The sequence below is a fragment of the Acidimicrobiales bacterium genome (assembly GCA_035533095.1).
Classification (GTDB): domain Bacteria; phylum Actinomycetota; class Acidimicrobiia; order Acidimicrobiales; family Palsa-688; genus DATLUM01.
On record DATLUM010000072.1, the window covers coordinates 1 to 47,334 of the forward strand.

Below are 47,334 nucleotides of genomic sequence, written 5' to 3' on the forward strand. Positions count from 1 at the left end.
TGCGAGGACGAGGGGATCGGAGTCATACCGTGGAGCCCGCTGGCGAGGGGCCGGCTGACCCGGCCCTGGGAGACTTCGACGGAGCGCTCCGAGACGGACGAGTTCGGCCGCTCCCTCTACGGTCAGCTCGAAGCGGACCGCGCAATCGTCGAACGCGTGGACCGGGTGGCGTCCGAGCGCGGCGTCCCCGCCGCACAAGTCGCTCTCGCGTGGGTCATGCACAAGCCACCGGTGACGGCGCCCATCGTCGGCGCAACGAAGATGCACCACCTCGACGACGCCGTCGCGGCAATCGACCTACACCTGAGTGCTGAAGAGATCGCGCTGCTCGAGGAGCCGTACGTCGCTCACCCGGTTGTCGGCTTCGGCTGACCTGTGGGCTAAGCGGTCTGCACCCCGGCGATGGAGTCCTTGATGACACGACGGAGGAGCTTGCCTGTCTCGTTGTAGGGCATGTTGTCGCGGACCTGGATCACCTGGGGGGTCTTGGTCGACCGCAGCCGCTCCTTCGCGAACGATTTCAATTCCTCGACTGTCGCGGTCCGGCCCGGACGGAACACCACTGCCGCCGCGACGGCTTCACCCCACTCCGGATCAGGAATCCCGACCACGACCGCCTCGGCTACGGCCGGGTGGGCCAGGAGTGTCTCCTCGATCTCCCCTGGCGAGAGGTTCTCCCCACCTCTGACGATCACGTCGTCGAGGCGTCCGTCGAGGAACAGGAAACCTTCGTCGTCCAACCATCCCGCGTCGCGGGTCGGGAACCACCCGTCGTGGCCGAGGACCGAACCTGTCTCATACTCGCCCGCGACCTGTTCACCGCGTACGTAGATCTCGCCGCGCTGCCCCGGCGGTAGGGCCGTCCCGCCGGGATCGCGGATCTCCACCTCGACCGACGGCAGGGGCCGCCCTACCGAACCCAGCCGGCGCCTCACCGCTGGGTCTTCGCTGGCGACGCACTCGCGGTGATCCTCGGGTGTCAGCGCAGCGATCGTCGAGCTCGTCTCCGTCAGCCCGTAGGCGTTGACGAAGCTCACGTGTGGCAGCAAGCCGATCGCCCGTTCGACCAGTGCCACCGGGGCGCGGCCTCCCCCGTAGGCGAGATGACGCAGCGACGGCAGCCCCGCCGCATCACCAGACAGAGTGTCGACGATCCGCTCCAGCATCGTCGGCACGACCATCGCCTGTGTCACCGCCTCCGATCGCGCGACTTCGACCCATCGTTGCGGGTCGAAGACAGGCAGGTACACCACACGCCTGCCCGAGTACAGCGAGCTCAAGGCCCCCGCCACGCCGGCTACGTGATATGCGGGAACGCTGACCAGCTGCGCCTCGTCCTCACCGGCTCCCAGGAACTCGACGGTGGACAGGACATACGAGGTCAGATGCCGGTGGCGCAGCAGCGCCGCCTTGGGCTGTCCGGTCGTGCCGCTGGTGAACAGCACGACGGCGACCTGATCGGGGTCGACGAACGGCAGCTCGGTGTCACCGGCTTGTCCCCGGGCCTCGAAGACCGGCCCGCCGGCGATGAACCGGTCGGTGGTTACCACCTCGACCCCGTCGATCCCACCGGCGCGCTCGGCCATGTCCGCGTCGACGACCACTACAGCCGGGGCGATCCGCTCCATCAGGCCGCGTAGCTGGGCATCGGGAAGCCTGAAGTTCAGCGGGGCGAACGGCGCACCCGATCGTGCCGCACTCAACAGGACGGCGGGAAACGCCGGCGAGTTCAAGCCGAGGAAGCCCACGCGCCGGACACCCCGGGCACACAGCCACGCCGCCCTATCGTCGCAAAGCTGGCGCAAACCGCCGGCGGTCATGCCGCCCCCGCCCCGCGCGCCCAGCATCACCCGGTCGGGGGCGGCGTCCGAGACCATTTCCAGCAGCAGCGAGATGTTCACAGGCAGGTGATCAGTTGATCAGGGGATCCCTGGGAAGGCCGAGTATCCGTTCGGCGATCTGGTTGCGCTTGATCTCGGACGTGCCACCGGCGATGGACATCGCGCGGTGCATCAGCACCATCGAAGCGGCCAGGGCTCCATCGCCATCGGTGAACGCTAGGTCGGGTCCGGCGAGCGCGGCGAGGATCGCTGCCGACTCGTGCCCGTTCTCCGACAGCACCAACTTGGTCACGTTGCCTTCCGGCCCCGGTCCGCCGCCCGCGACCGCGCGGTGCGCACTACGGAGGTTGAGCATGTCCATTCCCTGCATTCGGGACACCAGTCTGCCGACACGGCCGGGACCTCCTGGAAGCCGCTCCGGATGTGCGTCGAGCGGGCCGATGAAGGTGTCGATCGGCAGGGCGGCACCGCCCTGCCCGCCACCGATGCTCACGCTCTCGTTGCCGAGGGTCGCGCGGGCGACCGTCCATCCGCCGTCGACCGGACCGACCACATCGTCGTCGGGGACGAACACGTCGTTGAAGAACACCTCGTTGAAGTCCGACGCGCCCGTCACCTGCTTGAGAGGCCGGACTTCGACACCCTGCGCCTTCATGTCGATGACCATCGTCGTGATGCCCTGATGCTTGGGGGCCTCCGGATTGGTCCGCACCGTGGCGAACCCGTAACGCGCCAGATGGGCACCGCTCGTCCACACCTTCTGCCCGTTGACGACCCAGCCGCCCTCGACGCGGGTGCCCCTTGTCTTGATCCCGGCGGCGTCGGATCCCGCGTCCGGCTCGCTGAACAGCTGGCACCAGATCAGCTCCTGGTTGAGCGCGGGGCGCACCCAGCGCTTCACCTGGTCCTCGGTGGCGTGCTGGATGAGCGTGAGGATCACCCAGCCGGTGATGCCGTAGGCCGGTCGCTTCACGCCAGCGGCCGAGAACTCCTGCTCGATTACCAGCTGCTCCACAGCGCCCGCCGCTCTGCCCCAGGGCTTGGGCCAGTGCGGCATGGCGTAGCCCGCTTCGATCATCTTCTCTCGCGCCTCGGCATCGTCGAGGCCGCTCAACGTTGCTGCGAACGCCCTCACATCGTCGCGAATCTGCTCCGCCTCGGGAGGCAGGTCGACGGTGCGCTCGCGCCGCACGCCCCTGCGCACGAGATCGGTCACGTCACGCGCGGCGGTCTCGGCGTCGATGATCGCCGCGATGGCATTCGCGCGCCGCTGGAACAGGTGCGCGTCGTGCTCCCAGGTGAACCCGATCCCGCCGTGCACCTGGATGTTCAGCTGCGAGTTCTGGTCCGCCGCCTCGACACCGAGAGAGGCCGCCACGGCGGAGGCGTAGCTGAACTGAGCCGGGTCGCCGTGCCCTGCACGAGCCGCGTCCCACACCGCCGCGGTCGCCAACTCCGTGGCGACGAGCATGTTCGAGCAGTGGTGCTTCACCGCCTGGTATGTCGCGATCGGCCGCCCGAACTGGATGCGCGCCTTGGCATATTCGCTGGCCATCTCGGTACACTCGCGCGCGACGCCCGTTGCCTCTGCGGCGAGGATCAGGCGTGCGATGTCCACCAGCTTCGAGCGAGCCCCTGCCACCACCTCGGCGCTCGCATCCCGGAGGGTCACCCGACCCGACCTACGGGCCGGATCCAGATTGGCGGGGACCGAGACGTCGACTCCGCCGTCGCGCTTGTCGACGATGACAATGTCGGCGCCGCTAGGGATCACCACGATGTCGGCGAGGCCGGCCCCGAGCACGAGCCCAGCGTCGCCACTGGCCTTTCCACCGGCGACCCTGACGGAACCACCGAGCCCGAACGCACCCACGGCTGCGCCACTCGCGAGACCCGGGACCAGCCGTGCTGCCACCTCCTTGTCGGCGACGGCTTCGATCACCGCGCTCGCAACCAGGGTCGGCACCAGCGGACCGGGGCACACCGCCCGGCCGGCCTCCTCGACCACCACGATGAGTTCCTCCAAGCCGAAGCCGGAACCGCCGTGGTCTTCCGGCAGATGCAGGCCAAGCCATCCCAGAGCGGCGAGATCCTCCCAGAAGGGAGGCAGTAGCTCGGTCTGCGAAGTGAGCAATTCACGCGCGTAGCCGCGAGCCTTGTTCCTCGCGAGGAAGTCCGAGACGGTCGATCCAAGCGCCCGGTGGTCGTCAGTGATCGCTATCGACATCTTTTCGGGTCCTGCTTTCTAACTGTCATTTAGGGCCGAACCGTTGCCCCGCATCCAAGCGGATGGTCGAGCCGTTGAGCATCGGGGTCTCCACGATCGCCTGAACCAGCCGGGCGTATTCCTCTGGGCGGCCCATGCGCTTCGGGAATGCGGCGTCCTTGGTCAGAACGTCCGCGAACTGATCCGGGATGCCCTTGGTGATCCCGGTGGCGAAGAGGCTCGGTGCTATCGCAACGACCCTGATGCCCAGGCTGCCGAGGTCGCGCGCCATCGTGAGCATCATCCCTGCGATTCCCGCCTTGGCGGCGGTGTAGGCAACCTGGCCGATCTGCCCTTCAAAAGCGGCGATCGAGGAGGTGTCGATGATGACGCCACGCTCACCGTCGTCGTTTGGCTCATTGCTCGACATGTGGAACGCCTGCAACCGGTTGAGGTTGAAGGTGGCGACAAGGTTGAGCTCGATGACCCGCCGGAACTGGTCCAGCGGGTGTGGGCCCTCCTTAGTGAGAGTTCGCTTGGCGATGCCTCCGCCGGCCGTGTTCACGGCTATGTCGAGGCCGCCGAGCACAGCTACCGCTTCGGAAAGGGCCGCTTCGACTGTCCCTTCGTCCATCACGTCGAGCGGGTGGAACGTCGCCTCGAGGCCGGCAGCGACCTCTGCTCCCCCAGAGGTCGGAAGATCGAGGATCGCGACCGAAGCGCCCTTCGAACGAAGCAGCTCGGCAGACGCCCGCGCCATGCCCGAAGCGCCGCCGACGATTACCGCGCGGCTCCCCTTGATCTCCATCGAGCCTCCCCTGGAAAGACTGAGCCGAATTGCGCGGCAGCCTATTGACACTTCATCGAGACGGGCTAATCGAGACAGCGAGCCAGCCACCCCTACCATCGCGGCATGCGAGCCAACACGCCAGCCGCAGCTGCAGACCCCTCGGACGACGCCGTCGACTCCTGGCAGGCGGCACGCGCGTGGGCCCGCTCCGGCGTCATGGCGCTGAACGGGAACCCGACCGGCCCGCCGCTTCTTCCACCACTGGGCGCGGCGACCAGGCTGACCGCCGTCGCCGAGGAGATCGCTCGGCTGACCGCCGCTAGGGGCCGCCCTGTAAGGGTCAGATGGGAGGCTGCGCTGTCCGGTCGTGCTGCCATCCTCGGGCTTGCCGGCAAGGGGCGTACGTCGGCCAACGGCTCGTGCCGACTGATCACCGCCGGCGACGGCGAGGTGGCATTGAACCTCCCCCGTCGGGACGATTTGTCCCTCGTGCCGGCTCTGACCCTCGACCCCGCCGCAGAGGATGGTCCATGGGATGCAGCGGCGACCCTGGCCGCGTCGATGCCTGCAGCCGAGTTCGTCGGGCGCGCCCGACTGCTCGGGCTGGCAGCTTCGATGGCAGGGGAACGCCCGTCCGGCCCCGCCTACGTCGTCACGCGCCGCGGGGAGCCAACCACTCCGGCGCTCAATGGGGGCTGGACCGTTGTCGATCTCTCCTCCCTGTGGGCCGGGCCCGTTGCCGCCCGCGTGCTGGCCGAATCAGGAGCACATCTCATCAAGGTGGAAGACCCCGCACGACCCGACGCCGCCAGGCAGCGACCAGAGTTCTACTCCTGGATACACCCTGTGGGCGAGAAGACCGAACAGGTGGACTTCACGTCGGAGTCCGGCCGACAGACGCTGAGCGAGTTGCTGGAATCCGCGGACGTCGTGATCGAGTCGTCAAGACCGCGCGCTCTCGAACAGATCGGTCTCGCACCCGATCAGCTGCGCGGAGCCGCCGGGCAGGTTTGGTTGAGCATCACCGGCCACGGGCGCACAAGCACTTCGCGCGAATGGACCGGTTTCGGTGACGACTGCGCCGTCGCGGGCGGCCTCCACTGCCGCGACGAGAGCGGCATGGCGGCGTTCTGCGGCGACGCCGTAGCAGACCCCGTCACGGGACTCGTCGGGGCGTTGGCGGTGCTCCGCTGCCTCGCCGAAGGGGGCGGGCACCTTCTGGATGTCTCCCTGAGCGGCGCCGCTGCTTGGGCGGCGGCCGGCGGCGAACCGGATCCGCGACAGCACGGGATTACCGTCGATCGCTCCGGCGAGGGTTGGGTCGTGCACCAAGGCGACCTCGTGGAACCCGTCGCCGCCCGCCCCCCAACTCTCGACTGGGTCTGAACAGGTTCGCTCTCAGCCATGCACGACCCGGCCGCAGACCACGGTGGCGATCACCGCCGGCGGACCCTCCGCAGCTGCCACCTTCGCAACAGGTGAAGGCAGGATCGCGAGGTCCGCCACCTCACCGACCTTCACCCGTCGCGGCATGGCAGGTTCCGCGCCCGTCCCCAACCACCAGCTGAGCGCTTCAGGAAGCCCGACGCGCTCCTGTGGGCCGAGACGGGCTCCCGATGCTGTGCGCCGCGACACCGCCGCCCGGATGGCCGCCCAGGGGTCGCTGCCGCCGAAAGGGGCATCAGTGCCGGCAGCAACCGCAACCCCTGCTCGCGACAAGGAACCCGCGCGCCAGAGGTTCTCCGATTCGTTGGGCTCGACCGATCGGAGGTATTCGTCACCCCGCTCGGAAACGAAGTTCGGCTGGGTCACGACCGTCACGCCGAGCCGCTTGAGTTGCGGGATGATCTCGAACGGGATTACCGCGCCGTGCTCGATGCGGTCGTGTCCGAAGGGGCCGCCGGCCTCCTCGAGTGCCACGAGGGCCAGGACCAGTTGCGTCCGCGTGACGCAGTGGACCGCGACTGGCCGGCCGCCCCTGTGCGCGCAGCGGAAGGTCCGCGACAGTGACCCGATGGCCGGTAGATCGAAGTCGTCGAGGATCACCTTGACGGCTCCGGCCGAGACCCGATCGCACCCGGCCGGCCCGCCGCCGGCGGCGGGCCCGGCGACATCGGGCCCGGCGGAATCGGCATCCGCCCGGACCATCAGGTGCAGGCGCTGGCAGACCACACCGTCGGAGGCCGACGCCGCCAGCAGCCTCGTGTCAGCGTCGCTGCGTTCCGGGGTCGCGTCGGTCCAACCGGTCACGCCGAGAGCCGCCGCCTCACGGCTCAGTTCACCGAGGCGATCCGTCAGCTCGCGCTCGGGCAGCGCGACCGTCCTCGCCGAGAGCCACGCGTCCATTCGCCAAAGCCGGCCAGTGGGACGTCCCCTGCTGTCGCGTTCGATCCCTTGCCCGTACTCCGAGTCAGCTCCCACGATCTCGAGCGCGGGCGAGTTCAAAACCCACAGAACGCCGCTGCGGTGCTGCACCCTGAGCGGCCGGTCGGGGACCAAGCGGTCCAACACCTCCCGCTCGAGGTCGCCCGCGACCGACTCGTGGTAGCCGACGGCGCGTATCCATCCGGCATCGGCGGTCCGGCGCGCGCGACCGAGTGCCTCCGCGAGCCCAGCGAGATCGGTGACCTCTGGCGGCCCGACCACGACAGATGACAGCGACGCAGCAAGCGCACGCAGATGAATGTGGTGGTCGTGAAGACCTGGGATGAGCCATCCGCCGGCGGCGTCGAGCTCCTCCTGGCCGGCTTCCCGCCCAATGGCGGCGTCGATCTCCGCTATCCGCCCTCCAGCAATCCGGACATCGACTGGTTTGCCGTCGGGCCGATCTCCCAACCGTGTCCGCCGGATCACAAGGTCGCCGCGCACCGCTCGCAATGTACGCTCCGTGCGATGGTCGAGCCCGTGCCGTTCGACGAGGCCGCGGCCCTCATCGGCGCCGTCCGGTCCGGGTCGGCAGGCGCCGAGGCGATCCCGGACCCTCCCGTCGTCGTCGTGGATCTGGACACGCGGCCGGTGAAGGGCGAGACAAGCGGAGAACCACTGCGACCGCCGGCTATGTGGCCATGCGTGGTCATCGCCGTCAGCACCAACGCAACCCAGCCACCCGGCGGCGCCGACGTCTACCTCAGCGCGGCAGCGGCTCGGATCGATCCTTTGGCAGGGCCGCTCCGGGACCTCGGCACTATCGCAGCGGCGATCGCCGAATGCCCGCAAGCCGCTACGACCCTGGCGCAGGTGCTGCGGATCCACAGCGGAGACGTCGAAAGGGACCTGCTAACCGAGTCGATCGCGTACGCAGCGCTCCAAGGCGGCGCCGAGCATCGCGACTGGCTCGCATCGAACCGGCGCCGCCGCACCGACCCGGACGGCTCACCGCCCGTTCGCGTGAGCCGCTCCGGCGACCTGCTCGAGATAGTCCTCGACCGGCCCGCGCGGCGCAACGCCTACAGCGCCGGCATGCGCGACAGTCTCGTGGCTGCACTCGAACTGGCAGCGAGCGACCCGACGATCACGGAGGTGCACCTTCGGGGCAGCGGCCCGAGCTTCTGCAGCGGGGGCGACCTATCTGAGTTCGGTGAGGTCGCGGATCCCGCCACCGCGCACCAGATCCGGATGGCGCGCAGCGCCGGGTATCACTCCCACGCCATCGCCTCCAGGCTCGTCGCGCATGTCCACGGAGCGTGCGTCGGGGCCGGAGTGGAGTTGCCGGCATTCGCCGGGCGGGTCCTGGCCGACCCCGGCACCACCTTCCGCTTGCCGGAGGTGAGCATGGGGTTGATCCCGGGCGCGGGTGGCACAGCGAGCATTCCCCGCCGCATCGGCAGGCAGCGAACGGCCCTGCTCGCGCTGGCAGGGCACGAACTGGACGCGGAAACGGCGCTTCTGTGGGGTCTCGTCGACGAGATAGTGCCGGCGTGAGCGGGCGGCGGCGCGCCGGCGGCGCCGCTAGTCCCCCATGCCCATCCCCGGCTCAAAGTCCTTGTCCCCCACGGGGTGAAGGTCAAGGCCGGCATCGTCCTCCGCCGGCGACGATCCCCTGACCTTGCGGGCGTCCTCCCTGAGGTGCCCGATGAACTCGTCGTCAGTTATCTCTTCCGGGCGCTTCTCCATGGGCCGGACCTACGCTCGCCCGCCTAGTGTCACCCGCCGTGACGATCCTCGACATGTTCAGCCTCGAAGGCAAGGTGGCAATTGTCACCGGCGCATCCTCCGGCCTCGGGGTTGCGTTCGCAATCGCCCTGGCGGAAGCAGGGGCGGATGTGGCACTCGGAGCACGCAGGGTCGACAAGCTGAAAGACACGGCCGAACAAGTCACCAGGCTCGGCCGGCGGGCCATCGCGGTCCAAACCGACGTCTCCAAGCCCGACGACTGCCAGATCCTGGTCCGGTCCACGATGGACGAGTTCGGCCGGGTCGACATTCTCGTCAACAACGCCGGCATCGGCACTGCCTACCCGGCTACCCGCGAGACCCCCGAGCAGTTCCGCGAGGTCATAGACGTCAATCTCAACGGCTGCTACTGGATGGCTCAGGCGTGCGGGCGGGTGATGAAACCGGGCAGCTCGATAGTCAACATCTCAAGCATCCTGGGTCTGACGACCGCCGGACTCCCCCAGGCGGCCTACGCCTCGAGCAAGGCCGGCCTCATCGGTCTGACGCGTGACCTCGCCCAGCAATGGACGGGTCGCAAGGGCATCCGGGTCAACGCCCTGGCCCCGGGGTTCTTCGAGTCCGAGATGACCGACCAGTACACGCCTGGCTACCTCGACTCGCAGATGTCCCGCGTTCTGGTGGGACGCGCGGGCGACCCTCGCGAGCTCGCGGCGGCTCTCGTGTTCCTCGCCAGCAAAGCCGGCGCGTACGTAACTGGCACCGTACTGCCTGTCGACGGAGGCCTCCTGACCAGCTGAACACGTGGGAAGGACGTCCGGTACCAACCGGCTCTCTCACCGGCTGGCTTCGAGGTCCGTTTTCTGGGACCCTTGTAGTCCCCCCGGTTCAAAGCTTCCAGGAGCCCTGTAACTGATGCGCCCCCTCGCACAATGGTGCGTCCGGCACCGACGCGTAGTGGTGTTGTGCTGGCTTGCCATCCTCGTGGTCGTCAGCGGCATCTCGCACGCCGCCGGCACCCGCTACTCCAACAACTTCGATTTGCCGAAGACGCAGTCGACCGAAGCCATACGCCTCCTGCAGTCCATCCTGCCTCGAGCCTCCGGCGACGTGGAACGCATCGTCATCGCGACAACTCCGCCGGCCAAGGTCACCGACGCGCCCGTCGAGGCCAGGGTCGACGCGATGCTCGCCGCCATCCGGAAGTTCCCGCACGTGACCAATGTGCTCTCCCCGTACGAGGCCGCCGGCGCCGATCAGGTGAGCAAAGACGGAATCATCGCGTTCGCCACCGTTACGTTCGACGAACAGCCGCAGAGCCTCTCCAGCATCGCGAAGGACTTCGTCCACACGGCTCGCTCCGCTGACGCACCGGGAGTCCACGTAGCGGTCTCGGGTCAGCTGGGGGAGCAGAGCAACAGGCCGGCGCTGAGCGGCACGGGGCTCGGGATCCTCCTCGCGGGCGTGGTCCTGTTGCTCGTGTTCGGGTCGGTGTTCGCCATGGCGTTGCCTCTGTTGTCCGCACTGGTCTCGCTGGGCACGGCGATCGGGCTCATCGGACTCCTGTCGCACGTGATGAAGATGCCCCAGTTCGCCGACCAGCTCGTGCTGCTCATCGGCCTCGGTGTCGGTGTCGACTACGCGCTGTTCATCGTCACTCGCCACCGCCAAGGGCTCATGGCCGGGCGGGACGTCGAGACGTCGATCGTCGAGGCTGTCAACACCTCCGGTCGCGCCGTCATGTTCGCAGGCATCATCGTGTGCATCGCGTTGCTGGGGATGTTCGCCCTCGGCGTCAGCTTCCTGTACGGCATGGCGGTGTCCGCCGCGATCGGCGTGGCGCTCACGATGATCGCGGCGCTGACGCTCCTGCCGGCGCTCCTTGGTTTCATCGGCCCCAGGGTGATGTCACGACGCCAGAAGCGCGGCCTCGCGCTGAACGGCCCGAGGATCGTCGGCACCGGATCCAGAGGTTTCTGGGTCCGCTGGGCCGGGTTCGTACGCGGGCACCCGATCCTTCCCGCGCTGATCGCTCTCGGCCTGGTGGTGCTCGTCGCACTCCCGTTCTTCTCGATGCGCCTCGGTTCGTCGGACCAGGGCAACGACCCACGCGGCACCACGACCCGCGACGCTTACGACCTCCTCGCCCGAGGGTTCGGTCCCGGGTTCAACGGGCCCCTCCAGGTCGTGTCCGTCCTGCATGCTCCTGGCGACCGTGCCGCCTTCGACCGTGCCGTCGCTGATATCAAGGACCAGCGCGACGTGGCAGGAACGTCCACTCCGCTCGTCGTCCCCGGCCGCGGCGGCAGCCAGGTGGCGCTCCTGCAGGTGTACCCCTCGAGCGCACCTCAGGACGCCGCGACCACCCGGCTGATCAGCCAGCTGCGCACTCAGACGCTCCCCAGGGCCCTGGCCGGCTCGCACGTCACCGCCTACGTCGGCGGGACGACCGCGATCTTTGTCGACTTCGCGCACGTCTTGTCGAACAAGCTGCCGGTGTTCATCGCTGCTGTTGTGCTGCTGTCGTTCCTGTTGCTGGCACTGGTCTTCCGCAGTCTCGTCGTGCCGTTGATATCCGCCGCGATGAACATGCTTTCGATCGGGGCGGCGTTCGGCGTCGTCGTGGCTGTCTTCGGTTGGGACTGGGCGGGTTCGATCATCGGCGTGAACCGGCCCGGGCCGGTCGAGGCATTCCTGCCGGTGATGCTCTTCGCCATCCTGTTCGGGTTGTCGATGGACTACCAGGTGTTCCTCGTCACGAGGATCCACGAAGAACGGCTGCGAACGGGCAACAACGGCGACGCAGTGCAGCGCGGTCTGGCCGCCACGGGCAAGACGATCACTGCGGCCGCGTTGATCATGATCCTGGTGTTCGGGTCGTTCGTCCTCGGCGGCCAGGTGGTCATCAAGGAGTTCGGCCTGGGTCTGGCCGCGGGTATCCTCATCGACGCGGTGATGATCCGCATGGCGATCGTGCCGGCGGTGATGTTGCTCACCAGGGAAGCCAACTGGTGGTTCCCCCGCTTCTTGGATCGCCTGTTTCCTCACATCGGGTTGGAGGTGCCGCACGTGGAAGCGGTAGCGGCGCCGACCGACGCGGGCACCCAAGGGCCCGGCAAGCTGATCAGCCGCTAGCCGGCCTCGTTGCCGCTACAGGAGAACCACCCCGCGGGCCCAGAGGTCACCCCGCCGGTTGGGACGGCTGGTTCTCCGCGGTGCGGTAATCGCCGAAGGGGGTGTCGCGCTTGGTTAGCGCATCCGTGAGGCCCTGCTGCATCTCGGTGACGAAGGTGCGCAGCGTCTTTTGGTGGGTGCCCAGCGCACAGAGCTCGGTCCCAATCCGGATTCCGGTCCGCAGCCCCATCACCTCCATCTGGCGGTGCACGACCCGCTTGTTGATCTGAACCACGTCGGGTGGGATCTTTGCGATCTTCGAGGCGACGGCCAGCACCTTCTCGTCGAGTTCGTCGACCGGGAACGCCGCGTTCGCCCAGCCGTACTCGACGGCCTCCGTCCCGCTCATCGAATCACCGGTCAGCATGGCCTCCATGGCCTTGCGCATCCCCATCGTCCACGCGTGGAAGTGCATATCGGGGACCCCGAAGCGGACAGCCGGGTAGCCGATCTGCGCGTCCTCCGCCACATAGACGAGGTCGCAGCCCGACGCCAGCTCGCTGCCGCCGGCGAGGCAGTAGCCGTGCACCTGCGCGATGACAGGCTTTGCCAGGTCCCAGATGCTCATCCAGCCCTCCGTGACGTGTCGCGGCCACTGCCCGTCCCCGCCGGCGGTGAAGAACGGAAGGTCGAGGCCTTCGTTGCCGCCACCAAGGTCGTATCCGGCCGAGAAACACTTGCCCGCTCCACGGATAATGCTGACCCTGACGGAGGTGTCCTGGTCCGCTTCGCGCAGGGCCTCGAGTATCTCGCCCCTCAGCGGATGGAACAGAGCGTTGCGCTTCTCGGGGCGGTTCATCGTGATCCTGCGGACCCCCGGCGCGGGGTCGTCGACGATGATGACCGAATAGGCCTTGCCATTTTCCGTCATTGGTTCTGCGTCTCCCTTGAATGCATCTGAGATCTGCCGCGTTCGAACACTCCGCCGACCCGCTCCGCCAGACCTTCGGTCCCGCCGCCTCGCGCCCAGTCCCGCGACGCGGCGGCCTCGAGCGCCATGCCGTCGCCGGCTGCAGCAGCCTCGATCCGGCGGTAGGAGGCGAGGAGGGCCTCGACAGCAGGTTTATTGTTGGACACGATCGCTGCTGCTGCGCGGCGAGCGGCGGTAAGCAGCTCGTCGTGGGGTACCACCTCGGTGACGAGACCGCATTCGAGAGCACGTTGGGCCGGCAGGAAGTCGCCGGTGAAGCTCATGCGCCGGGCCATCGCGAAGCCGATCCGCTGAGGCAGCAACACTGACAGGCCCCAGCCCGGGAGTATCCCCACCCTCGCGTGCGTGTCGGCGAAGGCTGCTCGCTCCGAAGCGATCAGGAAGTCGCAGTTGAGCGCCAGCTCGAAGCCCCCTGTGATAGCGACCCCGTTGACCGCACCGATGAGGGGCTTCTTCAGAGGAGCCCAAGGCAACCCTTGGATTCCGGCATCGTCGGGGTCCTGGTCGAGCCGTCCCCGCTCGCTCAACTCCTTGAGGTCCAAGCCGGCGCAGAACGCCGGGTCTGCGCCGGTGAGGATCACGGCTGACACGGCGTCATCGGAGTCGATCGCCGCCATCACCTCCCTCAGCCGCCGGCGCAGGGCCGAGCTGAGCGCGTTGCGGGCCTCGGGCCGGTTGAGGGTTACGGTCGCGATGCCGTCGTTGCTCTCGAGCAGCACCAGTTCGTCATGGTCAGATTGTGCCACCCGGTCATCCTGCCAGGGCCGACAACAGGACAGCACTTCCTCGGCCCTACGCTCGCGGTATCCAGGGCATCCTCACGGCGCAGGTTCTGACCGCTTCGTTGTTCGGCCTCTCGCCGACGCAGGCGCTGGTCGTCCTGTTCGTGTTCCTGCCTTTCGCGCTCGCCGCCTTGGTGATCCCGTTCGTGGCGTGGAGGCACCGGGGCGACCCGAAGCCGGTCCTCACCTCGGAGATCCTGGCGAGCGGCGTCCGGGGGCGGGCGGAGATCGTGTCGGTACGTCTGCTGGGCACCATCCTCGATCTGAAGCCGATGGTTCGCTTCGTGCTGCGAGTTACGACTGAGGCGGGGGCGCCGGGCGGCACCGCTGCTGACAGCGGCGCCGGCAGCAGCGTCGATGCCGGCGAGCCGTTCGACCTCGAGGTGGTCCAGTCGATCCCGCGCTCGCTCGTGGGCGTCTATCGGCCGGGGGACACCGTGGAGGTGCGACTGACGCCGGACCGATCCGCCGGCGCGGTGGTGCTCGGGGGATAGCGGGCGCGGGTCGCCTCGGGGATCGAGCGACCGGGCCGGGGCGCTGTCGGGCGGGCGCGGGGCCGAGGCGGTCGGGCGACTCGTGACATAGGAGGACAGAGGCGAACTCCGTCCACTCGAGCACCAGGCACAAGCAGCAACCGCCGGCCCAACACGCGACCGCCCACCAACCGCCGGCCCAACAAGGCAGCCCTTCAAGGAAACCCCGGCCGGCCCGGCGAACCTATAGAGCGAAGGGCCGGCCGCCCCGTCAGAACGCGCGAGCCGGAAGACGAGCTGGGAGGACGACCGACAACATGACCCGCCCGACCCGACGGACAGGTTCGACCGGGCCGAGCCTGAGCCGGCGCCGGTTCCTGACCCTTGCCGGCGCCACCGCCGGCGCTCTGGCAGTCCCCGAACTGCTAATCGAGAAGGCCCTTTCGGTGGAGGCCGCCGGGGGCTCTTTGAGCGACATCAAGCACATCGTGGTCCTGATGCAGGAGAACCGGTCGTTCGACCACTACTTCGGCACGATGGCCGGCGTCCGGGGCTTCGGCGACGGCGCCACATACTCCTCCTATGCCGGCGGTCCGGCCACCGACCCCGGCACGGTCTTCCATCAGACGACGGTCCCGGCCGGTACCACCAAACCGATCCTCACGGTCGGCGGCGACACCTTCCTCAACCCGTTCGAGCTCGAGAGCAACCCTCCCACCGTCTCGGGTCAGACCACCAACGACATCACCCACGACTGGGGACCCCAGCACCTTGCCTGGAACAACGGCGCCATGGACCAATGGGTGGTGCAGCATCTGAAAAACGACGGGACCGCCCCCTTCGAGATCGACAACGGCACCTTGGGGATCCCGCAGCCCGCCCGGTCGTCGACGCCGAACGGCATCCTCACCATGGGCTACTACCGCGAGGCCGACCACCTCGACTACTACCGGGCGTTGGCGCAGTCGTTCACGGTGTGCGACGGGTACCACTGCTCGGTTCTCGGGCCGACCGACCCCAACCGCCTGATGTGGATGTCCGGGAGCATCGGAGCGCATTCAGCCGACAAGGGCGGCCAGATCATCACCACCTACGTGCAGAACCGGGAGCAACTCGTCGGCACTCTCGACTGGCCGACGATGCCCGAGCTGCTCACCCAGGCCGGCGTCAGCTGGAAGGTCTACCAGGACCCAACCTCCAACGCCCTGTTCAACGTCCTCGACTACTTCAAGAACTTCGCCACCCCGTCCACTTCCGCCCAGGTCCAAAACGCGGCGCAGGGACTCGCCCCCGTCTACCCGGCGGAATTCGCCGCCGACGTTCAATCCGGAACCCTTCCCGAGGTGTCGTGGATCCTGCCGCCGGCGCCGTGCTGCGAGCACCCCGCGACCCCACCGGCCTACGGGGAATACCTGGTGTCGGAGATCCTCCAGATCCTGGTTTCCAACCCAGCGGTGTGGGCCCAGACCGTCTTCCTCGTGGTCTACGACGAGAACGGCGGCTTCTTCGACCATGTCGCCCCACCGACTCCGGGCCCGACGGTCATCGCAGGCGACAACAACCCTCTCGCCGGCGATCCGAACTACGACGGGGAGTACTTCACCGCTGCGCCGGCGAACGCGACCGGCGGCCCGCCGAGTGACTGGGACAACGTCCTCGGCCCGGTCGGCCTCGGGTTCCGCACACCTGCGTTGGTCATCTCACCGTTCAGCACCGGCGGGTGGGTCTGCCACGACACCTTCGACCACATCTCGACGATGAAGCTCGTGGAGACTGTCTTCCTCGAGCCGGGAACCCTCCTGGCCGGGCTCCACGTCTCGCCTTGGCGTTACGCGACGGTCGGCGACATGACATCCGCCCTACCGGGTATCGCGAGCCCCGACACGACGGTCCCGCAACTGCCGTCTACCTCGATGGCATACCCCGACGTCGCCGAGCAGAGCCTCCTCAATTCGCTCGCCGGCACCGTTGACGAGGGGCAGGCATACCCGGTCCCGACGGCGAACGCACCCGTACCCGCCCAGGACGACCGAGGCCCCAAGAACACGACTCCAACCCACGCAGCAAGCGGCCGGGAGGAGAGGAGGACGGCCCCGTAACGCAGTAGTTTGCACGGCGTGGAAACCGCGGTCGAACGAACCGACGCTGAAAGTGTCGACACCAAGGTCAAGGAACTCCTGGAGTCCCACCCTCCGGATGGGATACCGGAGCAGGAGTTCCTCGGAGCGCAGTTCGACGCCGGCCTGGCGTGGGTCCACTTCCCGGAGGGTTACGGCGGTTTGGGGGTGTCGAGGAGCCTCCAGTCGCGGGTCAACGATCTACTTCGCAAGGCGAATGCGCCCAACCTGACGCCGCGGAACGCGATCGGCTACGGGATGGCGGCGCCCACCATCCTCACGATGGGAAGCGAGGAGCAGAAGCGGCGCTACCTGCGCCCTCTTTTCACCTGTGAGGAAATCTGGTGCCAGTTGTTCTCCGAACCAGGTGCCGGCTCTGACGTGGCGAGCCTTTCCACCCGTGCCGTTCGTGACGGCGACGAGTGGATAATCAACGGGCAAAAGGTCTGGACGACGCTTGCTCACACCTCGAGGTTCGGGATGGTTCTCGCGCGAACCGACCCGGATGCGGAGAAGCACAAGGGCCTGACGTACTTCGTGGTCGACATGCACGCGCCGGGGGTCGAGGTGCGCCCTCTTCGGCAGATGACCGGCGACGCCGAGTTCAACGAGGTTTACTTCACCGACGTCCGCGTCCCCGATTCGGAGCGCCTGAGCCCCGCGGGCGAAGGCTGGCGCGGCGCCATCGTCACCCTCATGAATGAGCGCGTCTCGATCGGGGGTGGTGTGGCGCCGAGGGGCGGCGGACCGATCGCGACTGCGCTGAAGATCTGGGGAAAGACTCCGGCCGAGCGCAGAGACCCCGTCATGAGAGACAAGCTCGCGCGGCTGTGGGTGGAGGCCGAGGTTCAACGACTCACGAACATGAGAGCCGCAGCGAATTCGAAGCTGGGAACCCCCGGTCCGGAGGGGTCGACGGGGAAGCTCGCCTTCGCCGAGCTGAACAAGCGGATCTACGAGTTCTGCGAGAACCTTCTCGGCGCCGAAGGGATGCTCTACGACAGCTACGAAATGCGCCGCCCCAAAGGCGCTCTCGAGACTCGCTCGCCGCAGCAGATGTTCCTGCGTTCCAGGGCGAACTCCATCGAGGGTGGCACATCCGAGGTCATGCGCAACATTCTCGGCGAACGGGTCCTAGGCCTCCCTGGCGATATACGTGTCGACAAGGGCGTCCCCTGGTCGCACGTGCCGCGCAACTAGCCGGCGTAACCGTCGAGCAGACCGGTCAGCCCGCTCGGCTCGTGCGGGCCGAAGGCGAGCTGTTCGAGCACCCCGACTCCCGACCGGTCCCCGAAACGAACCCGGCACAGCGTCTGCACGTGGATCGACGAGGGGTCGAGGGGTGTGAAATCGTCGACCTCGATCGACTCTGCCGCCACCTCCAACTCCCCGTGGTTGGTGCCGTGCCCGAACCTCGGGTGTAGGTAGCCGATCCCCCTCATACGGAAGGTGAGGATCCGTTCGAAATCGATGGCCGGGAGCGCCGAGCCGTCGCGCCGGTGCGGAATGATGCGGGCGGACTCTATCTCCCTAGTGCCGGGCATCCATCGGAGGTCGACCTCGCTTCGTCCAAGATGATCGGGCTCTCCTACTCCTGCCAGTGGGACAATGAGCGCCTGCTCGACCCACCTAACACCGTCGGCGCGCTCGAACAGACCCAGGTGCGTACAGCAGTCGTCGAAGTGCAGCGGCGCCCACAACCAGAACAGTTGTGGCATCTCAGGTGGGAAGTTCGTCGCCAGTTGCTCACCTACTGGGCGTACTCCCCAGGAGCGATCCCGTGTGGCGAGTGTGGTCTCCGGTCGCACGTCGATCACGGCGCCGCCGGGGAGGGTGATCGTGCCCTCCCATGTACCCCATTGGGTCAGGCGCGTGTAGTCCATGACGGTGATGTTGTTGCGGGTCAGTTGCTGGCGGGGCTCCTCGACCGCATCGGTCCGGTGCCTGAACGTCATATCGGCTGCCAGCCCGTGCTCGCCGGCGTCGACGACCAGGCGGATCGTCTTGAGTGGCTCGAGCACTTCGACCCGCACCGGACCGACCTTGGTGGCTCGGTCGACTGGCATCCGCCCTGACGCGAAGACCGAATGCTGTACCCCGTCGTGCAGCACCGAAAAGGCGGCGTCTAGGACCCCGCGGTTCGGGTAGTGGCCCATCGCAGCCCCGAGGAAGAACGCCCCTTCGCGGTCGTAACCGTTGAACCAGTAACGGTCGTAGTGGTTGGGGTCACCGGAAACTGTCTGCGCGACGGGGGCCGGCGTCTGGTGGACGGGGTAGTCGTCGAACGGTGTGAGCATCAGCGACCCTCCCAGTAGGTTCCGGCCATCATCGCCTCCATGTCCGCTCCGTGGAACAACAGTTGGTCGACATCATCCGGCATGGTCGACTGTCCAAAGTGGATGCTGCGAAGGCCGACACGAAGCGCGTTGATCGCGAATCGGGTCGCCGCGAAAAGGCCGTACCAGTCCATGTCCCGGCAGGTGTGCCCGGTCAGCTTCTCGTAGGAGGCGACGACGTCGTCTCGACGCATGAACGACGGCATCCCCGGCATGCCGAGCTTCAGCGCAACGCCGTGAAAGAACTCGTGGAAGAACTGGCACCAGGCCAGATCGACCTCCCTCGGACCCACCGAGGCCATCTCCCAGTCGAGCACCGCGACGGGTTCGAAGTCGCGGTATATCATGTTCCCGATCCGCGCGTCGCCCCAGGACAGCACGGGCTCTCCCTCGTCGACGGGCCATCGTTCCTCGAGCCATTTCAGCGATCGTTCGAGGAGCGGCGAGCGAACGTCCTTGGCCACCCACGCGTAGTAGTCGAGGACCTCCTTCTGGTACAGCCTCCGCAACGCCGTCCCTCCGTCAGCACCATCCTGGAGGAAGGCGAACCCCTGAACCGGCGCGGCGTGCAGCCGGGCGAGGATGTCAACCGTCCGCTCCTGCAACTTGCGCTGCTCACCCTCTGAGGCGTCGAACAGCCAGTTGTCGCCGAACAGGTACAGCGGATTGTCGGGCGGGACCTCTCCGACGACCCTACGCATGATCATGAACGGCTGCCCGACGATGCCCGGGTCTTCCTCCGACCACAGCGGCTCCGGCACCGGCACGTCCGTGAGCTCACGCACCATCGACATGACCCTGAACTGCTTGGGTATGTCATAGACGGGGAAGATCGGCATGTCGGCAGGATCAGGCGGGATGCGCGCGACGAGACCCTCGCGTCTCGTCGCGCCTTCCTCGTGCCATTCAGCTTCGAAGACCACTGTCTCGGTCGACATGCCGGTCCCCGACGGAACGCTGAGCTCGGTCACTCGCGGGTTGGCCGAGTCGGGTAACCGCGATGCAAGCCAACGCTCGAGCGTGTCGGGAAGCGCGGCGAGGTCGCGGCTCGATTTGACCCCGACAGTGGGTGGTGCTTCCTCGGGCGTGCTCACATCAGTCCCCCCTTCCCGGCAGGCGCCGGAAACGCCCCTGCATTGTGGCCGATGCTGTTTAGGCTCTGCTCATGGACCCCGACCGGGTACAGAGTGGGCTGATCCCTGCCCGGCCCCTGACCCGGTTGCTGCGCGAGCGCCTCGGCCCGTACAAGCGGACGATCGCGCTGATGTTGCTCTTGCAGTCGATCCAGACGACCGCGAGCCTGATCCTCCCGACACTCAACGCGCACATCATCGACAACGGCATCCTTCCCCACAACGAGGGATACATCCGCCGGATGGGGGCTGTGATGGTTGGCTTCTCCCTCGTCCAGATCTGCTTTGCAGTCGCCGCTGTCTACCTGGGAGCCAAGGTGGCGATGGGTTTCGGCCGCGACATCCGGGGCGTCATGTTCCACCAGGTGACCGGCTTCTCGGCGCGCGAGGTAGGAACGTTCGGCGCACCCTCCCTCATCACTCGGATTACCAACGACGTGCAGCAGGTGCAGCTGCTCGTCGTGATGGCGGCCACGATGGCCATCGCCGCGCCGATCACGATGGTGGTCGGGATCATCGCAGCGATGCGGCAGGATCTCGGGCTGTCCGCGATCCTGGCCATCAGCGTGCCGGTGGCCGCCGGCGTACTCGGCTTCCTCGTCTCGCGGATGGTTCCCGCCTTCCGGCTGATGCAGGAGCGAATCGACCAGATCAACCGGGTCCTGCGGGAGCAGATAACCGGTATCCGGGTTGTGCGGGCGTTCGTCCGCGAGCCGCAGGAGAGAGCCCGCTTCGCCATCGCCAACGGGGAGCTCACAGACACGTCCCTCAGGGCCAGCCGGCTCATGGCAGCGATGTTCCCCACCGTCAACCTTGTCATCAACGCGTCCAGCATCGCCGTGCTGGCGCTCGGCGCCGGCCGTATCCAGGCCGGCCACATGCAGGTCGGGTCACTGGTGGCCTACCTGAGCTACCTGATTCAGATCCTCATGTCCGTCGTCATGGCCACCTTCATGATCTCGATGATCCCGCGGGCGTCCGTGTCCGCGGGACGGATCCAGGAGGTTGGCGAAACGCCGTCCACCGTGGTAGCGCCCGCCGCTCCGCTCAGGCCGGCGCGCGGCGAGCTGGACGTCGAGTTCCGCGGGGTGGGGTTCCACTACCCCGGAGCGGAGCACGCCGTGTTGAACGGCATCAGCTTCACGACGCTGCCAGGGCAGACGACCGCGATCGTCGGGAGCACCGGCGCCGGCAAGACCACACTCGTCCAGCTGGTGCCGCGGCTGTTCGACGCCACCGAGGGTTCCGTGATGGTAGGCGGTGTCGACGTACGCGACCTCGACACAAAGCTGCTGTGGTCGGTGGTGGGCCTGGTCCCGCAGCGGCCGTACCTCTTCTCGGGCACCGTGGCCTCGAACCTCGCCTACGGGAAACCTGACGCGACGGAAGCCGAGATGTGGGAGGCGCTCGAGGTGGCGCAGGCGGCGGACTTCGTGCGCCTCATGCCGGGCGGCCTCGAGGCCCGAATCGACCAGGGTGGCACAAACGTGTCGGGCGGCCAGCGCCAGCGGCTGGCGATCGCACGGGCTCTCGTACGCAGACCGGACATCTACCTCTTCGACGATTCGTTTTCCGCGCTCGACCTCACGACCGACGCCAGGCTGCGCGCCGCGTTGAAGCCGTACACCGCTTCGAGCGTCGTGTTGATAGTCGCGCAGAGGGTGTCCACCATCATCTCGGCCGACCGGATCGTCGTGCTCGAGGACGGCGAGATCGTCGGCATGGGGACCGACGCGGAGCTGCGAAGCAGCTGTCCCACCTACGCGGAGATCGTCCAGTCACAACTCGGTGAGCGGGAGCCGGCATGACGGCCGTCGACGAGCACCGCGACGAGATCCGCCGGCTGCGACCGGAGGACACCCGGCCGGCTGGACGCTGGAACGCGGCCGGCGTCCCGGGCGAGCGCTCGAAGGACTTCGGGTCCGTGGCCAGGCGCCTTGTCTCGCTCCTCGCGGTCGAGCGGGGAAAGCTCCTTCTCGTCGCCATCACTTCGGTGAGCGGTGTGGTCATGAACGTCTTCGGCCCCCGGCTCCTCGGTCACGGGACCGACGTGATCATCCGGGGGTTCGTCCACCATCACATCGACTTCCCCGAGTTGGACCGCATACTCCTGATCGCTCTGGGCCTCTACGCCGGCTCGGCGCTGTGCTCGTTGGCGACCGCCTACACGCTCGCCGGCGTGGTCCAGCGCTTGATGCAGAGGCTCCGGGGATCAGTCGAGGACAAGGTCCACGCCCTCCCGCTCAGCTACATCGACCGCGGGTCCCGGGGCGACCTGCTCAGCCGGGTCACCAACGACATCGACAACATCGCCCAGAGCCTGCAGCAGACGCTGAGCCAGATGCTCAACTCGGTCCTGCTTCTCGTCGGGGTTGCCGTCATGATGTTCACGATCTCACCGTTGCTCGCGGCGGTCGCCCTGACCACAGTCCCGGCATCGGTCTTCGCGATGCGCAAGATCGCCCTACGCGCCCGCCCCCGCTACATAGCGCAGTGGCGTTCCACCGGGGCTCTCAACGGCATCGTCGAGGAGACGTTCACCGGGCATGCCATCGTCAAAGCCTTCGGCCGTCAGGACGAGGTGGAAGCCCGCTTCCGGCAGAAGAACGAAGAGCTCTTCGAGGCCGCGTTCGGGGCCCAGTTCATGTCCAGCGTGATGCAGCCGGTCACCATGTTCCTCGGCAACATGCAGTACGTGATCGTCGCCGTCGTCGGCGGCCTTCGGGTCGCGGCCGGTGCCATCAGCATCGGTGACATCCAGGCGTTCGTTCAGTACTCGCGTACGTTCTCGATGCCGCTGACCCAGCTCGCCTCGATGATGAACGTCTTCCAGAGCGGCATGGCATCCCTGGAGAGGGTGTTCGAGTTCCTCGACGCCGGCGAGCAAGTACCCGATGCCACGCCGGCAACCCCGCTGCCTAATGCCGGGCGAGTCGGCTTCGAGGACGTCACGTTCTCCTATCGGCCCGACGTACGGCTGATCGAGTCACTCTCGCTCGTGGCCGAACCGGGGCAGACCGTCGCGATCGTCGGTCCTACAGGCGCGGGCAAGACCACCCTGGTCAACCTGATCATGCGCTTCTACGAGCTCGATTCGGGCAGGATCACCATCGACGGTCGCGACATCACGAGCATGCCCCGATCGGAGCTGCGGTCGAAGATCGGGATGGTCCTCCAGGACACGTGGCTGTTCGGCGGGACGATCCACGACAACATCGCCTATGGCAATCCAACCGCCACGGACGAGCAGATACTCGAGGCGGCGCAGGCCACCTACGTCGACCGCTTCGTCCACTCCCTGCCCGACGGCTACTCGACGCTGATAAACGAGGAGGCCGACAATGTCAGCGCCGGTCAGAAGCAGCTGATCACCATCGCCCGAGCTTTCCTCGCCGATCCGTCGATCCTCATCCTCGACGAGGCCACCAGCTCGGTCGACACGAGGACCGAAGTGCAGATCCAAGAAGCGATGAACCGGCTTCGCTCCAACCGGACGAGCTTCGTGATCGCCCACCGGCTCTCGACGATCCGAGGGGCCGACGTGATCCTGGTAATGGAGGACGGGCGGATTGTCGAGCAGGGATCCCACGCCGACCTGCTGTCCCGTGACGGCGCCTACGCCCGGCTGTACAACTCCCAGTTCGTGGCTCCCGCTGCCGAGGTCGATTGACCCGGTCACACGCCCGGCTCGACCGACCGCAGCAGCGTTCCCGGGTGTAACGTGCCGTCAGACACCGGACACGAATCCTGAGGGGGAGAGTGACGATGAAGAGCAAGGCGGCCATCCTGTGGGAGACCAACTCCAAGTGGAGCATCGAGGACATAGAGCTCGATCCGCCCAAGCAGGGTGAGGTGCTCGTAAAGCTGGCCGCGTCGGGCCTGTGCCACTCCGACGAGCATCTGGTCACCGGCGACATGGTCCTCGACCAGGCGACGGCGGACGCGCTCGGCCTCAAGCAGCTTCCGGTCGTCGGCGGCCACGAGGGCGCTGGCGAGGTGGTCGAGGTGGGCCCGGGTGTCACGACCCTCGCGCCGGGGGACCACGTGGTCATGAGCTTCATCCCGGCCTGCGGCCGCTGCCCTTCGTGCGCGATGGGCCAGCAGCACCTCTGCGACCTGGGCGCCTTCCTGCTGGCCGGCCGCCAGGTCACCGACTTCACCGCGCGCCATCACGCCGCTGACGGCACGGATCTCGGGATCATGTGCTGCGTCGGCACGTTCGAGCCGTACACGGTTGTCAGCGAAGCCAGCTGCGTGAAGATCGAGCCGCACATCCCGCTGGAGCGCGCCGCGCTCGTCGGGTGCGGCGTGACGACCGGATGGGGGTCGGCGATCAACGCCGCCGACGTTCGCGCGGGCGAGACCGTCGTGGTCGTCGGTCTGGGCGGGATCGGCATGAACGCCCTGCAGGGCGCCCGGCTCGCCGGCGCCGACAAGATCGTGGCCGTCGACCCGCTGCAGTCCAAGCGCGACGCCGCTCCGCGCTTCGGCGCCACTCACACCGCTGCCTCGATGGAGGAGGCCGCTGCGCTCGTAGCGGAGCTCACCCGCGGCGCGATGGCCGACAAGGCGATCCTCACCGTCGGCGTCGCATACGGCGACCTCATCCTCCCTCTCATGAACTTGGTGAAGAAGGCGGGGCGCGGCGTAGTGACGGCAGTGGCGCCGGTGGCTCAGACCGACGTCAAGCTCGACCTCTTCATGCTGGCGATGATGCGCAAGGAACTGGTCGGCTGCATCTTCGGCAACGCCAACCCGCGCCGAGACATCCCGCGCATCCTCAACCTATACATGGAGGGCAAGTACCTGCTCGACGAGCTGGTGACCAACACCTACTCACTCGAGGACATCAACCAGGGCTACGACGACATGCGCAACGGGACCAACATCCGCGGCGTCATCACCTACTAGGCCCGACGGCGCCGGCCCTGGAGCCAGCGTTCTCTGTCCCCTCTCGGCTCACCAGGTGTAGCGGGAGGGGACAGTGTCGCGTCAGGGGTGGCCGTAGCCGCACCGCCGACAAGGGTGGCTGAACGGTCCCGGCTAGCGGTACGGCCTCCGGGAGTGGCGACCGCCCGGTCGCGTATGGTCGGGCGGTGCACGACGCCGGAGCCCAGTGGGACGCATCCTTCGACGTGGTGGTCGTCGGGTCGGGTTTCGGGGGCCTGACAGCGGCCTTGGTCGCATCGGGCGAAGGACTCGAAACCGTCGTAGTGGAGAAGATGGACAGGTACGGCGGCTCGAGCGCGCTGTCGGGCGGCGGCGTTTGGGTGCCCAACAACCCGATCCTGAAGCGCGGCGGCCAGTCCGACACTCCAGAACGAGCCCGGACGTACATGTACGAGGTAGTCGGCGACAGGGTGCCGCGGGCGCGGATCGATACGTTCTTGGCTCGCGGGCCCGAAGCGATCGATTGGTTGGAGAAGCACACCCGCCACGTCCGGTTCCGCTGGGTCAAGGGCTACTCGGACTACCACCCGGAGTTCCCCGGCGGTGAGCCTCTCGGGCGGACGATGGAACCGGTCCCGTTCGACCTTCGCAAGCTCGGACCCGACGAGGAGTTCATCAACACCAACCCCATGATGAAGGGTCCCCTCGGACTGTGGACCACCCAGTCCGACTACAGGTACCTCACCCAGGCCGTGACCACGTGGCGGGGTCGGGCTACCGCCCTCAAGGTGGGCGTGAGGACCGTCGTCACCCGGTTGAGTGGCCGGCACATGGCCGCCCTCGGGTCGGCGGGCGTCGGGCGGTACCGCCTCGCGCTGAAGGATGCCGGCGTCCCGCTCTGGCTCAACTCCCCGCTCACCGGCCTGGTGGTCGAGGACGGCCGGGTCACGGGTGTGCGCATCGACCGTGACGACAAGCCGATGACGGTGCAGGCGCGGCGCGGCGTGATTCTCGCCGCCGGCGGCTTCGAGAAGAGCCAGGAGATGCGCAAGCGCTACCAGCAGGAACCCGTCGAGGTCGGCTGGAGCTCCGGCGCGGCGGGCAACACCGGCGACGGGATCCGCGCCGCTCAGGAGATCGGCGCATCGGTGGACCTGATGGACGACGCCTGGTGGATGCCGTCCGTGGAGGCTGCGGGAGCCGGCGTGCTCATCCTCGCCGAGCGCTCGCTCCCGCGGTGCATCGTGGTGAACGGTGACGGTCGCCGCTTCGTCAACGAGGCCTCGCCGTACGTTAACTTCGTGCACCGCATGTACGAAATGCACGGTCCAGGTGCGAGCCACATCCCGTCGTTCTTGATATTCGACCAGACCTACCGTGACCGCTACCCGTTCGTCGCGGTGCCACCGAGGCGGCCGCTTCCCAAGGCGTTCACCAAGTTCGGCATCGTCACGACTGCTGACTCACTGGCCGAGCTGGCAGAGAAGATCGATGTCCCACCCGAGAACCTGCAGGAGACTGTCACCCGCTTCAACGCGATGACGGCAACGGGCAGGGACGAGGACTTCGGCAAGGGCGATAGCGCGTACGACCGCTACTACGGCGATCCTGCCAACAAGCCGAACCCGTGCCTCGGCCCCCTGGAGAAGCCACCGTTTTACGCCTTCCGCATCGTTCCCGGCGACCTCGGCACCAAGGGCGGTGTCGTGACCGATCCCGACGCCCGCGTCCTAGATGCAGAGGGGAAGCCCATTCCCGGCCTCTACGCGACCGGCAACACGTCAGCGTCCGTCATGGGCAACGACTATGCCGGCGCCGGCGCCACCATCGGACCGGCGATCGTCTTCGCATACGTGGCGGCCAAGCACATCGCAGCCAACGGGGGCTAGTCCCTCGGCGGTCCAGCAGAGGTGTAACGGGTGCCGGGCGATCGATCGCATGTGACGCCTATGATCCGGCGTTCGTGGCACGGCTTTCGCAGCTCTCGCGGTCTGTCCAAGGCAAGGTGGCGGTCGTGACAGGGGCGGCCTCCGGCATGGGCAGGGCAACGGCCTTCCTCTTTGCCGACGAGGGAGCCCGGGTCGCCGTTATCGACCGTGATGGCGAGGGCGCGAAAGCGATCGCGAAGAAGATCCAATCCGCGCACGGAGCAAGCAACGCAAAGGCGTGGGAGCTGGACGTGGCCGATCCCGACGCCATCATCGGCGTTATCGGCGAAGTGGTCTCCGACCTCGCTCCGGTGGACATCCTCGTCAACAACGCCGGCATCGCTCTGCCCGCTCTCGTAGACGGTGACGGCGACGCGTACGAGCGGGCCTGGTCGGCCACCCTGGCCGTCAACCTCACAGCCCACGAGCGGATGATCCGGGCATGCCTTCCCCACCTAAGACGCGACGCCGCGGGCCGAGTGGTCAACATCGCTTCTACCGAGGGACTCGGCGCAAGCCGCTACAACAGCCCCTACGTCGCCGCCAAGCACGGGGTGATCGGTCTCACCCGTGCACTCGCCGTGGAGCTCGGGCCGATCGGCGTGAATGTCAACGCGGTCTGCCCCGGCCCGATCCGCACCGGGATGACCGCCGGGATTCCCGACGAGGCGAAGGAGAAGTTCGCCCGGAGGAGGGTACCGCTCCGGCGTTACGGGGAACCCGAAGAGGTGGCGCACGCCACTCTCTCCCTTTGCCTGCCGGCGAGCAGCTACATGAACGGCGTCGTCTTCATCGTCGACGGCGGCATGACCGCGAAGAACGACTGACCTAAATCAGCTCCAGCAACCGCTCGGGTGGCCTGGCGATGACGGCCTTGTCGCCGCGAACGAATATCGGCCTCTCGAGAAGAACGGGTTGAAGTACAGGGACGTCACGTATCCGAATGTAGGAGAACCGCCGTGGAACGGACGGATGGGTCTACCAGCGGGGGCGTTCGCGCACCAGCTCAGCGAAGGCGGCAGGTTCCAGGGGGCGCGAGAAGGCGTATCCCTGGGCCTGCTGGCATCCCAACCGTCGTAGTGCGTACAGCTGGTCGTCCGTCTCGACTCCCACAGCGACCACCGAAACCTTCAGGCCGCGGGCGATGCCGGCTATGGCGGTGACGATCGCCGAGTCGCTCGCGTCCCGGCCCAGGCCTGACACGAACGCCTTGCCGACCTTGATGATGTCCACGGGGAACCGCTTCAGGTAGTTCATCGACGAGTAACCGACGCCGAAGTCGTCGAGGGCTATGTGCGCCCCGGTTGCACGCACCTCCTGGAGTGCGCCGGCGCAGCTGTTCACTTCAGACATGACCGAGCCCTCCGTGATCTCGAGCACGAGCGACGAGGGGTCGAGACGGTGCCGTGATGCAGCGGCGGCCACTGTCTCACCTATGCCGGGCTTCAGCTGGCGCGCGGACACGTTCACCGACATGAACAGAGGCACGTCCGCCAGCTCGGACCGCCAGGCGGCGAGCTGCCGGCAGGACTCGGAGAGCACCCATTCGCCAATGGTCGCGATGAGGCCCGCCTCCTCGGCGACCGGCACGAAGTCGGCGGGAGGGACCGGACCCCAGTCGGGATGTTCCCATCGAAGCAATGCTTCGGCCCCGACGACCCACCCGGCGTCCAGAGCCACGATCGGCTGGTATTCGAGGCGGAACCCGCCATCCTTCACTGCCCGGTGAAGGGCGTTCTGGGTCTCGCGCCGCCACTCCGCCCGAGCCCGGATCTCGTCGTCGAAGAACTTGACCCTTCCCCGCCCGTCGACCTTGGCGTGGTACATGGCGGCGTCAGCGTCCCGCAGCAGGGCCTCGGTGGAAGCGTCCGGGCCGCCCAGGGCGACCCCCAGGCTGGCCGACACGAAGAACCGCTCTTCGCCCAGGACGAAGGGTTCGGCGAAGACGGCCGTGAGTCGTTCTGCGAGCTCGGCGGCGTCCCGGTGGGAGCTGACGTCCTCGAAGACCACCACGAACTCGTCCCCGCCGAAGCGCGCAACCGTGTCGTCTGCGCGGACGACCCCCGACAGCCGGTCGGACACGGCCTTGAGGAGGAGGTCGCCCTCAGCGTGGCCCTGTGTGTCGTTGACCAGCTTGAAATGGTCGAGATCCAGGAAGACCACCGCCACGTACCGGCCGGACCTCGACGCCCGACTTAGGCCGTGCTTCACCCGGTCGCCGAGCAGGAGCCGGTTCGGCAAGCCGGTCAGATGGTCGTGCAGGGCCTGGTGGGCGAGCTGCTCGACGACGTCACCGTCGGCGCGGACCTCGGTGACGACCGCCCAGTTGAGAGCCCCGGGTTCCGGACTGACACCGTGCTCGACGTGGAGCCTGAGTGACCCGCCGGACCTCACGACCCGCTCGGAGAGGCCGTCCCGGGTCATCTCGGCAAGCTCATCGCCGAATAGCCGCCAGGCTGGCATGTTCCACGTCTGGCAGGCTCCCGAAGAGTCGAACCCGAGAACCGCTACGGGAAGGTCGGACAGCCAGCCGTGAACGGAGTCGACACACCCGTCGGCGCCGGTAGGCGCCGCCGTCATGGGGGTGTCCCGTCCAGCCGGGCCGGGTGGGCGCCGGGCACGACCCTGGCGGACCTCACTACCATTCCAGACATATCGGCACGTCTGAGGTCGAAATTCAGATGGTTCAGGATCAATATTCGCCCAAAACCTCATAAGGGGGAGCCGCGTGGCTGAATTCGCCAACCCTGGGATCCTGGTGGGCACCGAGTGGATGGCCGCACATCTGGACGACCGGGACGTGCGGATCATCGAGGTCGACGAGGACGTCATGGCCTACGAAAAGGGGCACATCAGGAATTCCCTGGCGTGGAACTGGTTCGACGACCTGCACGCCAAGCCGCGTCGGGACTACGTGGGTCAGGCAGAGATGAGCCGCCTGCTCCAGGCCGCCGGCGTGGACGAGCGGACGACCGTCATCCTCTACGGGGGCAACAACAACTGGTTCGCGACCTACGCCTACTGGCTGCTGCGTTACCTCGGGTTCGACAACGTGAAGCTGCTAAACGGGGGGCGCAAGAGGTGGGAACTCGACGGCCGCGAGCTGACCACGGACGTCCCGAAGTTCGGGCCGACGACGCTGACCATCACCAACCCGGTGCGCGCGGAGCTCCGGGCGATGCGCGAACAAGTCCTCGACAGCCTGGACAAGGTGTGCTTCGTGGACGTCCGGTCGCCCGAGGAGTACCGCGGGGAGATGATGGCTCCGGCGCACCTGCCCCAGGAGTCCGCCATGGTGCCCGGCCACATCCCGGGAGCGAGGAACGTGCCGTGGAGCCGAGCGGCCAACGAGGACGGCACCTTCAAGTCCTACGACGAACTGCGAGACCTTTACGGCACGGCCGGTGTGAGCGGGGAGGGTCCAGTCATCGCCTACTGCAGGATCGGCGAGCGCTCCGCGCACACCTGGCTGGTCCTGCACGAACTCCTCGGGATCGCCAACGTCGCCAACTACGACGGGTCCTGGACCGAGTACGGCTCCCTCGTCGGAGTGCCGGTCGAGTGGTGAGGAAGGACAAGCGATGCCACGACTGACCGGGACTATCGAAAACGGCTCCGGGGCGTTCGTACAGCTGCGCGACGGGGAAGGCGACTTCGTCGGCGAGGTGAGGGCTGACGACGAGGGCCGCTTCACGCTCTATCCGATCGCGGGAGAGTGGACTGTCATCTGCCTGACCCCCAACAATCGCCGTGAACAGCACGTCGACATGGGCAACGAGGACGTCGACATCAGGGTGTCGGCCTGACATGTGCAGGGAGCCGTCCGTGCGGCCGACCAATACACTCGCCCCGTGACCCTCGCCGTTGACGAGCTCTACTGGGACCCGTTCGACGTCGACATCGACACGAACCCGTACGAGTGCTGGCGGAGACTTCGAGATGAAGCGCCGGTGTACCGCAACGAGCGATATGACTTCTGGGCCCTGAGTCGGTTCGCCGATGTCCAGTCGGCGAGCGCCGACCCCAAGGCCTTCGTGTCGAGCCGGGGAACGGTCCTCGAACTCATGGGCTCGGACATGACCAATACGACCATGATCATCTTCATGGACCCGCCCGAGCACGACTCGCTGCGGGCACTCGTGTCGAGGGCCTTTACCCCCAAGCGGGTGTCCGCTCTGGAGGAGCAGATCCGGCAGGTGTGCGCATCCCTGCTCGATCCGTTCATCGGGTCCGGCGGTTTCGACTACGTGCAGGACTTCGGTGCCCAGTTGCCGTCGACCGTCATCTCGATGCTGCTCGGCGTGCCGCACTCCGAGCGCAAGGAAGTCCTGCACCACATCGACACCATCTTCCACATCGAGCCTGGCGTGGGGATGGTCAACGACATCTCGGTCATGGCTCAGATCTGGATGATGGAGTACATCGCGGCGAAGCTGGAGGAGCGGCGGGTCAACCCGAGGGACGACCTCTTCACGGCGCTCGTGCAGGCCCAGATTCCCGACGACGACGGGGGCATGAGACGGCTGACCGACCGCGAAGCAGCTGCATTCGGAAACCTGCTCGTGAGCGCCGGCACAGAGACGGTCGCCCGGCTGCTCGGTTGGGCGTCCGTGGTGCTCGATGCACACCCGGATCAGCGGGCGGAGCTGGCGCGCGACAGGTCACTCATCCCGAACGCCGTAGAAGAACTTCTCCGCTTCGAAGCGCCGTCCCCCGTGCAGGGGCGCTGGACCTCGAAGCCAGTCGAGCTGCACGGCACGACGATCCCGGCGGAATCCAAGGTGTTGCTGATCACGGGGTCCGCCGGAAGGGACGAGCGTCGCTACCCGGATGCCGACCGCTTCGACATACACAGGGAGATCGGCACCCATGTCACCTTCGGATTCGGCATCCACTTCTGTCTCGGAGCCGCGCTGGCCAGGCTCGAGGGCCGGATCGCCTTGGAGGAAACCTTGAAGCGATTCCCTACTTGGCAGGTGGACCACCACCGGGCCGAGCGGCTCCACACCAGCACCGTCAGGGGCTGGAAGTCCGTGCCTGTCTCCATCGACTGAGGAGTGGCTGGGTGACGCGGCTGAGGTCAGCGTGGCCGGACCATCCGGGCTACCGGATCAACCTTGTTCCTTGCCGGGGGACTGCGAGGGTCCGCCTCGGCGACACCGTCGTGGCCGAGAGCAAGCGAGCGCTTCGCGTGATCGAGACGGACCACGTCGAACGTCTCTACTTTCCGGAGCACGACGTGAGGCTCGAGTTGCTCGAGCCCAACGACCACCACACCGTGTGCCCATTCAAAGGACGGGCCTCGTACTGGTCTTGCTTGAAGTCCGGCCCGACCGGTGTGGATCTCTTCTCGGCCGTTGACCAGGCGATGTAAGTATGTAATCATGAGGGTGTGGACGACATACGAGCGTGGCTGAGCGGCCGTTTGCCCCAGGACTGGTTCGAAGGGTCGCCGGATGTGACCGTCGACCGAGAAGAGATCGTGATTGTCGTTCGGCTGCCCTCCCCCGCTCCAGCCGAGTCCGAACACGCGAGTCGCTCGGCGGAGCAGGGGCGGATCAGCCGGTTCCGGGAGGAGACCCGCCCGGCAAGGATGCACATCGCAGAGGAGGCGGAAACGCTCTTCGCCAGGAAGGTGTCGTGGGGGGCGGCCTGCGGGGAGTCGCGTGTGGTCTTCACCAACTTGTCCGTACCGGTCATGACCCGGCTCCGTCAGTCGGAGCGCCAGATCCTCGACACCCTGGTCGAGGGGGGCGTCGCGCGGTCGCGCTCCGACGCCCTCGCGTGGTGCGTCCGCCTCGTGGGGCGTCACGAGACCGACTGGATCGCCCAGCTGAGGGCGTCGCTGGAAGCGGTGCGCGAGGCGCGCGCCGCCGGGCCGGCCGCCTGACCCCCCCCCCCGATCCCGCGGTCGCTGGTCAAGAGGATCGGGGCGAACCTCTTGTGTCGTCCTCTGCTCTTCGAGCGATCGCTGCCTCGGCTGCGTTGTTGGCGCCGGCGGCGAGCGGCCATCCGGCGTAGTGCGCCAGGTGAATGACGATCTCGCGCACCTGGGTGTCGGTCAGCTCGCCGTTGGCGAGGGCAGCGTCGAACTGGACCCGCAGTAGGTCGGGCAGGCCCGAGGCGGCAAGCACGCCGATGGTGAGCAGGCGCCGGGAGGCGACGTCGAGACCTTGACGGCTCCATACGTCCCCGAAGAGGTGATCGACCGTGTAGGCCATGAAATCCCCCGGACCGGCATCGGGATCGGCGCTGAACCCGTACACCTCCGACATGCGCTGCTGGCCGCGGCCGCGATCCGGGGCCGGGGGACGCCGGCCGGGGAGGCTACCCGTGACCGCCGGCGCCGGTAACGGGCCGACCCCGAACACCGCGTCGACGTGCGACTGCGCCAACCGGGCGAGCGGGAGGTCGACGCCGAGCTCGTCGCCGAGGTCGAGCGCGGCCCGCAGGTCCTTGTGCGCGAGGGAAGCTCCGGACTCCATCGCAGCGACCAGCCCCTGGTCGTCGGACTGGCCGAAAGGAGCGGTGGTGGAGCGGAACATCAGCGTCGACACGCCACCGATCCGTTCGTCGCTCGCCTTCACCACTTCGGCAAGCTTGGAAAGGTCTATCCCGGCTTGCTCCGCGAGACGCTGGCCTTCGAACGCGGCCAGCCATGCACCGAACTGGATGAGGTTTCGGGCCAGCTTCGCTTGCTGGCCGGCGCCCGGCGGTCCCATGCGCACCACACGGGAGCTGAACGCGTCGATGACCGGAGCCGCCCGGTCGACGTCAGTGTCTGATCCCCCGACCATTGACACCAATGCACCGTCCGCAGCCGCCGATGCCCCCCCGCTCACTCCGCAGTCCACGACCCCTATCCCCGAGACGGCGAGCAAATCGCACAACCGGCGAACCGTCTCGAGTCGAACTGTCGACACGACGACAACCGTCGAACCCTCGCGCATCGAAGCCGCAGCGCCGCTCGACGGATCGAGAACCTCGAGAACCTGATCGTCCGTCACGACCGCGACGACGAGAACGTCCGACATGCTGCCGATCTCGGCCAGATCGGTGCAGACATGCGCCCGGTCTGCGAACGGTCGCATGGCGTCGGTCCTGACGTCGTGCACGGCCAGCGGGATCCCGGCCTTGTCGATGGCAGAGGCGAGACCGCGGCCTATCTCGCCGAGGCCGATCACCCCTGCGATCGTCTTACGGGGCTCGTCTGCGATGGCAGGAACTATAGGAGTCAGCTGTGACCCGCTCTCCGGTACCGGTCCGGGGCCGGGCTCGCCGTCCACGCGAGGGTCAGCGTCTCAGGAGGCTCGAATAGTCGGCGGCGGAAACCGGACCCTGCGCGAGGGTACCGTCGGGTTTCGGGGCGTTCACAGGTTCGCCGGCGACGCTGATCTCCACAAGAGACACACCTGGGATCGACGCCGACGTGACGACGATCTGCGCGAAGGCCAGCAGCTGCTCGTGACCGGAGATCGACGCAAGGCTGTCGCTGAAGTCGAGGTGGGCCGTCGACCCCGAGATGCTGGAGTAGACGAGCTTGGTTCCGACGGGAACGGCGCTGGTGAGACCGCCCGACACCTCCGCGCTGGTAGGACCCGCGAGCAGTTCGCCTATGGCGTTGTTGAGACCGGGGTAGGAGTCCGACCGGTCAACTGCTACGAGCGCGCTGTCATTTCCGACGAAGTACACCGTCAGCTTTGTGGAGCTCGGCGTGGCGGGCTTCGGTACAGCCGGTCGATGCGGGGGCGACTGGGCGCCTTGGATGATGACCGGCGAGTGCTCATCCGGCACGGCGCACGAAGCGAGGAAGAGCGTCGCCAACGCTGCCAGGGCCGTGTTCAAGCTCTTCCTCATGGCCGGCGGGTTGGGAGACGGAGGACGAACCGGCTGCCGTGCGGGTGCACTGGCTCCACGCGGACCGAGCCGCCCTGGAGTCGCATGTGCTCGAGGACCAGGGACAGCCCGAGACCAAGGCCCTGCCCCGACGATCGACGCCCCGCTGCCTTTCCCCGCGCGAAGCGCTCGAAGATCATGCCGGCGTCGTCGTGAGCGATCCCCGGGCCCTGATCCTCGATCGCGATCTCTGTGTCGGGTCCGGCTGTGCTGATCGACGCACGGGACACGCCGCCTGCGTGGACCACCGCGTTGCGCACGACGTTCCTCACCGTCTGCTCGAGCCGGCGGCGGTCGGCGAGGATGACCGTGTTCATGTCGGTGCCGCAATCCACGGGCGCCACCTGGTCGGCTTCGCTGAGCAGGCCCTTGAGCAGCGCCATGACATCCACCGGCTCGAGCTCCATCCGCGCCACGCCTGCGTCGTAGCGTGAGATCTCGAGCAGATCCTCGACCAGCCGCTCGAACCGGCCGACCTCGTCCCCGAGCAGATCCAGTGCCCGCGCTGACCTGGCGCTCAACTCGTGACGCCTGTTCTGCATCACCTGCACCGCGGAGCTCAGGGTCGTGAGGGGAGAGCGCAGCTCGTGGCTGACGTCGGACGCGAACCGGGAGTCGCGTTCGATACGCGCCTGCAGCGAGTCCACCATCGCGTTGAAGCCCGTGGCCAGCTCGGCGAGCTCCCGGTCACCTTCGGCGTCGAGCCGAGCATCGAGCTGTCCCGCGGCGATCGACGCCGCCGCCTGGCCGATGTCCCGTGCCGGCGTGAGCACCCGCCGGGCAGCCCAGGCTCCGAGCGCCAGGCTGACGGCGAAGCCGAGCAGGCTACCGGCGGCGAGTGAGTCGCGAAGCGTTCTCAGGGTGCTCGTCAGATCGGCCAGCGAAAAGATCTGGAAGTAGGCGTCCCCTCCCCGCAGTGGTATCCCGATGGCCAACTCCTGCGCGCGGCCTTGGTGGTAGCGCTGCCTGGCGGCTTGCCGACCGTCGACCACGGCCCGTATCAGCCCGGCCGGCATGGCATCGGGTCCGGCGACCGCCGATTCACCGAACCACTGGCCGTTGTACAACAACGCACCCTCCGACGTCGACGGCGTCTGCAACGACGACAGGATCCGGGTGACGTTCGCCGGAGACGCGTCCAGCAGGGTTCCCGTCAGTGTCGCGTTTGCCTCGGCCTGGTGCAGGGCCGAGGTCTGCCGCTGATCCAGGAGGTAGGTGCGGGCCCAGTAATAGGTGAGGACGGAGAGGCTGGCCGGTATCGCCAGGCCGACGAGGGCAAACGACGCCATCAGCCGTACTCTCAGCCGCCGGCGGCGCTTCGCCATCCGTGGACGCTTCTTGCCTAGGCGAGGACCTTGTAGCCGAGGCCTCGCACGGTGATCACGTGGGCTGGATTCGCGGGGTCGTCCTCCAACTTCGCCCGCAGGCGGTGGACATGGGTGTCCACGAGCTTTCCGTCACCGACGCTCGGGTAGCCCCACACGTTCTCCAGAAGAACCTCGCGGCTGAACACCCTTCCGGGGTGGGCAGCCATCTCGCAGAGCAGCCGGAACTCCGTCTTGGTCAGTGTTACCTCCTGGCCGCGCTTGCGGACGACTCCCTCGTCGGGGACCACCTCGACATCCCCCAACGTCAGCGAACTGCCGTCACGCCCCGATCCGAGGCTCGCTCGACGGAGCAAGGCCCGGATGCGAGCGGTCAGCTCCTTGGCGTGAAACGGCTTGGTCAGGTAGTCGTCTGCGCCGGCTTCGAGCCCCGCGACGAGATCATGGGTGTCGGCCCTGGCTGTCAAGACGACGATCGGGACGTCGCTCGCCTGGCGTATCGCGCGGCAGCATTCGAACCCGTTGATCCCCGGCAGCATCAGATCGACGATCACACAGCCAGGTGACCGCTGCCCGAACATGACAAGGCCGCTCTCCGCCGACGGAGCCTCGTCGACCTGGTAGCCCTCGTCCTCGAGGACCAGGCGCGTCGTCTCACGGATGCGGTCGTCATCCTCGATCAACAGGATGCGGGTCGCCACAGATTCATCGTTACACACCCCGGCCGGCTCCCCTCGCCGCCACACCGGCGCTCCCACGGCCTCCGCAGTGCTCATCACAGGACCACCAGCATGCGGACAGCCTCTCAACAACCCGTCGCGCCCGGGTGACGACTCGGTCGCGATCCGGTCACCAACGGGGCGTACCTCCGGATTGTCACCTGATCGCGATTGGCGGGTCACCGCATCGCGTACCCGATCGTGGAGCATGGACGCCATGACAGTCCAACCGACCGCCAGCGAATCTACCGACCGCGAGCTGTACGACATCGGTATGGCCTTGGACTGCACAGTTTCGTGGGACACCGCCGGCGGCCACACGGTCTGCCACCCGCGCGGAGACCTCGATGCCTTCACGGTGGTTCGATTCCGTCAAGCGATCGCGGAGGTGCCCTCCGCGTCGGTTGTGATCATCGACCTTTCGGACGTGCCGTTCATCGACTCCGCTGGGCTGGGCGCACTTGTCGGGGGCATCCGCCGGATCCGTGACCTCGGCGGCGAGGCGGTTGTGTCCACCAACCGGCCGGTGCACCGGAGCCTCCTGCACACCACCGGCTTCGATCGCATCGTCACTATCACCGACGACGTCGCGGGGGCGGTCGACGTTCTCGCTACCTAGCGCTCAGCCACCGGGCCGAGCAGCGCCGTCAGCCAAGTTGCGCAGGCGGACGGTCCAGGACCGCAGCGGGAGCTACGACGTGGGGAGCTCGCTCGGCGACGCTGCCGGGCTTGTCTGCGATCCGACAGGAAGCAACAGGACGGGCAGCAAGGAAGCGCCGAGTACCTCCTGGACGACCTGTGCTCGGCCGGGCGAGACCTGCTGTGACCAGCTCAAGACGACAAGATCTACGGAATGCTGATCCGACACTTCGGCGACCCTCGCCGCAACTGGGCCCGTTCGCAGCTCGATGCGGGTCGCCGGGGGGCACTGGGACGCGAGGAATTCAGCTCCGAGCAAATCGAGGTCGCGGTGAGGCCGGTCGAGCATGCGAGGCAGTGTGGTATCGGTGAAGACGTGGAGCACTATCAGCTCGACTTCGGCCACCAGTAGCGGCCAGAGCGCGTCGATGATCGGTTGAGACGAGGATTGCTCTCCTTCGAGGGGGACCAGCAGCCGCTTGAAAGGGCGGGGAGAAAGCGCGTTCGGGGGCACGACCACCACCGGTTTGGTCGTCTGGCGAAGCAGGCGCAAGGCGGTTCGTCCAACAGGACGCCGACCCCCGGGGGTTGCCCGCGCGCCGATCACCGCTGCTATCACCTGAGGCGCGGCCATCGCCTCTAGAACGGCGGGCTCGACTGGACCGCTCAGCCGTCGCAGACGTATCGCTGCTCGCCCGGCGAGCAGATCGAGCATGTCGGCTGGCCCATCGGTCACATGGATTGCTTCGACCTGGGCGCCGGTCATTTCCGCCATCCGCGAAGCGGTCTCGAGCACCGGGCGGGAAGCGGTGGTGGTGTCGAGGGCGGCCAACACGACTCTCACCGGTGGGTTGCTCATGGCCTTCTCCCGTAAGTCGCTTGGGGCATTAGCACGTCGAAGGTGGCGCCGGGTGGGTCGCAGTTCTGGGGCGGCCGGGCGGCCACGCGAACGGCGAGCGGCCTGTCACATCCGATGGTGATCTGGTCGTGTTCGGCACGCACCTGCAGGCGCTGTCCGCGAAAACGCAAGCGCATGGACAGGGCTGACCACGCGCCGGGCAGGTGCGGTTCGAGCGCGAGAACCTCTCCTTGTGCCTCGAGTCCGAGGAAACCGTAGGCAAGCGCCTGCCAGACACCGCCCATGGTGGCCAGGTGCAGCCCGCTGGCGGTGGTGCCGGTCAGGTCGTCCAGGTCGAGGCGGGCGGCCAAGCGGAACAGTTCCAGCGCCCGGTCGAGTTGGCCGGCTCGCGCGAGCAGCGCCGCAGAGATGGCGGGAGAGAGCGAGCTGCCGTGCGCTGTGCGAGGCTCGTAGAAAGCCAGGCAGGCGCCAAGGGAGCCGTCTACTACCTCGGTTGGCAAGAGGTGGTGGAGCATGAGGACGTCTGCTTGCTTGATGAGCTGGGAGCCTCTCACCCGCTCCGCCCCCAGCAGCACGTCGATCGCCACCGGCGGCTGGGCGACCTGGGATACCAGCAGCGGCTCCAGCTCGAAGTATCCGGCGAACTGCTCATAGATTCCGAGGTCAGGATTCCACCCGTCGACGAGTCGTTCTGCCAAGTCCCGCCAACGCGCTGCCTCCGTACTGGCCGAGTTGCGCCTCGAGACGGCGAGCAGTTCGGCGCCTCGGCGCAGGTTCCAACGGGCCATCACATTGGTGTAGGCGTTGTCGTCTACCACCTCGTGGTATTCGTCGGGCCCCATCACCCCGTAGAGATGTCCGCGTCCTCCGGGATCGAGACGGATCCGGCTCGCCCAATAGCGAGCGGCTTCCACCACCAGGTCGCGGCCGGGCCTCCCAGCGAGAAACGCAGTATCGCCGGTCCAGGTCGCGTAGCGGTCTGCCGCCCAAGCCACGTCGGCAACTATGTGCTCCTCATGGGTACCAGTCGCGATAGGGATCGGCTCACCGTGGCGTCCCTGGACCACCCTCGGGGTGACGTCACTGCCGTCGGCTGCGGACTCCCAGGGGAAGCGGGCGCCGTCGAACCCCCTCGCTTCGGCGATAGCGCGCGCGGCGGGGAGCCGGCGGATCCGATACTCGAGCATCGCCCGTGCCGCCTGCGGGCTGATGGCCGCCAGTGCTGGCAGGACGAACACATCGGCGTCCCAAAAGACGTGCCCGTTGTAAGCCTCCCCGGTCAGGCCCCGAGCCCCAACTGCGGCGTCGCCGGTGTCGGAGGCTGCGCAGAGCAGATGAAAGACTGAATACCTGGCGGCCAGCTCGTCAGCCAGTGCGTCCGGGCCGCCCTCGATCCCCACCGCGGCGTCGGCCCACCGAGCCGCCCAGGCGTGGCGGTGCTCGCTTAGCAGGGCGTCGAACCCCAAGGCATCCAACCTCGCCAGCCGTTGTTGGGCTTCCTCTGCGGTCGCCCCCGAGGTGGTGCCCGCTGCCCACGCCGCCAAGCGTTCAACGACCCGCTTCTCGGAACCGGTTGTCACCAAGTCACGGGCGGCCACAGCGATCTCGCTGTCCCCGTTGCTGGTGCGACCGACCCAGATCCCGTCGTTCACCTCGTGCTCGAACCTCTCCTGGAGGGGTGGGCGCAGCAGGTCGCCTTCGTCCAGCCGGTCTGGGGGTCCTTCCGCACGGAACGCGAGGGCGTCGGGCGAGGCGGCGGACACGAAACGAACCGACCGGAGTGTCCGGTTGCCCTCACCGAAGCGCGCCAGGACACCGGTTCGCAGGTCGAGCACGCGGCGGTCACCCTGATGGCGGTGCCCGCCGGCGACACTCAGGCCGATCCAGTCGGGTCCCGCGAGCAGGTGCCCGTCGGTCGCGTAGACACCAGCGACGGCGAAGAGCGGAGTCGTGCCTGGCCCGTCTTCCTCTCTGGACGCTCGGGTTCCAGCCCAGCCGTTGCTCAGGGCACCCAAGGACTCCGCGACCCGCTCCTTGACCCGAGCCGATGGGAGCGGGACCACCCAGCGCGGATCGGTGTCTATCTGGGGCGCCCGGTGCCTGGCCCGGCGCTCGAGTTGCGCGTCGAGTTGGGTGGCGAAACGACCGGGACCTCCACCGAGGTATGCCACCGGGGGTGGCACACCGCCTGGCTCGACACCGACCGACATTGCCGGCGCTCGCTCCAGGTCGCATACGAGCATGAGCGCGTCACTGCCCGGCACGCCTCCGATCGTGCCGAACTCGTCACCGGCTATGAGCACCAGCTGTCCGGTGATCCCCCGCTCTTTCAGCCAGGCCGCTGCAAAGCGTGCCGAGTCGGACTTGTCGGTCAGTCCGATCTCGACATGCTTTACGTCGCTGGTGATCCGTGGCAAGGCGAGCCCTGCCGTGCGAGCCGCGTCGGCCGCCAGGGCTATCACGTCGGCCAGATCTCCGATATCTGCCTCAGCCAGCCGGGACTTCACTGCCTCGTAGAGAGCGGCAATATCCGCCTTCTTGGGGTCCGCCCACTCTGCAATCGGGATCAGGTCGATCTTGCGCCGGTTCAGCCGGCTCGACACCACGGTCGCCTCCAGACCCCGGGCTTGGAGAACCTTGATGGTTCGCTCGGCGGCTTGGTCCAGGGCCACGTCCTCCTCCGCGGCCACAGCGCGCCGGTAGACGAGGGACGGCCCGGATCCGGTGACCTCGAAAACCTCGCTTCCCCGGTTGCAGCACAACTGCAAGCGCCCGGGGCCCGATGGCCGAGCCCGGAGCTGGCCGTCGACGTTGGCCACATGGGTTCCGCTGACGACAAAGATGTGCACCCCTGCCGCGCACAGCGATTCCACCCGGCGGCGCACCTCGCTGGCATCAGCCTGGCGGTCGGGTACCGCTGTGCCGTCCCAGTCGAAGATCAGCGCGTCGAAGGTCTCGTCCAGGCGACTGGGAACGTTCATCGGAGCACATCCTCCTAGCCGGCGACTCGAGCCCGGTAGGGGCGATGGTCACCGTGTATTTCGGGACGTTCGTCCCTTCCCGCCCTCCGCTGCTTCAGCGTACGGTCATCTCGGAGAGTCAGAGTGACGAGCACGACCAAGGAGCTAGAGACATGGACAGGGAAACCAGACACGAGTTGGATCGCCTCTTTCGGAGTTTCTCCGAAGCGCTCGCGGGGGTGCGTACCGCGGTTGACGAGGACGCCGAGCTAGCGGCTTGGCGGAAGGTTCAGATGACCGCGTGGGAGTTGCACGAAGTTCTTCCGGCTGCGGCGCAAGCCAGGAGCTGATCCGTCCCTTCGACGGTTGGGCTGACGCTGACCTCGCTGCACGATCGTCCGCCAGTCTTCGTTTTGGCGTGCTAACCCACGGTGGCGGGAGGCAAGCCGTCGCGCTGAGCGAAGAGAACCTCACCGGTGATAGGTCGGGCGAGATCGGAGAGATCTGCAGCGAGATGGATGATGAGATCGTCCACGGTGACCATACCGACGAACCGGCCCTCCCTGACGATGGGTAGGCGCCGCAGCGCGTGGGTGCGGAGCACTTGATAGACATCGTGCGCGTCGTCGTCGGCGTTGACCGTGACGACCGGTGCGGTCATCACCGCGTCGATGCGCGCATCGGGCGGAAGGCCCCGAGCCAAGCCCCGCCGCACCAGGTCCCGGTCGGTGACGATGCCGACCGGGCGGTCCGCGTCTACGACGATCAGCGCTCCGACCCCCGCCTTGTCCATTATCGAGGCCCCTTCGATGAGGGTTTGATCCGGTCGGACTGCGACCGCCGACCGTCGTACGAGATCCCAGATACGCATCTTGGGGCTCCTCTCAGAGAGGGTGGTGCTCGAAGTGCTGGACGGTGGCGTCGGTGCCGGGGAAGAGCAACGCCTCGTGTCCCGAGTCCTCCCAACGCACCAGGTAAGGAGGCCCCCCGTCGGCGCCGCGTACCTCCAAGACCTCGCAATCCCTGTCCGGTTCGCCGACGCGGTGGCCCTTGATGATTATCCGATCACCGACTGCTGTATACATGGTCTTCGTTCCTCCTATCGGGGCTATTCGTCAACTGGATCGTTTCCCGAGGCGGCGCCCGGTGACGAAGTCCGATCGGATCCGCACCAGTCTCCGACCGGGTTCTGCGACTCGCGGCGGGGGCAACCGCGAAGCGACTCGATCGGAACTCTCTGCCTGGGCGAGACCCCGTATCAGCACGCTCCAGGGAGGGTCGTCGTCAAAATCCTCGACCTCGAACGCGACGAACTCACCCACCAGGTTGTGGAACAACCCCTCCCCGACGCGGATCACCACGTCTGGGCCGTCGACGGCATAGTCGACGGGAAGCACCGTCGGAGCCTCCTCACCAGAGATTCCGAGATGCCCGGGCCGATGCCGCACCGCGCCAACCGCCAGCAGGCGGCGGCACTCGGTCGTCTCCAGGACGTCAGACCCTCGCTCATCGACCCAGGTGGGCCACATGGCCCGATCGTCGCGCTACGTGACCGTCTCCGATAGGGCCAAAGGTCAACTCGAAGCATGTGGCCGCCGTCCGCCAGGTGGCGCGCCTCTGAGAGGGCAGCGGCGTCTAATACCCCATAGGGGTATAGTGGCTAAGGAAGCTGAAAGGAGAGACCGATGCCGGAGACCATTACCTACCGGGTGCCGGGGATGACCTGCGACCACTGCAAGCGAGCCGTGGCCGGGGAGTTGGGTTCGGTGACCGGTGTGTCCGGGGTCGACGTGGACCTCGCCACCAAGGTGGTCACCGTGACCGGCGAGGGCCTCGACGACGAGGTGCTGCGCGCTGCGATCGAAGAGGCCGGCTACGAGGCGGCGTGATGACGATCGCCACTGACCATCAGGATGAGGCTGTTGCCCCAGAGCATGTGGAGCTCGCCATCGGAGGCATGACCTGTGCTTCGTGTGCGACGCGCATCGAGAAGCGGCTCAACAAGCTGGCCGGCGTCACTGCGACGGTCAACTTCGCCAGCGAGCATGCTGCGGTCGCCTTCGACCCCGCCCGGGTGAGTGTGGATGAGCTGATCGGGGCGGTGGAGGCGGCCGGTTACGAGGCAACCCTCCCCGAGGCGGTTACCGACGCGGACCCGGCCCGCCCCTACCGGCGCCGCCTGATGGTCGCCGTGGCGCTCAGCGTGCCCCTGGCGATCTTCGCCTGGGTAACGGCGGCGCGGCCACCGGACTGGGAGTGGGTCTCGCTCGCCATGGCAACCCCGGTGGTGTTCTACGCCGGCTGGCCGTTCCATCGGGCGGCGGTGGCCAACGCCCGCCACGGCGTAGCCACCATGGACACCCTCATCTCGATCGGCACCCTCGCCGCCTGGGTGTGGTCGACGGTGGTGCTGCTGGCTGGGATCACAGCCGGCGTGTACTTCGACACCGCCGGGGCGATCACCGCCTTGATCCTGCTCGGCCGCTACTTGGAGGCCCGGGCGAAGCGACGCTCGGGTGAAGCGATCCGAAAGCTTTTGGAGTTGGGCGCCAAGGAAGCCCGGGTGCTTCGTGACGGTGCCGAGGTCGTGGTCCCGATCGGACAGCTCGTGGTCGGCGACCGCTTCGTGGTCCGCCCAGGCGAGAAGGTAGCAACCGACGGGGTTGTGGTCTCGGGCTTCTCGGCCATCGACCAGTCGATGCTGACCGGCGAGTCGCTGCCTGTCGAGATCGGCCCCGGCGACGCGGTGGCGGGCGCCACCGTGAACACCTCGGGTCGGCTGGTGGTCGAGGCCACCCGGGTGGGCTCCTCGACCGCCCTGGCCCAGATCACCCGGCTAGTGGCCGACGCCCAGGCGGGCAAGGCCCCGGTGCAGCGCCTGGCCGATCAGGTCTCGGCCATCTTCGTTCCCGTCGTCATCGCTGTCTCGGCGCTCACCCTGGCCGGATGGCTCCTCCTGGGTGCGGCGGCCACGACCTTCGCGTTCACTGCGGCGGTAGCCGTGATCGTGATCGCCTGCCCGTGCGCGCTGGGCTTGGCCACCCCGACCGCGCTGATGGTGGGCACGGGCCGGGGCGCCCAGCTGGGCATCGTGATCAAGGGCCCCGAAGTCCTCGAGCACACCCGCCAGATCACCACGATTGTCTTGGACAAGACCGGCACCCTCACCGAAGGCAAGATGGCGGTGTCGGCCCTGGTTCCAGCTGACGGGGTGGGCGAGGAGGAGCTGCTTCGCCTCGCGGCCGGGGCCGAGGATCCGAGCGAGCACCCCATCGCCCGTGCTATCGCAGCCCACGGCCGGGACCGCCTCGGCACCCTGCCCGCCGCGGAGGGGTTCTCGGCCCGAGCCGGACTGGGGATCGAGGCGGTCGTCGATGGCCACGCGGTGGTGATCGGGCGGCCCAGCCTGCTCGGCGACTGGGCCGTCCCCCTCTCAGATGACCTGGCGGCGGAGGCCGAGCGGCTGGAGTCCACAGGCTCGACCGTGGTGGGCGTCGCCGCCGACGGCAAGGCGCTGGGGATCCTGGCCGTGGCCGACCGGGTGAAGCCGACCAGCCGGCAGGCCATATCCGAGCTGCGAGCCCTGGGGCTCACCCCGGTGCTGCTCACCGGCGACAACGAACGAGCCGCCCGAACGGTCGCCGCCCAGGTCGGAATCGACCGGGTCCTCGCTGGGGTGCTACCCGGCGACAAGGTGGCCGAGGTCGCCCGCTTGCAGGCCGCCGGCGAGGTGGTCGCCATGGTCGGAGACGGTGTCAACGACGCCCCCGCCCTCGCCCAGGCCGACCTGGGCCTGGCCATCGGCACCGGCGCCGACGTCGCCATCGAAGCCTCCGATCTCACCTTGGTCTCGGGCGACCTGCGCGCCGCGGCGGACGCTATCCGCCTGTCGCGCCGCACCCTCACCACGATCAAAGCCAACCTCGTGTGGGCCTTCGGCTACAACGTGGCCGCCATCCCCCTTGCCGTCGCCGGCATCGTCAACCCCATCGTGGCCGCCGCGGCCATGGCCTTCTCCAGTGTCTTCGTCGTGTCCAACTCGCTGCGCCTGCGCCGGTTCTCCCCGTCCAAGGAGCAGGTGTGACCGCCGCCAGCGCGAAACACAGCGGCGAGCCCGTCGAGCCGGTCACGTACGGCTACGTGGCCGACAAGGAGGCGCTGATCAAGCGAATGCGCCGCATCCAGGGCCAAGCCCGGGGGATCGAGAAGATGATCGCCGAGGACCGCTACTGCATCGATATCCTCACCCAGATCGCCGCGGTCGACACTGCCCTCGAAGCGGTCGCCTTCAAGATCCTCGACGACCACGTCAACCACTGCGTCAAGGGGGCACTCGCCTCCGGCGACGAAGCCCTCGCGGCCGAGAAGAGCCGGGAGCTGCTCGAAGCCGTCCACCGCTTCGCCCGCACCCGGTGAAATGGTCCGGCGTCGGCGAACTCGACCGGCCAGCTGACCGGCCAACCCCAGGGCGCGCCGTCGGGTTAGGCGAATCGGGCTGTGACCGTCCTCGACGCGCTGGGGCACGCCCTGGATCGTCGTGGTGGGCCGGGACGGATTTGAACCGCCGTAGGCGTACGCCGGCAGATTTACAGTCTGCTTAGACGGTCCTCCGGTGTCCCCCGGTGACTAGAAAAGTGCTGGTCGAAGCGTTTTCGGTCCTTCGGCGACCCCCCGGGATTCTCGGCGTCTGCCCCATGGCTGCCCCATGGGCCTAGAAGGCGCCGTAACTCTGTAGCAGGCGCTTCGGCGTAACTGCTCGCCACTTGGGCAGGCCCGATGTCAGCATCGGAGCTTGATTATTCGCGACCGAGGCGAAGTCAGAGTCGCGCGTGACCAACACTGGATTCGCCCAAGCCCGCTCACCCATGGCAGCCAAGAGAAGACCGAAGATTCGCTGGTCTTCGTAATCAAGTCCATGCGCAACCGCCGCCGCCGCTGCGGGGTTCAACTCCTCGTAGTTGGGGTCAATCCCGTTGGCCAATGCCTGGTAGGTATCAACGGCGAGGTCTTCATCCCACCCGAGACCCCTTTGTTCGGGCGGTAGCCGCGAATCGTTCGGCTGGGTGAGTTTCAGCAAGACCAGGTCGTCCAACTTGGCGTCACCGTAAAGCGTGACGTGCGTATCGGGGGGTGGCCCGGCCACCAACGAACAGCACGCCAAGGCGGCTCCTTCCGTGGTGCGCGGTTCCCCAGCCCACGACGCCGGGAACGCGGCGCCCCGGCGAATCTCGCAGCAGGCAGAGATCAGGACGTTGGCGTCGAAGACAAGGACGACCGGATCAGCTAGGGGTGCCACGCGTGGTGGGATTCAGTCGCGTCGGCGCCGTGTGAAGGCTGGCGCCCGATTCGGCGACTCAACCTTCCACCGCGGCAGCTCCTCGCAGGTCGACGGCAGATCAAAGCCATCATCCTCACCAAGCTCGAGGGCGCGCGCTATCACAGAAGCAACGGGCTGTGTGTTGGCCTTGTTCTGTGCCACGTCTAAGTCCTTCGGCTCCAAGAGGGCTCCGGTTGACATTGTACGCGCTACCGCCAGCTGTCGCTAGCTAAACATCGATAGCGTCTGATGTCTTTTCGTACCTCATGCCACCTTCCCGGACCTGATCGACCTGCGGTCCCGCTGCGTCGTCCCCGCCCATATCCCGTCAAGGTCCGGGCCCTGGTCGAGCGCCCACGCCAGGCAATCCTCGTGGGCGAGGCACGTCGCACAGACCGCCTTGGCCCTGGCGCCGGCGTTCGGTCCCTTTCCGCCCGGGAACCACGTGATGCTCTCCGGGGCCTCTTTGCACAGAGCATCGGCGTGCCACCTCGGCGGCCCGGTGTCGAGCAGGTCGAGCAGGTCACCGTAGAACCCGAGTTCGTCGGTGTCGTGTTCGGGCCGGAAGGTGGCAGGCAACGCTCTTTACTGACCGTCGCGCATCTGGCGGGCCCTGACGGCGGACACCCCGAGCATCTCCCCTATCCGGGCGAGAGTCGCACCGAGGCGAAGGGCCTCGCGGATGGCGGCCGCCCGCTTCTCTATCAACTCCCGGCGATGCGCCTCCCAGGCTTTCAGGTCGGCGTCGATCTCCAAGACACGGCCTAACGCCTCGTCGAGCCCGGGCTGGGGCTCGCGTGGCTGGAACGGCATCGCCGGGACCGTAGCGGCCCGCTTAAGAGAAATCTTGTCTTTCACCTTGACCGGTGCCATAAGGCAAGATTACCCTAACTTCATTGACAGAG

The 47,334-nt window shown here is 67.4% G+C and carries 44 protein-coding genes, 1 tRNA gene and 1 pseudogene; 22 read left to right on the forward strand and 24 right to left on the reverse strand.

From position 1 onward, the window contains the following. Positions 1 to 372: aldo/keto reductase (locus VNF71_09420; GenBank protein ID HVA74770.1), on the forward strand; the 372-nt coding region annotated here is incomplete at its 5' end. 8 nt (positions 373 to 380) lie between these two features. Here the strand turns inward: VNF71_09420 and VNF71_09425 are convergent. Genes VNF71_09425 through VNF71_09435 form a run of 3 tightly spaced genes read right to left on the reverse strand, consistent with a single transcriptional unit; the run spans position 381 to position 4,855 of the window. Then, positions 381 to 1,901, reverse strand: a complete 1,521-nt coding sequence (locus VNF71_09425; protein HVA74771.1) for a class I adenylate-forming enzyme family protein — start codon at positions 1,899 to 1,901, stop codon at positions 381 to 383. 10 nt (positions 1,902 to 1,911) lie between these two features. After that, positions 1,912 to 4,068 (reverse strand): acyl-CoA dehydrogenase, encoded by a 2,157-nt coding sequence (locus tag VNF71_09430; protein ID HVA74772.1) that lies wholly within the window; start codon positions 4,066 to 4,068, stop codon positions 1,912 to 1,914. 25 nt (positions 4,069 to 4,093) lie between these two features. Beyond that, complete coding sequence (locus VNF71_09435; GenBank protein HVA74773.1) at positions 4,094 to 4,855, reverse strand: SDR family NAD(P)-dependent oxidoreductase; 762 nt, start codon at positions 4,853 to 4,855, stop codon at positions 4,094 to 4,096. A gap of 105 nt (positions 4,856 to 4,960) precedes the next feature. On the opposite strand from VNF71_09435, the gene VNF71_09440 reads away from it, so the two are divergent. Then, positions 4,961 to 6,223 carry a CoA transferase gene (locus tag VNF71_09440; GenBank protein HVA74774.1) on the forward strand — a complete coding sequence of 421 codons (1,263 nt, stop codon included), beginning with the start codon at positions 4,961 to 4,963 and terminating at the stop codon, positions 6,221 to 6,223. A 12-nt stretch (positions 6,224 to 6,235) separates the two neighbouring features. On the opposite strand, the gene VNF71_09445 is transcribed toward VNF71_09440, so the two are convergent. Next, entirely contained in the window at positions 6,236 to 7,705 is a 1,470-nt protein-coding gene (locus VNF71_09445; GenBank protein ID HVA74775.1) for an amidohydrolase family protein, read from the reverse strand. A 24-nt stretch (positions 7,706 to 7,729) separates the two neighbouring features. Here VNF71_09445 and VNF71_09450 point away from each other — a divergent pair, with 24 nt between their 5' ends. Then, positions 7,730 to 8,758, forward strand: coding sequence for an enoyl-CoA hydratase/isomerase family protein (locus VNF71_09450; protein ID HVA74776.1), 1,029 nt, complete (start codon positions 7,730 to 7,732; stop codon positions 8,756 to 8,758). Between the two features lie 27 nt (positions 8,759 to 8,785). Here VNF71_09450 and VNF71_09455 read toward each other — a convergent pair whose 3' ends face one another. Then, positions 8,786 to 8,950 carry a hypothetical protein gene (locus tag VNF71_09455; protein ID HVA74777.1) on the reverse strand — a complete coding sequence of 55 codons (165 nt, stop codon included), beginning with the start codon at positions 8,948 to 8,950 and terminating at the stop codon, positions 8,786 to 8,788. Between the two features lie 38 nt (positions 8,951 to 8,988). On the opposite strand from VNF71_09455, the gene VNF71_09460 reads away from it, so the two are divergent. Beyond that, positions 8,989 to 9,750 (forward strand): glucose 1-dehydrogenase, encoded by a 762-nt coding sequence (locus VNF71_09460; protein ID HVA74778.1) that lies wholly within the window; start codon positions 8,989 to 8,991, stop codon positions 9,748 to 9,750. A 115-nt stretch (positions 9,751 to 9,865) separates the two neighbouring features. Then, a complete protein-coding gene (locus tag VNF71_09465; GenBank protein ID HVA74779.1) occupies positions 9,866 to 12,085 on the forward strand; it encodes an MMPL family transporter in 2,220 nt (739 codons plus the stop codon). 46 nt (positions 12,086 to 12,131) lie between these two features. On the opposite strand, the gene VNF71_09470 is transcribed toward VNF71_09465, so the two are convergent. Continuing rightward, entirely contained in the window at positions 12,132 to 12,995 is an 864-nt protein-coding gene (locus tag VNF71_09470) for an enoyl-CoA hydratase-related protein (GenBank protein HVA74780.1), read from the reverse strand. After that, positions 12,992 to 13,801, reverse strand: coding sequence for an enoyl-CoA hydratase (locus VNF71_09475; GenBank protein HVA74781.1), 810 nt, complete (start codon positions 13,799 to 13,801; stop codon positions 12,992 to 12,994). The genes VNF71_09470 and VNF71_09475 overlap by 4 nt, the downstream gene beginning before the upstream one ends. Between VNF71_09475 and VNF71_09480 the strand changes: the two genes are divergently transcribed. The 3 genes from VNF71_09480 (at position 13,795) to VNF71_09490 (ending at position 17,627) form a co-directional block, all read left to right on the forward strand. Then, a complete protein-coding gene (locus VNF71_09480; GenBank protein ID HVA74782.1) occupies positions 13,795 to 14,331 on the forward strand; it encodes a hypothetical protein in 537 nt (178 codons plus the stop codon). The genes VNF71_09475 and VNF71_09480 overlap by 7 nt on opposite strands. A gap of 296 nt (positions 14,332 to 14,627) precedes the next feature. Continuing rightward, entirely contained in the window at positions 14,628 to 16,409 is a 1,782-nt protein-coding gene (locus VNF71_09485; protein ID HVA74783.1) for an alkaline phosphatase family protein, read from the forward strand. 18 nt (positions 16,410 to 16,427) lie between these two features. Further along, a complete protein-coding gene (locus VNF71_09490) occupies positions 16,428 to 17,627 on the forward strand; it encodes an acyl-CoA dehydrogenase family protein (GenBank protein HVA74784.1) in 1,200 nt (399 codons plus the stop codon). Here VNF71_09490 and VNF71_09495 read toward each other — a convergent pair. Then, entirely contained in the window at positions 17,624 to 18,724 is a 1,101-nt protein-coding gene (locus tag VNF71_09495) for a hypothetical protein (GenBank protein HVA74785.1), read from the reverse strand. The two genes, VNF71_09490 and VNF71_09495, sit on opposite strands and share 4 nt — an antisense overlap. Then, positions 18,724 to 19,857 carry a phosphotransferase family protein gene (locus VNF71_09500; protein ID HVA74786.1) on the reverse strand — a complete coding sequence of 378 codons (1,134 nt, stop codon included), beginning with the start codon at positions 19,855 to 19,857 and terminating at the stop codon, positions 18,724 to 18,726. Before VNF71_09500 ends, VNF71_09495 begins: the two co-directional genes overlap by 1 nt. A 71-nt stretch (positions 19,858 to 19,928) precedes the next feature. On the opposite strand from VNF71_09500, the gene VNF71_09505 reads away from it, so the two are divergent. From VNF71_09505 to VNF71_09525, 5 genes are all read left to right on the forward strand, one after another. Then, positions 19,929 to 21,704 (forward strand): ABC transporter ATP-binding protein, encoded by a 1,776-nt coding sequence (locus VNF71_09505; GenBank protein HVA74787.1) that lies wholly within the window; start codon positions 19,929 to 19,931, stop codon positions 21,702 to 21,704. Continuing rightward, on the forward strand, positions 21,701 to 23,566 hold the full coding sequence (locus VNF71_09510; GenBank protein HVA74788.1) for an ABC transporter ATP-binding protein: 1,866 nt from the start codon (positions 21,701 to 21,703) through the stop codon (positions 23,564 to 23,566). Before VNF71_09505 ends, VNF71_09510 begins: the two co-directional genes overlap by 4 nt. A gap of 95 nt (positions 23,567 to 23,661) precedes the next feature. After that, entirely contained in the window at positions 23,662 to 24,807 is a 1,146-nt protein-coding gene (locus VNF71_09515) for an NDMA-dependent alcohol dehydrogenase (protein HVA74789.1), read from the forward strand. A 185-nt stretch (positions 24,808 to 24,992) separates the two neighbouring features. After that, positions 24,993 to 26,675, forward strand: a complete 1,683-nt coding sequence (locus VNF71_09520; protein ID HVA74790.1) for an FAD-dependent oxidoreductase — start codon at positions 24,993 to 24,995, stop codon at positions 26,673 to 26,675. Between the two features lie 74 nt (positions 26,676 to 26,749). Continuing rightward, on the forward strand, positions 26,750 to 27,541 hold the full coding sequence (locus tag VNF71_09525) for an SDR family NAD(P)-dependent oxidoreductase (GenBank protein HVA74791.1): 792 nt from the start codon (positions 26,750 to 26,752) through the stop codon (positions 27,539 to 27,541). Position 27,542: 1 nt separating this feature from the next. Here VNF71_09525 and VNF71_09530 read toward each other — a convergent pair. Next, a pseudogene (locus VNF71_09530) lies at positions 27,543 to 27,638 on the reverse strand (arsenate reductase (glutaredoxin)). Between the two features lie 54 nt (positions 27,639 to 27,692). Next, a complete protein-coding gene (locus VNF71_09535; protein HVA74792.1) occupies positions 27,693 to 29,294 on the reverse strand; it encodes an EAL domain-containing protein in 1,602 nt (533 codons plus the stop codon). 148 nt (positions 29,295 to 29,442) lie between these two features. On the opposite strand from VNF71_09535, the gene VNF71_09540 reads away from it, so the two are divergent. From VNF71_09540 to VNF71_09560, 5 genes are read left to right on the forward strand one after another with little or no spacing between them, the layout of a single operon-like run. Beyond that, positions 29,443 to 30,282, forward strand: coding sequence for a sulfurtransferase (locus tag VNF71_09540; protein ID HVA74793.1), 840 nt, complete (start codon positions 29,443 to 29,445; stop codon positions 30,280 to 30,282). Positions 30,283 to 30,295: 13 nt separating this feature from the next. Continuing rightward, the gene (locus tag VNF71_09545) at positions 30,296 to 30,520 is read left to right on the forward strand and encodes a DUF1416 domain-containing protein (protein ID HVA74794.1); all 225 of its coding nucleotides are present in this window, start codon (positions 30,296 to 30,298) and stop codon (positions 30,518 to 30,520) included. A gap of 45 nt (positions 30,521 to 30,565) precedes the next feature. Beyond that, positions 30,566 to 31,768: a cytochrome P450 gene (locus tag VNF71_09550; protein ID HVA74795.1), complete on the forward strand. Its 1,203-nt coding sequence runs from the start codon at positions 30,566 to 30,568 to the stop codon at positions 31,766 to 31,768. An 11-nt stretch (positions 31,769 to 31,779) separates the two neighbouring features. Further along, positions 31,780 to 32,088 (forward strand): DUF427 domain-containing protein, encoded by a 309-nt coding sequence (locus VNF71_09555; protein HVA74796.1) that lies wholly within the window; start codon positions 31,780 to 31,782, stop codon positions 32,086 to 32,088. Positions 32,089 to 32,106: 18 nt separating this feature from the next. Then, on the forward strand, positions 32,107 to 32,604 hold the full coding sequence (locus VNF71_09560; GenBank protein ID HVA74797.1) for a hypothetical protein: 498 nt from the start codon (positions 32,107 to 32,109) through the stop codon (positions 32,602 to 32,604). Positions 32,605 to 32,632: 28 nt separating this feature from the next. Here the strand turns inward: VNF71_09560 and VNF71_09565 are convergent, their stop codons facing one another. Genes VNF71_09565 through VNF71_09580 form a run of 4 tightly spaced genes read right to left on the reverse strand, consistent with a single transcriptional unit; the run spans position 32,633 to position 36,636 of the window. Further along, a complete protein-coding gene (locus VNF71_09565; GenBank protein ID HVA74798.1) occupies positions 32,633 to 34,000 on the reverse strand; it encodes an NAD(P)-binding domain-containing protein in 1,368 nt (455 codons plus the stop codon). A gap of 7 nt (positions 34,001 to 34,007) precedes the next feature. After that, positions 34,008 to 34,571: a GerMN domain-containing protein gene (locus tag VNF71_09570; GenBank protein ID HVA74799.1), complete on the reverse strand. Its 564-nt coding sequence runs from the start codon at positions 34,569 to 34,571 to the stop codon at positions 34,008 to 34,010. Further along, the gene (locus VNF71_09575) at positions 34,568 to 35,935 is read right to left on the reverse strand and encodes a HAMP domain-containing sensor histidine kinase (protein HVA74800.1); all 1,368 of its coding nucleotides are present in this window, start codon (positions 35,933 to 35,935) and stop codon (positions 34,568 to 34,570) included. Before VNF71_09575 ends, VNF71_09570 begins: the two co-directional genes overlap by 4 nt. A gap of 17 nt (positions 35,936 to 35,952) precedes the next feature. Then, positions 35,953 to 36,636, reverse strand: coding sequence for a response regulator transcription factor (locus VNF71_09580; GenBank protein HVA74801.1), 684 nt, complete (start codon positions 36,634 to 36,636; stop codon positions 35,953 to 35,955). Between the two features lie 235 nt (positions 36,637 to 36,871). Between VNF71_09580 and VNF71_09585 the strand changes: the two genes are divergently transcribed. Beyond that, a complete protein-coding gene (locus tag VNF71_09585; protein ID HVA74802.1) occupies positions 36,872 to 37,273 on the forward strand; it encodes an STAS domain-containing protein in 402 nt (133 codons plus the stop codon). 72 nt (positions 37,274 to 37,345) lie between these two features. Here VNF71_09585 and VNF71_09590 read toward each other — a convergent pair whose 3' ends face one another. From VNF71_09590 to VNF71_09610, 5 genes are all read right to left on the reverse strand, one after another. Beyond that, the gene (locus VNF71_09590; GenBank protein HVA74803.1) at positions 37,346 to 38,152 is read right to left on the reverse strand and encodes a universal stress protein; all 807 of its coding nucleotides are present in this window, start codon (positions 38,150 to 38,152) and stop codon (positions 37,346 to 37,348) included. Next, complete coding sequence (locus VNF71_09595) at positions 38,149 to 41,133, reverse strand: glycosyl hydrolase family 65 protein (protein ID HVA74804.1); 2,985 nt, start codon at positions 41,131 to 41,133, stop codon at positions 38,149 to 38,151. The genes VNF71_09590 and VNF71_09595 overlap by 4 nt, the downstream gene beginning before the upstream one ends. A gap of 400 nt (positions 41,134 to 41,533) precedes the next feature. Further along, positions 41,534 to 41,983 (reverse strand): CBS domain-containing protein, encoded by a 450-nt coding sequence (locus tag VNF71_09600; GenBank protein ID HVA74805.1) that lies wholly within the window; start codon positions 41,981 to 41,983, stop codon positions 41,534 to 41,536. 13 nt (positions 41,984 to 41,996) lie between these two features. Continuing rightward, a complete protein-coding gene (locus VNF71_09605) occupies positions 41,997 to 42,197 on the reverse strand; it encodes a DUF1918 domain-containing protein (GenBank protein HVA74806.1) in 201 nt (66 codons plus the stop codon). Positions 42,198 to 42,227: 30 nt separating this feature from the next. Then, on the reverse strand, positions 42,228 to 42,641 hold the full coding sequence (locus VNF71_09610; GenBank protein HVA74807.1) for a pyridoxamine 5'-phosphate oxidase family protein: 414 nt from the start codon (positions 42,639 to 42,641) through the stop codon (positions 42,228 to 42,230). Between the two features lie 156 nt (positions 42,642 to 42,797). Here VNF71_09610 and VNF71_09615 point away from each other — a divergent pair, with 156 nt between their 5' ends. The 3 genes from VNF71_09615 to VNF71_09625 are packed head-to-tail and all read left to right on the forward strand — an operon-like array spanning position 42,798 to position 45,528. Then, positions 42,798 to 43,001: a heavy metal-associated domain-containing protein gene (locus VNF71_09615; protein HVA74808.1), complete on the forward strand. Its 204-nt coding sequence runs from the start codon at positions 42,798 to 42,800 to the stop codon at positions 42,999 to 43,001. Next, complete coding sequence (locus VNF71_09620) at positions 43,001 to 45,196, forward strand: heavy metal translocating P-type ATPase (GenBank protein HVA74809.1); 2,196 nt, start codon at positions 43,001 to 43,003, stop codon at positions 45,194 to 45,196. Before VNF71_09615 ends, VNF71_09620 begins: the two co-directional genes overlap by 1 nt. Beyond that, positions 45,193 to 45,528 (forward strand): metal-sensitive transcriptional regulator, encoded by a 336-nt coding sequence (locus VNF71_09625; GenBank protein HVA74810.1) that lies wholly within the window; start codon positions 45,193 to 45,195, stop codon positions 45,526 to 45,528. The genes VNF71_09620 and VNF71_09625 overlap by 4 nt, the downstream gene beginning before the upstream one ends. A 122-nt stretch (positions 45,529 to 45,650) precedes the next feature. Here VNF71_09625 and VNF71_09630 read toward each other — a convergent pair. From VNF71_09630 to VNF71_09645, 4 genes are all read right to left on the reverse strand, one after another. After that, positions 45,651 to 45,731 (reverse strand) — tRNA-Tyr (locus VNF71_09630). 92 nt (positions 45,732 to 45,823) lie between these two features. Further along, on the reverse strand, positions 45,824 to 46,204 hold the full coding sequence (locus VNF71_09635) for a hypothetical protein (GenBank protein HVA74811.1): 381 nt from the start codon (positions 46,202 to 46,204) through the stop codon (positions 45,824 to 45,826). A 489-nt stretch (positions 46,205 to 46,693) separates the two neighbouring features. Continuing rightward, positions 46,694 to 47,008, reverse strand: a complete 315-nt coding sequence (locus tag VNF71_09640; protein ID HVA74812.1) for a WhiB family transcriptional regulator — start codon at positions 47,006 to 47,008, stop codon at positions 46,694 to 46,696. 6 nt (positions 47,009 to 47,014) lie between these two features. Then, the gene (locus VNF71_09645; protein ID HVA74813.1) at positions 47,015 to 47,302 is read right to left on the reverse strand and encodes a hypothetical protein; all 288 of its coding nucleotides are present in this window, start codon (positions 47,300 to 47,302) and stop codon (positions 47,015 to 47,017) included. Between the last annotated feature and the right edge of the window lie 32 nt (positions 47,303 to 47,334).

What these genes read in the sequence shown, in the direction of transcription:
- VNF71_09430 (HVA74772.1), bottom strand. Translation starts at nt 4,068, where the DNA reads ATGTCGATAGCGATCACTGACGACCACCGGGCGCTTGGATCGACCGTC.
- VNF71_09435 (HVA74773.1), bottom strand. Translation starts at nt 4,855, where the DNA reads ATGGAGATCAAGGGGAGCCGCGCGGTAATCGTCGGCGGCGCTTCGGGC.
- VNF71_09440 (HVA74774.1), top strand. Translation starts at nt 4,961, where the DNA reads ATGCGAGCCAACACGCCAGCCGCAGCTGCAGACCCCTCGGACGACGCC.
- VNF71_09450 (HVA74776.1), top strand. Translation starts at nt 7,730, where the DNA reads ATGGTCGAGCCCGTGCCGTTCGACGAGGCCGCGGCCCTCATCGGCGCC.
- VNF71_09455 (HVA74777.1), bottom strand. Translation starts at nt 8,950, where the DNA reads ATGGAGAAGCGCCCGGAAGAGATAACTGACGACGAGTTCATCGGGCAC.
- VNF71_09465 (HVA74779.1), top strand. Translation starts at nt 9,866, where the DNA reads ATGCGCCCCCTCGCACAATGGTGCGTCCGGCACCGACGCGTAGTGGTG.
- VNF71_09470 (HVA74780.1), bottom strand. Translation starts at nt 12,995, where the DNA reads ATGACGGAAAATGGCAAGGCCTATTCGGTCATCATCGTCGACGACCCC.
- VNF71_09485 (HVA74783.1), top strand. Translation starts at nt 14,628, where the DNA reads ATGACCCGCCCGACCCGACGGACAGGTTCGACCGGGCCGAGCCTGAGC.
- VNF71_09495 (HVA74785.1), bottom strand. Translation starts at nt 18,724, where the DNA reads ATGCTCACACCGTTCGACGACTACCCCGTCCACCAGACGCCGGCCCCC.
- VNF71_09505 (HVA74787.1), top strand. Translation starts at nt 19,929, where the DNA reads ATGGACCCCGACCGGGTACAGAGTGGGCTGATCCCTGCCCGGCCCCTG.
- VNF71_09510 (HVA74788.1), top strand. Translation starts at nt 21,701, where the DNA reads ATGACGGCCGTCGACGAGCACCGCGACGAGATCCGCCGGCTGCGACCG.
- VNF71_09515 (HVA74789.1), top strand. Translation starts at nt 23,662, where the DNA reads ATGAAGAGCAAGGCGGCCATCCTGTGGGAGACCAACTCCAAGTGGAGC.
- VNF71_09535 (HVA74792.1), bottom strand. Translation starts at nt 29,294, where the DNA reads ATGACGGCGGCGCCTACCGGCGCCGACGGGTGTGTCGACTCCGTTCAC.
- VNF71_09545 (HVA74794.1), top strand. Translation starts at nt 30,296, where the DNA reads ATGCCACGACTGACCGGGACTATCGAAAACGGCTCCGGGGCGTTCGTA.
- VNF71_09570 (HVA74799.1), bottom strand. Translation starts at nt 34,571, where the DNA reads ATGAGGAAGAGCTTGAACACGGCCCTGGCAGCGTTGGCGACGCTCTTC.
- VNF71_09575 (HVA74800.1), bottom strand. Translation starts at nt 35,935, where the DNA reads ATGGCGAAGCGCCGCCGGCGGCTGAGAGTACGGCTGATGGCGTCGTTT.
- VNF71_09585 (HVA74802.1), top strand. Translation starts at nt 36,872, where the DNA reads ATGACAGTCCAACCGACCGCCAGCGAATCTACCGACCGCGAGCTGTAC.
- VNF71_09590 (HVA74803.1), bottom strand. Translation starts at nt 38,152, where the DNA reads ATGAGCAACCCACCGGTGAGAGTCGTGTTGGCCGCCCTCGACACCACC.
- VNF71_09595 (HVA74804.1), bottom strand. Translation starts at nt 41,133, where the DNA reads ATGAACGTTCCCAGTCGCCTGGACGAGACCTTCGACGCGCTGATCTTC.
- VNF71_09600 (HVA74805.1), bottom strand. Translation starts at nt 41,983, where the DNA reads ATGCGTATCTGGGATCTCGTACGACGGTCGGCGGTCGCAGTCCGACCG.
- VNF71_09605 (HVA74806.1), bottom strand. Translation starts at nt 42,197, where the DNA reads ATGTATACAGCAGTCGGTGATCGGATAATCATCAAGGGCCACCGCGTC.
- VNF71_09610 (HVA74807.1), bottom strand. Translation starts at nt 42,641, where the DNA reads ATGTGGCCCACCTGGGTCGATGAGCGAGGGTCTGACGTCCTGGAGACG.
- VNF71_09615 (HVA74808.1), top strand. Translation starts at nt 42,798, where the DNA reads ATGCCGGAGACCATTACCTACCGGGTGCCGGGGATGACCTGCGACCAC.
- VNF71_09620 (HVA74809.1), top strand. Translation starts at nt 43,001, where the DNA reads ATGACGATCGCCACTGACCATCAGGATGAGGCTGTTGCCCCAGAGCAT.
- VNF71_09645 (HVA74813.1), bottom strand. Translation starts at nt 47,302, where the DNA reads ATGGCACCGGTCAAGGTGAAAGACAAGATTTCTCTTAAGCGGGCCGCT.